47 protein-coding genes (2 of these 47 cut by a window edge) are annotated in these 57,671 nt (G+C 35.4%); 26 read left to right on the top strand and 21 right to left on the bottom strand.

Features of this window, described 5'->3' with window-relative positions; all coding sequences use genetic code 11:
- On the bottom strand, positions 1–393 hold the 5' portion of the coding sequence (gene ung / locus VK161_RS11830) for a uracil-DNA glycosylase (protein WP_324214990.1). The gene continues 273 nt to the left of window position 1, outside the view; only the first 393 of its 666 coding nucleotides appear in the window; the start codon lies at positions 391–393; its stop codon lies beyond the left edge, outside the window.
- A gap of 64 nt (positions 394–457) precedes the next feature.
- Between ung and VK161_RS11825 the strand changes: the two genes are divergently transcribed.
- The 3 genes from VK161_RS11825 (at position 458) to VK161_RS11815 (ending at position 3,248) form a co-directional block, all read left to right on the top strand.
- Positions 458–2,623: an endonuclease MutS2 gene (locus VK161_RS11825; RefSeq protein ID WP_324214989.1), complete on the top strand. Its 2,166-nt coding sequence runs from the start codon at positions 458–460 to the stop codon at positions 2,621–2,623.
- A 2-nt stretch (positions 2,624–2,625) separates the two neighbouring features.
- Positions 2,626–3,045 (top strand): thiol-disulfide oxidoreductase DCC family protein, encoded by a 420-nt coding sequence (locus VK161_RS11820; protein WP_414655426.1) that lies wholly within the window; start codon positions 2,626–2,628, stop codon positions 3,043–3,045.
- Positions 3,046–3,110: 65 nt separating this feature from the next.
- The gene (locus VK161_RS11815; protein WP_324214988.1) at positions 3,111–3,248 is read left to right on the top strand and encodes a hypothetical protein; all 138 of its coding nucleotides are present in this window, start codon (positions 3,111–3,113) and stop codon (positions 3,246–3,248) included.
- A gap of 40 nt (positions 3,249–3,288) precedes the next feature.
- On the opposite strand, the gene VK161_RS11810 is transcribed toward VK161_RS11815, so the two are convergent.
- From VK161_RS11810 to aroC, 3 genes are all read right to left on the bottom strand, one after another.
- Positions 3,289–4,317, bottom strand: coding sequence for a T9SS type A sorting domain-containing protein (locus VK161_RS11810; RefSeq protein WP_324214987.1), 1,029 nt, complete (start codon positions 4,315–4,317; stop codon positions 3,289–3,291).
- Positions 4,318–4,383: 66 nt separating this feature from the next.
- Positions 4,384–5,646 (bottom strand): dicarboxylate/amino acid:cation symporter, encoded by a 1,263-nt coding sequence (locus tag VK161_RS11805; RefSeq protein WP_324214986.1) that lies wholly within the window; start codon positions 5,644–5,646, stop codon positions 4,384–4,386.
- Positions 5,647–5,803: 157 nt separating this feature from the next.
- Positions 5,804–6,871 (bottom strand): chorismate synthase, encoded by a 1,068-nt coding sequence (aroC, locus tag VK161_RS11800; RefSeq protein ID WP_324214985.1) that lies wholly within the window; start codon positions 6,869–6,871, stop codon positions 5,804–5,806.
- A 179-nt stretch (positions 6,872–7,050) separates the two neighbouring features.
- Here aroC and VK161_RS11795 point away from each other — a divergent pair, with 179 nt between their 5' ends.
- Positions 7,051–7,539 carry a hypothetical protein gene (locus tag VK161_RS11795; protein WP_324214984.1) on the top strand — a complete coding sequence of 163 codons (489 nt, stop codon included), beginning with the start codon at positions 7,051–7,053 and terminating at the stop codon, positions 7,537–7,539.
- A 74-nt stretch (positions 7,540–7,613) separates the two neighbouring features.
- Here VK161_RS11795 and VK161_RS11790 read toward each other — a convergent pair whose 3' ends face one another.
- A complete protein-coding gene (locus VK161_RS11790; RefSeq protein ID WP_324214983.1) occupies positions 7,614–8,180 on the bottom strand; it encodes a fasciclin domain-containing protein in 567 nt (188 codons plus the stop codon).
- A gap of 194 nt (positions 8,181–8,374) precedes the next feature.
- Between VK161_RS11790 and VK161_RS11785 the strand changes: the two genes are divergently transcribed.
- Both VK161_RS11785 and VK161_RS11780 read left to right on the top strand, forming a co-directional pair.
- Complete coding sequence (locus VK161_RS11785) at positions 8,375–9,091, top strand: hypothetical protein (protein WP_324214982.1); 717 nt, start codon at positions 8,375–8,377, stop codon at positions 9,089–9,091.
- A 90-nt stretch (positions 9,092–9,181) separates the two neighbouring features.
- The gene (locus VK161_RS11780) at positions 9,182–9,715 is read left to right on the top strand and encodes an ExbD/TolR family protein (protein ID WP_324214981.1); all 534 of its coding nucleotides are present in this window, start codon (positions 9,182–9,184) and stop codon (positions 9,713–9,715) included.
- A gap of 53 nt (positions 9,716–9,768) precedes the next feature.
- On the opposite strand, the gene rpsA is transcribed toward VK161_RS11780, so the two are convergent.
- On the bottom strand, positions 9,769–11,538 hold the full coding sequence (rpsA, locus tag VK161_RS11775; protein ID WP_324214980.1) for a 30S ribosomal protein S1: 1,770 nt from the start codon (positions 11,536–11,538) through the stop codon (positions 9,769–9,771).
- A 276-nt stretch (positions 11,539–11,814) separates the two neighbouring features.
- On the opposite strand from rpsA, the gene VK161_RS11770 reads away from it, so the two are divergent.
- On the top strand, positions 11,815–15,072 hold the full coding sequence (locus VK161_RS11770; protein ID WP_324214979.1) for a T9SS type B sorting domain-containing protein: 3,258 nt from the start codon (positions 11,815–11,817) through the stop codon (positions 15,070–15,072).
- A 51-nt stretch (positions 15,073–15,123) separates the two neighbouring features.
- Here the strand turns inward: VK161_RS11770 and sucD are convergent, their stop codons facing one another.
- From sucD to VK161_RS11725, 9 genes are all read right to left on the bottom strand, one after another.
- Positions 15,124–15,996 (bottom strand): succinate--CoA ligase subunit alpha, encoded by an 873-nt coding sequence (sucD, locus tag VK161_RS11765; RefSeq protein WP_324214978.1) that lies wholly within the window; start codon positions 15,994–15,996, stop codon positions 15,124–15,126.
- A 105-nt stretch (positions 15,997–16,101) separates the two neighbouring features.
- Positions 16,102–16,464 carry a nuclear transport factor 2 family protein gene (locus tag VK161_RS11760; protein ID WP_324214977.1) on the bottom strand — a complete coding sequence of 121 codons (363 nt, stop codon included), beginning with the start codon at positions 16,462–16,464 and terminating at the stop codon, positions 16,102–16,104.
- Positions 16,461–17,396, bottom strand: coding sequence for a UDP-3-O-(3-hydroxymyristoyl)glucosamine N-acyltransferase (locus VK161_RS11755; protein WP_324214976.1), 936 nt, complete (start codon positions 17,394–17,396; stop codon positions 16,461–16,463). The genes VK161_RS11760 and VK161_RS11755 overlap by 4 nt, the downstream gene beginning before the upstream one ends.
- A 77-nt stretch (positions 17,397–17,473) precedes the next feature.
- Positions 17,474–18,034 (bottom strand): elongation factor P, encoded by a 561-nt coding sequence (gene efp, locus VK161_RS11750; RefSeq protein WP_324214975.1) that lies wholly within the window; start codon positions 18,032–18,034, stop codon positions 17,474–17,476.
- Positions 18,035–18,071: 37 nt separating this feature from the next.
- Entirely contained in the window at positions 18,072–18,857 is a 786-nt protein-coding gene (gene lpxA / locus VK161_RS11745; RefSeq protein ID WP_324214974.1) for an acyl-ACP--UDP-N-acetylglucosamine O-acyltransferase, read from the bottom strand.
- A gap of 75 nt (positions 18,858–18,932) precedes the next feature.
- The gene (locus VK161_RS11740; RefSeq protein ID WP_324215114.1) at positions 18,933–20,321 is read right to left on the bottom strand and encodes a bifunctional UDP-3-O-[3-hydroxymyristoyl] N-acetylglucosamine deacetylase/3-hydroxyacyl-ACP dehydratase; all 1,389 of its coding nucleotides are present in this window, start codon (positions 20,319–20,321) and stop codon (positions 18,933–18,935) included.
- Positions 20,322–20,342: 21 nt separating this feature from the next.
- The gene (lpxD, locus tag VK161_RS11735) at positions 20,343–21,362 is read right to left on the bottom strand and encodes a UDP-3-O-(3-hydroxymyristoyl)glucosamine N-acyltransferase (protein WP_324214973.1); all 1,020 of its coding nucleotides are present in this window, start codon (positions 21,360–21,362) and stop codon (positions 20,343–20,345) included.
- A gap of 121 nt (positions 21,363–21,483) precedes the next feature.
- A complete protein-coding gene (locus VK161_RS11730) occupies positions 21,484–22,719 on the bottom strand; it encodes an HD domain-containing protein (protein WP_324214972.1) in 1,236 nt (411 codons plus the stop codon).
- A 78-nt stretch (positions 22,720–22,797) separates the two neighbouring features.
- Positions 22,798–24,837, bottom strand: coding sequence for a M13 family metallopeptidase (locus tag VK161_RS11725; RefSeq protein ID WP_324214971.1), 2,040 nt, complete (start codon positions 24,835–24,837; stop codon positions 22,798–22,800).
- A gap of 308 nt (positions 24,838–25,145) precedes the next feature.
- On the opposite strand from VK161_RS11725, the gene VK161_RS11720 reads away from it, so the two are divergent.
- The 5 genes from VK161_RS11720 (at position 25,146) to VK161_RS11700 (ending at position 33,456) form a co-directional block, all read left to right on the top strand.
- A complete protein-coding gene (locus VK161_RS11720) occupies positions 25,146–29,597 on the top strand; it encodes an SdiA-regulated domain-containing protein (RefSeq protein ID WP_324214970.1) in 4,452 nt (1,483 codons plus the stop codon).
- Between the two features lie 149 nt (positions 29,598–29,746).
- Entirely contained in the window at positions 29,747–31,300 is a 1,554-nt protein-coding gene (locus VK161_RS11715) for a response regulator (RefSeq protein ID WP_324214969.1), read from the top strand.
- A gap of 20 nt (positions 31,301–31,320) precedes the next feature.
- Positions 31,321–31,728, top strand: coding sequence for a tRNA (adenosine(37)-N6)-threonylcarbamoyltransferase complex ATPase subunit type 1 TsaE (gene tsaE, locus VK161_RS11710; protein WP_324214968.1), 408 nt, complete (start codon positions 31,321–31,323; stop codon positions 31,726–31,728).
- 113 nt (positions 31,729–31,841) lie between these two features.
- Positions 31,842–33,035: an alanine dehydrogenase gene (locus tag VK161_RS11705; protein ID WP_324214967.1), complete on the top strand. Its 1,194-nt coding sequence runs from the start codon at positions 31,842–31,844 to the stop codon at positions 33,033–33,035.
- A 46-nt stretch (positions 33,036–33,081) separates the two neighbouring features.
- On the top strand, positions 33,082–33,456 hold the full coding sequence (locus tag VK161_RS11700; protein WP_324214966.1) for a DUF4258 domain-containing protein: 375 nt from the start codon (positions 33,082–33,084) through the stop codon (positions 33,454–33,456).
- 53 nt (positions 33,457–33,509) lie between these two features.
- Here the strand turns inward: VK161_RS11700 and VK161_RS11695 are convergent, their stop codons facing one another.
- A complete protein-coding gene (locus tag VK161_RS11695) occupies positions 33,510–34,826 on the bottom strand; it encodes a tetratricopeptide repeat protein (protein WP_324214965.1) in 1,317 nt (438 codons plus the stop codon).
- Between the two features lie 17 nt (positions 34,827–34,843).
- Entirely contained in the window at positions 34,844–37,420 is a 2,577-nt protein-coding gene (gyrA, locus tag VK161_RS11690) for a DNA gyrase subunit A (protein WP_324214964.1), read from the bottom strand.
- Between the two features lie 260 nt (positions 37,421–37,680).
- On the opposite strand from gyrA, the gene VK161_RS11685 reads away from it, so the two are divergent.
- The 5 genes from VK161_RS11685 (at position 37,681) to VK161_RS11665 (ending at position 43,157) form a co-directional block, all read left to right on the top strand.
- Entirely contained in the window at positions 37,681–40,224 is a 2,544-nt protein-coding gene (locus tag VK161_RS11685) for an ATP-dependent Clp protease ATP-binding subunit (RefSeq protein ID WP_324214963.1), read from the top strand.
- A gap of 83 nt (positions 40,225–40,307) precedes the next feature.
- Positions 40,308–41,702, top strand: coding sequence for a 30S ribosomal protein S6--L-glutamate ligase (gene rimK, locus VK161_RS11680; RefSeq protein WP_324214962.1), 1,395 nt, complete (start codon positions 40,308–40,310; stop codon positions 41,700–41,702).
- Positions 41,686–42,201 carry a DUF421 domain-containing protein gene (locus VK161_RS11675; RefSeq protein WP_324214961.1) on the top strand — a complete coding sequence of 172 codons (516 nt, stop codon included), beginning with the start codon at positions 41,686–41,688 and terminating at the stop codon, positions 42,199–42,201. Before rimK ends, VK161_RS11675 begins: the two co-directional genes overlap by 17 nt.
- 2 nt (positions 42,202–42,203) lie before the next feature.
- Positions 42,204–42,785: a TMEM175 family protein gene (locus VK161_RS11670; protein ID WP_324214960.1), complete on the top strand. Its 582-nt coding sequence runs from the start codon at positions 42,204–42,206 to the stop codon at positions 42,783–42,785.
- A 12-nt stretch (positions 42,786–42,797) separates the two neighbouring features.
- On the top strand, positions 42,798–43,157 hold the full coding sequence (locus tag VK161_RS11665) for a DUF1304 domain-containing protein (RefSeq protein ID WP_324214959.1): 360 nt from the start codon (positions 42,798–42,800) through the stop codon (positions 43,155–43,157).
- Here the strand turns inward: VK161_RS11665 and hutH are convergent, their stop codons facing one another.
- The gene (gene hutH / locus VK161_RS11660; protein ID WP_324214958.1) at positions 43,158–44,660 is read right to left on the bottom strand and encodes a histidine ammonia-lyase; all 1,503 of its coding nucleotides are present in this window, start codon (positions 44,658–44,660) and stop codon (positions 43,158–43,160) included.
- 420 nt (positions 44,661–45,080) lie between these two features.
- On the opposite strand from hutH, the gene thrA reads away from it, so the two are divergent.
- The 6 genes from thrA (at position 45,081) to VK161_RS11630 (ending at position 52,591) form a co-directional block, all read left to right on the top strand.
- Positions 45,081–47,528: a bifunctional aspartate kinase/homoserine dehydrogenase I gene (gene thrA, locus VK161_RS11655; protein ID WP_324214957.1), complete on the top strand. Its 2,448-nt coding sequence runs from the start codon at positions 45,081–45,083 to the stop codon at positions 47,526–47,528.
- A gap of 88 nt (positions 47,529–47,616) precedes the next feature.
- Complete coding sequence (locus VK161_RS11650) at positions 47,617–48,543, top strand: homoserine kinase (RefSeq protein WP_324214956.1); 927 nt, start codon at positions 47,617–47,619, stop codon at positions 48,541–48,543.
- A 57-nt stretch (positions 48,544–48,600) separates the two neighbouring features.
- The gene (gene thrC, locus VK161_RS11645; RefSeq protein WP_324214955.1) at positions 48,601–49,887 is read left to right on the top strand and encodes a threonine synthase; all 1,287 of its coding nucleotides are present in this window, start codon (positions 48,601–48,603) and stop codon (positions 49,885–49,887) included.
- A 37-nt stretch (positions 49,888–49,924) separates the two neighbouring features.
- The gene (locus VK161_RS11640; RefSeq protein WP_324214954.1) at positions 49,925–50,683 is read left to right on the top strand and encodes a DUF5995 family protein; all 759 of its coding nucleotides are present in this window, start codon (positions 49,925–49,927) and stop codon (positions 50,681–50,683) included.
- Positions 50,673–51,545, top strand: a complete 873-nt coding sequence (locus VK161_RS11635; RefSeq protein ID WP_324214953.1) for an aldose 1-epimerase family protein — start codon at positions 50,673–50,675, stop codon at positions 51,543–51,545. The genes VK161_RS11640 and VK161_RS11635 overlap by 11 nt, the downstream gene beginning before the upstream one ends.
- Positions 51,546–51,760: 215 nt before the next feature.
- Positions 51,761–52,591, top strand: a complete 831-nt coding sequence (locus VK161_RS11630; protein ID WP_324214952.1) for a L,D-transpeptidase — start codon at positions 51,761–51,763, stop codon at positions 52,589–52,591.
- 170 nt (positions 52,592–52,761) lie between these two features.
- Here the strand turns inward: VK161_RS11630 and VK161_RS11625 are convergent, their stop codons facing one another.
- Complete coding sequence (locus VK161_RS11625; protein WP_324214951.1) at positions 52,762–53,607, bottom strand: NAD(P)H-hydrate dehydratase; 846 nt, start codon at positions 53,605–53,607, stop codon at positions 52,762–52,764.
- A 57-nt stretch (positions 53,608–53,664) separates the two neighbouring features.
- Here VK161_RS11625 and VK161_RS11620 point away from each other — a divergent pair, with 57 nt between their 5' ends.
- The 3 genes from VK161_RS11620 to VK161_RS11610 are packed head-to-tail and all read left to right on the top strand — an operon-like array spanning position 53,665 to position 56,921.
- A complete protein-coding gene (locus VK161_RS11620) occupies positions 53,665–54,228 on the top strand; it encodes a GNAT family N-acetyltransferase (RefSeq protein ID WP_324214950.1) in 564 nt (187 codons plus the stop codon).
- A gap of 9 nt (positions 54,229–54,237) precedes the next feature.
- Positions 54,238–55,401 carry an ABC transporter ATP-binding protein gene (locus VK161_RS11615; protein ID WP_324214949.1) on the top strand — a complete coding sequence of 388 codons (1,164 nt, stop codon included), beginning with the start codon at positions 54,238–54,240 and terminating at the stop codon, positions 55,399–55,401.
- Positions 55,402–55,412: 11 nt separating this feature from the next.
- The gene (locus VK161_RS11610; protein ID WP_324214948.1) at positions 55,413–56,921 is read left to right on the top strand and encodes a hypothetical protein; all 1,509 of its coding nucleotides are present in this window, start codon (positions 55,413–55,415) and stop codon (positions 56,919–56,921) included.
- Positions 56,922–56,954: 33 nt separating this feature from the next.
- Here VK161_RS11610 and VK161_RS11605 read toward each other — a convergent pair whose 3' ends face one another.
- A complete protein-coding gene (locus VK161_RS11605) occupies positions 56,955–57,182 on the bottom strand; it encodes a VF530 family protein (RefSeq protein WP_324214947.1) in 228 nt (75 codons plus the stop codon).
- A gap of 89 nt (positions 57,183–57,271) precedes the next feature.
- A protein-coding gene (locus VK161_RS11600) for a S8/S53 family peptidase (RefSeq protein WP_324214946.1) crosses the window boundary here: on the bottom strand, positions 57,272–57,671 show its final stretch. The gene runs 1,115 nt beyond the window's last position; the window shows 400 of its 1,515 coding nt (coding positions 1,116–1,515); its start codon lies beyond the right edge, outside the window; it ends in the stop codon at positions 57,272–57,274.

Here is a 57,671-nt window from a genome sequence, read left to right as displayed (position 1 = left end):
ACTTTCCCTAACGGTCAAGGTTGCATTTAACAATAAAATTCCTTGTTTTGCCCAACGCTCTAAATTACCTGATTTAGGAAAAGGAATATTCAAATCCAACTCAATTTCCTTGAAAATATTGATTAATGATGGTGGAAACGAAACTCCATCATTCACCGAAAAGCACAAGCCGTTTGCTTGCCCATAACCATGATACGGATCTTGACCAATAATGACCACTTTTACGTCATCAAAAGGGCAGAAATCAAAAGCAGAAAAAATCTGGCTTCCTTTGGGAAAACAACGTGATTTTAAGTATTCCTCTTTCACAAAAGAAATTAAGTTTTGAAAATAAGGTTTGGCAAATTCATCCGACAAATGCGATTGCCAAGACGAGTGGATTTTTACTTGCATTTAACTATTTTTTACAAATATAATTACTTTTAATCTTTGTAACTTTGCGTTCAACGTTTAGAATATGATTTCAATTACACAAAAGACTTTACAAGATTTAGAATTCGGTACCATTTTGCAGACCATTTCGGGCAAATGTAACACCGATTTAGGTCAACAAAAAGCGTTAGAAATAAAACCCTACAGCAATAAAGATGAATTGATGAACGCATTACTGCAAACATCAGAATATCAATCGTCTTTTAGCAACAATAACGCCATTCCGAATCATGGTTTTGAGTCGATTACTTCTGAAATCAAATTGCTTTCAATAGAAGATAGTTTTCTGGAAGTAAGTAGCTTTCGGAAAATTGCTGCTATTTCTGAAACTGTCAATACGCTTTTAATTTTTCTAAAGAAATTTCAAGAGTATTATCCAACCCTATTTGCCAAATCATCTGCTGTTGAATTGACCAAAATCATCATTCAAAAAATCGATGAAATAGTAGATAAGTATGGCGAGGTTAAAGACAATGCATCACCCGATTTGGTTGAAATTCGACGCAACATCAATGCAGTTCGAGGAAAAGTCAATCAAAGTTTCGGAATGGCATTAAGTCAGTACAATTCGCTTGGCTATTTGGACGATATTAAAGAAAGTATTATTGAAAATCGTCGGGTTTTAGCGGTTTTAGCAATGTACCGAAGAAAAGTAAAAGGCTCAATTTTAGGAAATTCTAAAACAGGAAGCATTGCTTATATTGAACCCGAAACAACTTTGAAATATTCGAGAGAACTGAATAATTTGCAGTTTGAAGAACGTGAGGAAATCATTAAAATCATCAAAAAATTGACCAATGAGATTCGACCGTTTACCGAATTACTCAATCAATATCAAGAGTTTTTAAGTGATATTGATGTCATTGCTGCCAAAGCTAAGTATGCCAATGATATCAACGCCATTCTACCGAAAATAACCAATGAAAAACGATTGTATTTTAGAGAAGCCTTCCATCCTATTTTGTATTTAACCAATAAAGCCAAAAAGGAAATCACTTATCCACAAACTATCGAATTCAATTCGGATAATCGAATCATAGTAATTTCAGGTCCAAATGCAGGCGGAAAAACCATTTCGATGAAAACCGTTGGACTGTTACAATTGATGCTGCAAAGCGGTATCTTAATTCCGGTTCACGAACGCAGTGAAACCTTTTTATTTGATCGAATACTAACGGATATCGGCGACAATCAATCTATTGAAAATCATTTAAGTACCTACAGTTACCGATTAAAAAACATGAACTACTTTTTGAAGAAATGCAATTCTAAAACGCTGTTCTTAATCGATGAATTCGGAACGGGTTCTGATCCCGAATTAGGTGGTGCTTTGGCGGAAACTTTTTTGGAGGAATTTTATCATAGAGAAGCGTACGGTATTATCACAACGCATTATTCCAATTTAAAAATGTTGGCCAATGAATTGCCTTTTGCAACCAATGCCAATATGTTGTTCGACGAAAAATCGTTAGAACCTATGTACAAATTGATATTAGGTCAAGCCGGAAGTTCATTTACTTTTGAAGTAGCTCAGAAAAATGGTATTCCGTACGGATTAATTAATCGTGCTAAAAAGAAGATTGAAGGCGGAAAAATTCGATTTGATAAAACCATTGCAACTTTGCAAAAAGAACGCTCAAAACTGGAAAAAACGTCTTTGAATTTGAAAGAAGAAGAAATCAAAGCACGTGAAGAAAGCAAAAAAATGGAAACCATTAATGCTAAAATTCAGGAGAAATTGGAACGCTATCAAGAGCTATACGATGCTAATCAACGCCTGATTTATATTGGACAAAAAATAGACGATATTTCGGAAAAGTATTTTAACAATAAAGATAAAAAAGTGTTGATTGGCGAATTTTTAAAGATGATCGAAATCGAAAATTCCAAACGAAGAAAAGTTTCTGTTAAAGAAAAAAAAGAAAAAGAAGTCATTCAAAAACAAGTAGTTGAAGAAGTAAAAGTCAAAGTAGAAGAAATTCGAAAAGAAAAAAAAGAAAAGAAAATCAAAGCATCAATTCTACCTGAAAAACCAAAAGTGGTTTTGAAAGTAGGTGATCGTGTTCGAATGACTGATGGAAAAGCCATTGGAACTATTGATAAAATTGAGAAGAACAAAGCAGTTGTTAATTACGGTATTTTTACTTCTAAAGTCAGTTTGGAAGAAATTGAATACGTTCAAGACAAATAATTATGGAAATTTCAGAATTGCCAAACGACAAGAAAATCATTCTTTTTGATGGTGTGTGCAATTTGTGTAATTCATCGGTTCAGTACATCATCAAAAGGGACAAAAAAGACGAGTTTCGATTTGTTGCGTTGCAATCAGATTTAGGACAAAAAATACTAACACACATTGGTATTGCAGATAAGAATATTGATAGTATTGTTTTGTATCAACCTGGAATTGCATACTATTACAAATCATCTGCAGTCATTGAAATTTCAAAATCGCTTCAAGGTTTTTTCAATTACGGAATGTTTTTTCGATTGCTGCCAACTTCGCTTAGCGATATTGTTTATGATTATATTGCCAAAAACCGTTACAAATGGTATGGAAAACAAGAAAGCTGTATGATTCCAACGCCTGAATTAAAAGCAAAATTTTTATAAACTGATAATTGTCATGCTATTGCTATTTGGTTCGTTTTATCTTTGAATAACTAAATACCTAAATTATGACACAACTAGCTCACCCACTTTATTCTTGGGATAACGGTGCGTTCATTATGATTGGAGTTTTTGCCTTAGTGATTTTCGGACTTGTAGGCATTGTAATGATGATGATGAACAGTAAGAATAAAAAAAACGACTAAGTTTAGCTTAGTCGTTTTTTATTTGTTATTGAATAAGGGATTATTCTACAACTATTTTTTTAGTAGTAGTTCCTTTATCAGATGAAATTTTCATCATATAAATTCCAGAAGACAAATCAGATACGTTGATTTGATTGCTTTTAGATGTTTTAACCATTCTACCATTAACATCATACATTTCAACTGATTGTAATGTTTCATTGGTTGTAATAGTAACAATATCTCTAGCAGGGTTAGGAGAAACCGAAAGATTTGTAGCATTTGTGATAGTATCAACACCTAATAAACTTTCAGTAGCAGTTGCTCTAACAGTTAAGTTATCAAAAATTATTTCAGACTCAACTGAATTAGTTGTTGGAGTACCTGAAACAAAATCAACTTCATCAAGAGCGAATGGACCAGCCCAGTTAGCTGCTGGTAAACCTGTTGAACCTGTACCAGCATTCCATTTTGTTTCACCTGTTGCAGTATCATAAGAAAAACCAATTCTGTACCAAGTATTTTCATTTAATATTAATCCTGGAGCAGCAGCAAGATTTACTAAAAAAGTTCCGAAAGTTCCAGCATTATTTAAATACGCAACACCTTCGATTTCTCTTGTAGCCATATTGTATACAAAACCATTTAAAACTCTAGCAGTTGTTCCGTCTAATCCATACAATCTAACTCCAACTTGTGCAGTACTAGTTGTAGCTGCTCCTGTAAATAAATCATATTCAATTTCAATGACATCATTCCCAGCAGTTCTTGTGTCCCAAAGTGCTGCGAAATCAGCTTTCCACATAAAACGACTTCCTTTGTTTCCGTTTGAGTTAATAATTTTTAAACCATTGGTTGATTCGAAACCACTATCAGTAATTTGGAAATTGCTGTTTCCTGCGTTTGTTGCTGTTGTTGGTGCAGCACCATTAGTAGAAAAAGTAAACCAGTTGTCTTGACCAGCAGTAACACCTGTAAAGTCTGTTCCAACATCACCATTAAGAAGTGAATTAAAATCTTCTGATTGAAGAAGTTGTGCTTCTGCAACTGTTGCAGAAACTAAAGATAAAAGTAGTAGTAATTTTTTCATTTAAATAGTTTTTTTATTTTGTTCACAAAAATAAACAGTAATTTCCTTATTTTCAAATAAATTATGTTAATCTTCTTTCTCCCACTTTCCAACGACAGAAGTTGCAAGTGCATTTCCCAATACATTGGTCGCACTTCTGAACATATCACAAAAATGATCAATAGGTAATATTAGTGCAATTCCTTCAACTGGAATATCAAACATACCACAAGTCGCCGCCACAACAACCAAGCTGGCTCTTGGCACTCCAGCAATCCCTTTGCTGGTTAACATCAACACTAAAAGCATGGTCATTTGGGTTCCAATATCGAGTTGAATTCCAGATGCTTGCGCGATAAAAATACTGGCAAATGTCATGTACATCATGCTTCCATCTAAATTAAACGAATAACCTAAAGGCAACATGAATGAAACAATTTTATCTTTGATTCCGAATCGTTCTAATTCTTCAGTTAGTTTTGGAAAAACAGCTTCACTACTAGTCGTTCCGAAAGCAATGATTAGCGGACTTACAATTCTTTTTAACAAAGTAGTCATATGACCTTTGAGGAAAACATAACCTACAAAAAGTAAAACTACCCACAGCGAAGTGATTCCGACCAAAAACGAACCAAAAAACTTAGCATACGTAATCAGCAAATCACTCACATCACGTGTGGCAAAAACTCCCGCAATAGCACCAAATACTCCTAGTGGAGCAAATTTCATTACATAGTTTACCATTTTTAGGATGATGTGGGATGTTTTATCTAAGGCATTAATAACAGGTTTGGTAAAATCACCAATAGATGCGGCAGCCAATCCGAAGAAAATGGAGAAAATTACAATTTGCAATATCTCGTTGGTTGCCATTGCTTCTACTATACTTTTGGGAATGATGTGTTCAACGAAATTTTGTGCTGAGAAGTTTTGTGTTTTTTCAGTTACTTCTGAAGCAGTAGTTGGATCAATATCGATGAGTTGGATTCCGATGCCCGGTTGAAAGAAATTCACCCAAAACATTCCGATAAGTAATGAAATAAAAGATGCAGTGAAGAACCAACCCAAGGCCTTTCCTCCTATTCGACCGACTGATTTGATATCGCCTAATTTGGCAATTCCGACAACTAAAGTGGTAAATACCAATGGTGAAATAATCATTTGTACCAAACGGATGAAAATAGTAGCGAGCATTTTGATGTAACCGCTGAAATCTTTGGCAATTTCGGGTGTGTAATTGTTATGAATGAAAACGCCTAAAAACGCGCCTAACAACATAGCGATTAAAATTTGCACAGTTAAGTTGCCTAAGAACGATTTTTTGGCTTCTTGAGTTTCGATTACTTTCATAGAAATGGTTTGTTTTTTAGCCCAGATAGCAGTGGAAAGCTTGTGATGGAAAATACTTATTTTTCTTGCAGATCAGTGGCGACCAACGGAAGCCAATGAGAAGCTTAGAAAAATTGGATTTTACAAACAAACTTGCAACGGATAGCTGGAATTGCTTCTAATAATTAGTTTGTGTTTTGTTCATTAAATAAAAATCGGCTAGTACTAAAGCAGCCATAGCTTCTACAATTGGAACTGCTCTTGGGACAACGCATGGATCATGACGACCTTTTCCTTGTTGTTCAATTAATGTATTTTGATTGGTCAACACTTCTTGTTTTTGAATCAGTGTTGCGACCGGTTTGAAAGCCACTCGGAAATAAATATCCATTCCGTTGGAGATTCCACCTTGAATTCCGCCCGAAAGATTCGTTTTGGTGGTTCCGTCTTCGTTGTACAAATCGTTGTGTTCGCTTCCTTTCATTTTGGCACCACAAAAACCGCTTCCGAATTCGAATCCTTTTACTGCATTGATGGACAGCATTGCTTTTCCGAGCTCGGCATGCAATTTATCAAAAACAGGTTCGCCTAAACCAATGGGAACATTTTGAAGGACACACGTTATGGTTCCGCCCACAGTATCGCCTTCTTTGCGAATTTCTTTAATGTAACGCTCCATTTTTTCAGCTGTAGCCAAATCAGGACAACGCACAGCATTGGTTTCAGTGAGTGAAAAATCCAACTCTTGATACGGTTTATCAATAAAGATTTCACCTACTGAAGAAACAAATGCATTTATTTTTATGGAATTGATTACTTGTTTGGCAATGGCTCCGCCGACAACTCTGCAAGCGGTTTCACGCGCAGAACTGCGTCCACCACCGCGGTAATCTCTGATTCCATATTTTTTTTCATACACATAATCGGCATGACTTGGTCGGTATGAATCTTTGATATGCGAATAATCATCTGATTTCTGATTGGTGTTGGGAATGATGAACCCAATTGGAGTTCCGGTAGTTTTTCCTTCGAAAATTCCGGACAAAAACTGAACTTCATCTTCTTCTTTACGTTGAGTAACAATGGAAGATTGACCCGGTTTACGGCGTTGCATATCGTTGTGAATGGCATTTAAATTCAATTCAATTCCTGCTGGACAACCATCTATGATTCCGCCCAACGCTTCACCGTGTGATTCGCCAAAAGTGGTCAATTTAAAAAGTGTTCCGTAGCTATTTCCAGCCATTGTAGTATGTTTTGAACAAATGTAGTATATATTGTTTAAATCTAGAAATATGGAGTTAAAGTTTCAATTATTATTTATTTTTGCTTGGTGCTTGTAGAACAAATTCTAATAAAAACAAGCTGTTTTGGTATAATAGTTGAGAGAAACATTCGTTAATATAAAAACTTAAATCACATTTTATGAAAAAAGTAATTTTAACTTCATTCCTATTACTAGGATTAGCAATGACTACACAAGCACAGGACATTTCAAAAAACGCATTAGGGTTACGTCTTGGTGATAATGATGGATTTGGTGGTGAGATATCCTATCAAAGAGGTTTATCAGACAATAATCGTTTAGAGTTTGATTTGGGATGGAGAAACAGTAATGATGTAGATGCATTCAAATTAGCTGGCTTATATCAATGGGTTTGGAACATTGATGGCGGTTTCAATTGGTATGCCGGTGTTGGTGGTGGAGTTGGTTCATGGAGTTATGACAAAAACGGATTTAGCGACAGCGGAACTATTTTGTTTGCTGCTGGAGATTTAGGAATTGAGTACAATTTTGATGTGCCGATTCAATTGTCGTTAGATTTTAGACCTGAATTGTATTTTAATTCTGATGATTTTAGAGAAGATAGTTTTGGTCCAGATATCGCATTAGGAATTAGATACCGTTTCTAATACTATAAAAAAAGTCCTCTACAAACTAGAGGACTTTTTTATTAATTAGGGTTTATTCAGGGTTTATTTTTGAATTATGATTTTGGTAACACTACAGTATCTACTACGTGAATCACACCATTTGACTGGTTTACATCTGCAATTGTTACTTTAGAACTATTTCCATTCTCGTCGGTCAGGTAAACATCGTTTCCTTTCATCCAAGCTGTTAATGTTCCGCCTGAAACCGTTTTCAATGTAGCTTTTCCGTTTCCTGCTTTAATCGCTTTTACAATATCGGCTGCATTCATTTTACCAGCTACTACGTGGTACGTTAAAATGGTTTGTAATGTTTTTAAATTTTCAGGTTTTAATAGTGTCTCAACTGTTCCTTTAGGTAATTTATCAAACGCTGCATTTGTTGGGGCAAAAACGGTGAATGGTCCTTTTCCTTGTAAAGTTTCAACAAGTCCTGCTGCTTTTACTGCTGCTACCAACGTAGTATGATCTTTTGAATTTACAGCATTTTCAACAATGTTTTTTGATGGATACATTGGAGCTCCACCAACATTAACTGTTTTTTCTTTTTGTGCAAATGTTACTGATGTAACCATGAATGTAAATGCCAACATCAATCCGGAAATAATTCTTCTTGTTTTCATAATGAATATTTTTAAGTTATAGTGTCATTTACGCCTTAGGTTTGGTTTTGGTTTTAGACTCAGACAACTTTAACATTAAATTAATAATCGATGCAGTAAAAAAAAGAGGCAGATTTCTTTCGTAATTGACTGCAATTAAGTAATTTGGAATATCTGAAATTAGTAACTATCATTTTAAACTAAATCAAAGAAACATGTTGGTACGCAAAGAATCATTGGTAACTGTATTACTTAGGAGTCGAAATAAAACAATGTCGGAGTCAAGTATTTTGGAGGAAGTTTTTGCTGTTTTGAATGAAGACGAAGTACATCGCAATCAAATCAAAGAGGCTCTTTTTGCTAAAAGTTCAACAACTTCTAATTTTTTCAAGTTTGATTCATTAGAAACAGATAAAATTTTTCACCTTGAACAGATCAAAACCATTTGTATTGATTATCGATTGCGGTTTTTAGAAAGTAATCTGTTTCAAAATCCATTACCTGAAGAAGCAGTAACCAAGATAAATGAATTGCAAAAATTGCATAAGACTGAGCTGAGTGGATTTAAAATAGTAGCACCCAGTTCGGCATTTAATTTAAAAAATTACGATGATCCCTTGTTGTTTGCGCCGATTGGCAATGGTTATTATTATTTAGTTCACAAATGGGGAAATGATGTTTCCTTTTTGCGAAAATGGAAGTTTAAACCCATTAAAAGCATCGAAAACTTCTTACTTTTCAGTGTTTTACTTAGTTGTATTGTAGCTTTAATAACACCCGAAACCAATTTAAGCAAGCAAATTCCGATGGCATCTGTGATTGTTTTTTTGTTTGCTTTTAAATCGATTGTTGGAGTTGCTTTGTATTATTTCTTTATGATGGGAAAGAATTTTAATACTGAAATCTGGAACCGTGAGTTTAAAGAAAATTAATCTGTTAGTATTATCTACAAAATAATTCACGTTTTTTAAAGTTATATAAATGAGTAACAATACCTTAATTATTCATTTAAAACTTTAGTTATGAGTGATTACAATAATGAATTCAGGCTAATAAAAAGCAAAATTAGAAGCAAGAAACTTCCGCACAGAGTAGATGTTACTGCAATGGTTAGCGTATCCTTTCTTTTGATTGCGTTTTACATGGTTAGTGTAGAACTTTTGAAGCCGAAAGCAATGAATTTGGGATTACCTGAAGAATGTGGAGGATGTGGTAATGGTGGATGCTATAGAAACGATCGTTTAATAACATTGCTTCTAGACGACAAAAATCAAATCATAAGTTATAGAGGTATGATTGAAATTGACGATGAAACACCAAAAAAATTGAATTATGGAAAAAGCGGAATTCGAAAAGAATTATTAAACATTACAACAGGAATAAATCAATTGTATGGAAATGATAAAGGAGCCATTGTAATCATAAAACCAACCCAAAAAACAACCTTTAAAAACTTAGTTGATATTTTAGATGAAATGGCTATCACGAACATTCCAACTTATGCCATTGTAAATGAATTATCGCCCGAGGAAATGAATTTATTAGCATCAAATTAAAACAAAAAAAAAGCCTTCAAGAAATTGAAGGCTTTTTAGTTATAAAGTGAAAATTATTTTTTCTCTTTTTTCTCCATTTCAGCTTTTAAACCAGCTAAAATATCGTTGTTATCTCCTAAAGTAGAAGCTGGAGCGTTTGTAGAAGCTACAGTTTCTGCAGCAGCTTTAACGTTTTTGTCTTCTTCTTCTCTGAAGATAGCTGTGTGAGAAGCAACCACTCTTTTGAATTCTTTGTTGAACTCAATTACTTTGAATTCAGCTTCGTCACCTTTTTTCAATTTTTTGCCGTCTTCTTTTTCTAAGTGACGCGTTGGAATGAACGCAACTACATCGTCTCCGAAATCTACAGTAGCACCTTTGTCAACGATTTCAGCGATAGTTCCAGTGTGAACTGTTCCTACTGCGAAAGCATCTTCATGTTTATCCCATGGGTTAGCTGTAGTTTGTTTGTGACCTAATGACAATTTACGTGCATCAACGTCTAATTCTAAAACAACTACATCTAATTTATCACCTACGTTAACAAATTCTGATGGATGTTTGATTTTTTTAGTCCAAGATAAGTCAGAGATATATACTAAACCATCGATACCTTCTTCTAATTCTACGAAAATACCAAAGTTTGTAAAGTTTCTAACGATACCAGTGTGTTTAGAACCAACTGGGTATTTAGCAGTAATATCTGTCCAAGGATCTTGTGTCATTTGTTTGATACCTAACGACATTTTTCTTTCGTCTCTATCAAGTGTTAACACAACTGCTTCTACTTCATCACCTACTTTTACGAAATCTTGTGCACTTCTTAAGTGAGTTGACCAAGACATTTCAGAAACGTGGATTAAACCTTCAACACCTTCTGCAACTTCAATGAAAGCACCGTAATCAGCTAAAACTACTACTTTACCTTTCACTTTGTCACCTACTTTAAGTTCAGCTCCAAGAGCATCCCATGGGTGAGCGTTTAATTGTTTTAAACCTAATTGAATTCTTGTTTTCTCATCATCGAAATCAAGGATAACTACGTTTAATTTTTGATCCAATTCAAGAACTTCGCTTGGGTGATTGATTCTAGACCAAGAAAGGTCAGTAATGTGGATTAATCCATCAACACCACCTAAATCAATAAACACACCGTAAGAAGTAATGTTTTTAACAACACCTTCTAATACTTGTCCTTTTTCTAATTGACCAATGATTTCTTTTTTCTGAACTTCGATGTCAGCTTCAATTAATGCTTTGTGCGAAACAACAACGTTTTTGAATTCGTGGTTGATTTTTACCACTTTGAATTCCATCATTTTGTTTACGTATACATCGTAATCACGGATTGGTTTCACATCAATTTGTGAACCTGGTAAGAATGCTTCAATTCCGAAAACATCTACAATCATACCTCCTTTAGTTCTACATTTTACAAAACCTGTAACAATTTCACCTGTTTCGTTAGCAGAAATAACTCTATCCCATGATTTGATAGTTCTAGCTTTTCTGTGTGATAATACTAATTGACCTGTTTTGTCTTCACGAACGTCAATTAATACTTCAACTTTGTCACCCACTTTTAAGTTTGGGTTGTAACGGAATTCATTCAATGAAATAACACCTTCTGATTTCGCGTTAATGTCAACAATTGCGTCTCTGTCAGTGATTCTAACTACTACACCTTCAACTACTTCTTCTTGATCGGTAGAGATAAAAGTTTTAGTCACTAAATCTTCAAACTCTTGTAAGTTTTTTTCGTCTACTGCATCAATTCCTTCTGCGTAATTGTGCCAGTTAAATTCGTTTAAAAACGCTTGTTGTTCTTTGTTTAATTCAGACATGCTGATAAAAAATTTGTATGCTGTGTTTCTTGAGTTTCTTTAAGCGATAGAAAACTACAGCAGTTGTTTTACATAAATAGTTGATACCTAATGGAAACTCTACTCTGCCAAAAGGTGTGCAAAAGTAATTCTTTTTTATTAATCTGCAAAATTTATATTGATTTTGAATGATTAAAAAGAGGGATAAACATATTTTACTTATATTTGTTTTATCCTCATTATCATTCAACTATATTAATGATGATAAAAAATTGCTATATAAAAACAGACTTCATCTTGAATAAGCTGTCAATACGTTATTGGCTGTGTTTTTTTGTGCTTTTTTGCAATCTATCGTATTCGCAACTAACCGACTTTGTACTTTCGGTCACCAAAACGGATGAAACGTGCTTAGGAAATGGTACCTTAACTTTTACAGCGACTGAAACTACTAGTGGTGCTATTGTAACCTATTATGTTTACGAACTTCCCGATGAAACCACTCCAATTGCAGTGCAAACTAACAATTTCCTCGGCGGAAGAACCAGCGGAACTTACAAAATAGTAGCTATTCAAACGTTAGGAAGTGAACAGAACTCGCAAACTTCAACCATCACAATTAACAACAATATTGTTCCTTTGGATTATACTCTCTCGAGTACCAATTCGGTTTGTAATGACGGAACTATATTAGTAACTATTACAAGTGGTGTTGGTTCGTTGTATGAAATCATTTCTGGACCCATTTTAAAACCAGTTCAAACTTCTCCTCTATTTACACAACTTCCTGGTGGCGTTTATCAAGTACGTGTTTATAATGATTGTGGAGATGCAACTGTGGTAACTCATACAGTGTTAACTGAAACGTCTGAAATTACTATTGGCGCCGTTGGTTTTCCTGATGCTAATTTACCAACCTGTAATTCGATAGCCGTTTCGAATATGTTAACCGCTGGACAAAATCAAACCATACACTATCCTTTAACTCTCAATTATTTGGTTCATTTTCCTGATGGGCAAACCCAAACCATTACCAAAATTGTAACTAGTGGTGGGAATATGACTGAAGAAGTTGCAACCGTAATTCCGTTTTTTCATGCACAATCCTATACTTTTGATTTAACTGTAACTGATAACTGTGGAAATGTTTTTATTTTAAACGACAACATTGTCGACTTAGAACTTACTGCTACTTTAATTGGTGAAATTGCCCAGTGCGATACTTACTATCTATCCGTTGCAGCTTACATTTATCATGGTGATATTAACATCCAATTTATTAATGCACCAGCAGGTTTTGACCCAACCACTTTTAACTCTTTACATCCTGGACCTTTTCCGGGACAATTTAGTTATGGTAGTTTCACTAATCCGGTTCCTTTTGGACATTACGAAATTCAAATAACAGACAGTTGTGGTCGAACGGCTACGGCGCAAATTACTCTTACATACAATCCGGCGCAACCTACTCACGAGGCTTCACCCTGGCCAGGTTGTCAATCCAATTATAGTGATGTTACCATTGAAATTCCGGCACATACTATTACATCTGCCACTATTATTACTGCTCCAATTGCGTATGGAATTCCGTTACCTGATGATGTCAGTGAATTCATTAATGAAGATGACGAGTTAGTACTTGAAGGTCTAATTACTGGAAATTATACAGTTGTTTTAATTGATGATTGTGGCAACACCTACAATTATAGTTTCTTTGTTGATGATGTAGCAACAACCGTTTCTGCAACCTCTTGGCCCGGTTGTGCTTTAGGAAAAGGTTCTATTAGAGTAAGAGGAAACAACACAACACTAGTTTCAGCTGTAGTGACCAATGCACCAGTGGAATTTGGACAAAGTCTACCTTATAATACAACAAATTACATATCCGCTGACGGTGTTTTTTCTATGGGAAATCTTTCTCCGGGTAATTACACTATTGAAGTTGTTGATAATTGCGGAATTACAAATACGGCAACGGTTAATGTTATTGGTTACCAAATCACAACTAATAATTTTACTTTAACACCCAATTGTGGTTCGTTTAATCTGTTTGTTGATCACGATTCAAATGCAGTTAGTGAGCTATTTTGGTTGCAAAAATACGATCCTGTAACCAATACATGGGGCAATCCAGTTGATGGAACAGTTTATGTTGAAGGCAGTCAACCCAATCCTCTTAACTCGTATTTGATCCAAAACAACACACCCGTTTTGAATTTGGTTTTTTTAGGAACATTCCGAATTCTAAAGAGTTTTCAAACTTTTGATGATGGAAACATCAATTCTTATAAAACCTGTCTTGAAGTCATTAAGGAATTCACATTTACAGGAGAAATTGAGTTTACCGGAATTGAAAAAACCAATTGTAACGGTGAGTACATGGATGTGAAATTATTCGCCATTGGTGTGCCTCCTTTGATCTATAGTATAATCGAAAAAGATGGCCAACCTTTTTATGTCAACAACGGAACTAGTAATCAATTCAATGGTTTAGAACCTGGAATCTATACTTTTAAAGTAGAACAATCGTGTGGCGATTCGCGCAATTTTATTTCGGATGTTGCTGAGCTTCCTTCTTTGGCCAATGCCAATCAACCTGCAGACATGAGTGCTTGTGATGATAGTTCGAATGATGGAATTGAAACCTTTGTACTCACCAATCAAAACAGTTCCATTTTAGGAAGTCAAAATGCGGCATTATACACTATTACATATCACACTTCTTTTAATGAAGCTGTAGCTGATAGTAATCCGATTTCAAACAGTTACACTTCGGGAAACACTACTATTTATTGTCGATTGGAATACAACAATAGTGTAGATTGTTTTGATGTAACTGATTTCGATTTAATAGTAAACCCTTTTACTACAGGCGAACCAATAAACATAAATTTTTGTCAAGGTGAAAGTGTTATTTTATCAACCGATGACGTTTTTACTTCTTATCAATGGTCAACTGGAGCAACTACTCCAACCATTTCGGTCAATCAGAGTGGTCTGTATACCGTAGATGTGATTCAATCATTTCCTTCAGGAAATTGTAATGGCCAATTTGTTTATAATGTAACCACAACTATTCCACCAGCAATTGATTATCTTGAAATTAGCGATTGGACCGATAATGACAACACTATTGAAGTTGTGTTAGAAAATGACAATTCACAATCCTATTTGTATTCCATTGATGGATTGCATTTTCAGGAAAGTCCGATTTTTGGTGGATTACAACCTGGTCCTTATACTGTAATTGTCAAAGATTTGAGTGATTGCGGAATCGATACTGAAGAAACATTTTTGTTGAATTACCCTAAGTATTTTACTCCAAATGGTGATGGATTCAACGAGTATTGGTTTATTAAATTCTCGTATGTTGAACCCAATATGAAAACTTACATTTTTGATCGTTTTGGAAAACTCATTACGGGTTTTACACCTGAAAGTCGTGGTTGGGATGGAAAACTCAATGGCGAATTACTACCCGCAACCGATTATTGGTTTGTGGTTGTCAGAGAAAACGGTAAAGAATTACGTGGTCATTTTACGTTGAAACGGTAAAAAAAAAGCCTCACAAAAATGCAAGGCTTTTATTTATTCAATTAGTTGAGATTATCCCAATACTTCTTTTACTTTTTCACCAATTTTTGCAGGAGAATCAACTACATGAATCCCGTTTTCTCTCATGATGCGTTTTTTGGCTTCGGCTGTATCGTCGGCACCACCTACAATAGCACCTGCATGACCCATTGTTCTTCCTTTTGGAGCGGTTTCACCAGCGATAAAACCAACTACTGGTTTACGGTTTCCATCGGCTTTAATCCATTTAGCAGCATCGGCTTCTAGTTGACCGCCAATTTCACCAATCATTACAATACAATGAGTTTCTGGATCGTTCATCAATAACTCAACAGCCTCTTTTGTAGTGGTTCCGATGATTGGATCTCCACCAATTCCGATAGCCGTTGTGATTCCTAATCCTTGCTTAACTACTTGATCCGCAGCTTCATAGGTTAACGTTCCCGATTTTGAAACGATACCAACATTTCCTTTTCTGAATACAAAACCAGGCATGATACCTACTTTTGCTTCTTCTGGAGTAATTACACCTGGACAGTTAGGCCCGATTAAACGACAATCTCTATCTTTAATATAAGCGTATGCTTTAATCATATCAGCAACTGGAATACCTTCTGTAATACAAATGATTACTTTGATTCCAGCATCAGCAGCTTCCATTATAGCATCGGCAGCGAAAGCTGGTGGAACAAAAATAATTGTAGTGTCAGCTCCCGCTTTATCAACTGCCTCTTTCACTGTGTTGAATACTGGACGACCCAAATGAGTAGAACCACCTTTTCCTGGCGTAACTCCACCTACTACATTCGTTCCGTACTCAATCATTTGTTCAGCGTGAAAAGTTCCTTCACTTCCTGTAAAACCTTGTACAATTATTTTTGAATTTTTATTGACTAAAACGCTCATAAGTTAATTTTTATATAGTTTGTTTGTATTGTGTTGCAAAAGTATAAAATAGTGTTCAGTATTCCGTATTCAGTGTTCAGTTTTTTTGCTAATTTAATATCGTTTTTAAGAGAATTGACTCATTTGATAGCCACGATACAACTTATCGTCTTTCACTTCCCAAATTACCGAAAAGTGTGCCAAAAGCATTTCTTCTCTGGGGTTTTCGATGGTTTTTACAAAGTGAGAAAAACGCAAAGCTACTGTATCACCTTCGGTTACCACATGACTTATGCGCATTTTGGAACGAACATACGCCCTACTCAACTCTTCTGTAAGTGCGATTATGTCATCGTAATTCATTTGAATAAACCCTTTGCTGCTGTTCCAGTCGATGGTCACCTCGGGATGCATCAATCGAGCAACAGCTTCTTTGTCTAATAAAACATCCGACTTGTATAATTCAAGTACTCTATCTTTTGGACTCATTTGTTGTTAATATTGTTTAGTATTTCTGGAATGCGTTTCACATTGGCCAGTTGTTTTAATTTCTCTCTCGATTCTTCTACTGGAGTTCCGAAATAGCTTTTACCACCTTCTATCGACTTGGTTACTCCGGTTTGCCCCAAAACTACTGCTTTGGCACCAATTGTGATTCCACTTGTAGTTCCTACTTGTCCCCAAAGTGTTACTTCGTCTTCAATGATTACACAGCCTGCAATTCCGGTTTGCGATGCGATCAAACATTTTTTACCAATTACAGTATCGTGACCTACATGCACTTGGTTGTCAATTTTGGTTCCTTCTCCAATAGTAGTATCGCCTGTAACACCTTTATCGATGGTACATAAAGCTCCGATTCCGACATTATCCTCAATCACCACTCTTCCACCCGAAATCAGCTGATCAAAACCTTCGGGACGTTTTTTGTAGTAAAAAGCATCAGCACCCAAAATGGTTCCTGCATGAATAATTACATTATCTCCAATTACTGTATTATCATAAATGGAAACATTAGAATGAATCAGACAATTTTTACCAATAGTGACATTATGACCTACAAAACAATTGGGTTGAATAACTGTTCCTTCTCCTATTTTGGCCGATTCAGAAATGGATACTGAAGCACTTTGAAAAGGTCGAAAGTGATTAGTAAGTTTATTGAAATCGCGAAATGGATCATCAGAAATCAACAATGCTTTTCCTTCTGGACAATCTACTTCTTTATTAATTAAAACAATTGTTGCAGCCGATTGCAAAGCTTTGTCGTAGTATTTTGGATGATCTACAAAAACAATATCGCCGGGTTCAACTACGTGAATTTCATTCATACCCAAAACTGGGAAATCATCAGCGCCAACGAATGGACAGTTGATGATTTCGGCAATTTCTTTTAATGAATGTGATTTTGGAAACTTCATTTGTTGAATTTGAAAATTTGAAAATGTGACAATTTGAAAATTCTCAAATCTTCAAATCATTGAATCTTCAATTTAAATTATACTCTTTCGATGTATTTACCTGTTGCAGTATCGATTTTGATTTTATCGCCTTCATTGATGAATAAAGGAACGTTTACTGATGCTCCGGTTTCCACTTTTGCTGGTTTGGTAGCGTTGGTTGCTGTATTTCCTTTTACTCCTGGTTCAGCATAGGTAACTTCTAAAATTATAGAAGCAGGCATATCAACTGAAAGCGGTAAATCAGTTTCGGTATTGATTTGAACCATTACATTAGTTCCTTCTTTTAATAAATCAGGATTGTCTAAAACATCTTTATTCAAAGTAATTTGCTCATACGATTCGGTGTTCATAAAATGAAACTGATTTCCTTCTGCATATAAATATTGAAATGTATGCGTTTCTACACGAACAACATCAATTTTGTGACCTGCAGAAAATGTATTATCCAATACTTTACCGTTAGTCAATGATTTCAATTTGGTTCTTACGAAAGCCGGACCTTTTCCTGGTTTTACGTGTAAGAATTCGATAATTTTATAGATGTCGTGATTGTGTTTAATGCATAATCCGTTTCTAATATCTGCTGTACTTGCCATTCTGAATTGTATTTATATTGATTAATTTATTTTGTTATTAAACTGTTCCTGTGTAACCTTTCATAATTCCTCTTGATGAATTTCTGATGAAAAGAATGATCTCATCACGTTCTGGAGTTGCTTCCATTTCAGCTTCAATAATAGCTACAGCCTGTGATGTATTGTAATTTTTTTGGTACAAAATTCGGTAAATATCTTGAATCTCTCTTATTTTTTCGGTAGAAAAGCCTCTTCTTCTCAAACCTACGGAGTTAATCCCTACATACGACAAAGGCTCTTTTGCTGCTTTTGTAAAAGGAGGAACATCTTTACGAACCAATGAACCACCCGAAATCATCGCGTGATCACCAATGTGAATGAACTGATGAATGGCAGCTAAACCACCAATGATGGCATAATCACCCACAATTACGTGTCCGGCAAGAGCAACACCATTTACAATAATAGCATTATCACCAATATGACAATCGTGAGCAATGTGAGCAGTTGCCATGATTAAACAATTGTTTCCAATCTTAGTTTGGCCAGAAGCAATTGTTCCTCTATTAATCGTAACACACTCTCTTATAGTTACATTGTCACCAATTACTGCAAGTGATTCTTCACCTCCAAATTTTAAATCTTGTGGAACTGCTGCGATAACTGCACCTGGAAAAATATTACAATTTTTTCCAATACGTGCGCCTTCCATTATCGTGACATTGGAGCCAATCCAAGTTCCATCTCCAATAACAACGTTATTGTGTATAGTTGTAAAAGGTTCAATCACCACATTTTTGGCGATTTTCGCTCCAGGATGAACATAGGCTAAAGGTTGATTCATTCTTTTATTAGTTTATGGTTTATTGTTTATCGTTCATAGTTAAAACAACCACAAACTATAAACTATGAACTTATTTTATTGCTTTTTTGCTATTTGAGCCATTAATTCGGCTTCTGCCACTAACTTTCCATTCGCATAAGCGCTGGCTTGCATGTGACAAATTCCACGTCTAATTGGTGAAATTAAATCACATTTGAATACCAAAGTATCGCCCGGAAGTACTTTATGTTTGAATTTTACATTATCAATTTTCATAAAATACGTTAGGTAATTTTCTGGATCTGGAACCGAACTTAATATTAAGATTCCACCTGTTTGCGCCATTGCTTCAACAATCAAAACTCCCGGCATTACTGGTGCTCCAGGAAAATGTCCAACGAAGAAATCTTCGTTCATGGTTACATTTTTCAATCCCACTACGCAACTTTCTGACATTTCTAAAATCTTATCTACCAATAAAAAAGGCGGACGATGTGGCAGCATAGCCATGATTTTAGTGATGTCCATTAAAGGTTCTTTGTGTAAATCGAATACTGGAATTTGATTTCGTTGATCAATTTTAATGATTTTAGATAATTTTTTTGCAAACTGAGTGTTTACGAAATGTCCTGGTTTATTGGCGATTACTTTCCCTTTGATCCGAATGCCAACCAAAGCCAAATCACCCACTACATCCAATAGTTTATGACGTGCTGCTTCATTAGGATAATGCAATGTCAAATTATCTAAAATTCCGTTGGGCTTAACTGAGATTGAATCCTTACCAAAAGCCACTTTCAGATTTTCCATAGTAGATGGTGAAATTTCTTTATCTACATAAACAATTGCGTTGTTAAGATCTCCACCTTTTATCAAGCCATTATCCAAAAGTGTTTCTAATTCGTGCAGAAAACTAAATGTACGTGAATTAGCAATTTCCGTTTTAAATTCAGAAATATTTTTCATGGTAGCGTTTTGGGTTCCTAAAACTTTAGTTCCAAAATCGACCATCGCTGTTACTTGGTAATCATCGGCAGGCATCACAATAATTTCGCTTCCCGTTGTTTCATCGGCAAAAGAAATTACTTCTTTTACAACATAAAATTTGCGTTCAGCATCTTGTTCGACTACACCAGCCTTTTCAATTGCTTCGACAAAATATTTCGAAGAACCATCCATAATTGGAGGTTCAGATTCATTCAATTCAATAATAACATTATCCACATCACAACCTACAAAAGCGGCCAAAACGTGTTCTGATGTTTGTATTTTAACTCCTAATTTTTCAAGATTGGTTCCGCGTTGTGTATTCACCACATAATTGGCATCCGCTTCAATAATAGGGCTGCCTTCCAAATCTACTCGTACAAAAGTATAGCCATTGTTTACTGGTGCAGGTTTGAAAGTCATTTTCACCTCTTTTCCTGTGTGTAACCCAACTCCAGTTAGTGAAATTTCACTCGCGATGGTCTTTTGTTTAACAATAGTGTTCATTCAGTTTATTTTTTATTCAATTTTTTTCTTTAATTCATCAATATCGGCCACAATTTTAGGGAAGTTTCTAAAATGAACGAATGCCTTGCTAAAGTCGCCGTAATTGAATGCCGGTGAACCTTGAACAGTTTCTCCGTCTTTTAGATTTTTTCCTATACCAGATTGTGCCTGAACCCTTACTCCGTCACCTATTATTAAATGCCCGACGATTCCAACCTGACCACCGATTAAGCAGTTTTTACCGATTTTAGTCGAACCTGCAATTCCAGTTTGTGCCGCTATTACTGTATTTTCTCCAATTTCAACATTATGGGCAATTTGAATTTGATTGTCGAGTTTCACTCCTTTTCGAATGATGGTTGAACCTAATGTTGCTCGGTCAATAGTTGTACACGAACCAACATCAACATTATCCTCTAAAATCACATTACCAATTTGCGGAATTTTACTGTAACTTCCGTCTTCAGAAGGAGCAAATCCAAAACCATCAGAACCAATAATACTTCCGGAATGAATGGTACAATTGCTTCCGATTTCCGTTTCAGAATAGATACGAACACCAGCAAATAGAATACAATTATCACCAATCGTTACATTATCACCAATGAATGTATTAGGGTAGATTTTTACGTTAGTTCCGATCGTAACGTTTTTTCCGATGTAGCAAAAACTACCTAAGTATAAATGTTCGCCGTAGGTTACATTCTCAGAAATCACCGATGGTTGTTCGATTCCCGATTTCATCAACTTCACTTGATTATAGTATTCTAACAATTTTGAAAACGATTTATAAGCATCTTCTACTTTTATAAGTGTAGTTGAAATGGGTTGCTCCGGCTCAAAAGTTTGGTTGACAATTGTTATTGAAGCTTCGGTAGTATAAATGTAGTTTTGGTATTTCGGATTGGCTAAAAAGGTAAGTGAACCGGCAGTTCCTTCTTCAATTTTGGCTAATTTAAAGACTTCAGCGTTAGGATTTCCTACTACTTCGCCTTCTAAAATTCCTGCTATTTGTTCGGCTGTAAATTTCATCTTATCAGATTATAGTTCCCATCTGTATACGATGGAACTCGAATTTAATTCTCTCAGTTCATGCCTAAAAAAAACTTGGCTCAAAATCATCTTGGCAAAAATATAAAATTTAATTAAATACCTATGTATCTATGAGTACTTTTGGAAAACAAATAAAATATTTAGTCACTGGTTTTGACAATGCTTTCAAATGCAATTGATCGGATGCTTCCACAACATCTTCAATGGTTTTGTCTTTTTTGACAATACTAATGGGTCCGCTGTTCTTATTATAGGCTTGATTTTTTAATTTCCCTTTGAATACAAAATACTCAATGTCTTTGGCGTCAATCGGACTTATTTTCAAAAAGCGTTCTTTTAGTTGATTCAAATTTTCTTTATCAGGCTTGTCTTCTGACATTTGAATTTTGAGTAAATCGCGATTGATAATCATTTTGCATAACGCACTCAACACATAATCCTCATTGAATTGCCAGTTTTTGATGGCGCTCATCACATCAACATCATCCAATAAAGCAAATGTATCTAAAACAGCATCATTAAAATCGCCCAAACTGACTTTATTATGCATAAAATAAAGCAATGGTTTACAGCAATCAAGAAGAATTCCTTTTTCAGTTAATTCTTTGGCTCTTTTGAGGATTTTAGTAAGAATGATTTCAGCTACTACACTCGTTTTATGAAGGTAGGCTTGCCAATACATTAAACGACGTGCGACTAAAAATTTCTCTACCGAATAAATTCCTTTTTCTTCAATCACCAATTGTTCGTCTTGTACATTCATCATCTGAATGAGTCGATCACTGTTGATATTTCCTTCGGCTACACCACTATAGAAACTATCGCGTTTTAGGTAATCCATTCGATCCATATCCAATTGACTTGAAATCAATTGATAAAAGAATTTTCTTGGATATTCACCTTTGAATATCTGGATTGCGAGTGACAACTTACCCTCGAATTCTGTATTTAGATGATGCATGAATAACAATGATATTTCTTCGTGATGCACGTCTTCTACAATACTATTTTCCATGGCATGCGAGTACGGACCGTGACCAATATCGTGTAATAAAATAGCTATTAGAAGTCCGTTGGCTTCATCCTCAGAAATACTCACACCTTTAAAGCGGAGTGTTTCTATGGCTTTTTGCATAATGTGCATACAACCAATGGCGTGATGAAAACGTGTATGATGCGCTCCAGGATAGACTAAATACGACATTCCCATTTGAGAAATTCGTCGCAATCGCTGAAAATAAGGATGCTGAATTAAATCGTAAATTAATGTATTCGGAATGGTGATGAAACCATAGATAGGATCGTTGAATATTTTAAGCTTGTTGGTAGGATTCACTACTGATTATTTATTTTAACAAATATAGGGAAAATTGTGTGCAAAAAAAATCCCGATAGAATCGGGACTTTGTTGATATTACCAAATTACAACACGTTGATTTTCTGGAATAAACATTTTGCTTGTTGGTTTCACGTTGAACGTTTCATAAAATTCAGGAATATTGCTTAATGGTCCGTTAACTCTGAATTTTGCTGGTGAATGCACATCGGTCATCACCATTTGCGCTAAAGCTTCTTTCTTAGTATTGACCATCCAAGCATAACCATAAGCTAAGAAATAGCGTTGATTTGGAGTTAAACCGCTAATTTTTTGATTGCTTTTAAATTGTTTTGTTTTTTTGAATGCCTCATAACCCATTACTACTCCACCTAAATCGGCTATGTTTTCACCTTGTGTAGCATCGCCATTGACAAACTTATCATCAACAACATTGTATTTGTTGAATTGTTCAACAATGAGCTTTGTTTTGGTTTTGAATTTTTTCATGTCTTCTGCTGTCCACCAATTTCTGAGATTTCCTTTATCATCATACAGACTTCCTTGATCGTCAAAACCGTGGGTAATTTCGTGACCAAATGTTGATCCGCCAATGATTCCATACAATACTGCATCATCAGGCATTCTACCTTCAAAACCAGGAACAATAATATTACAACCCGGAACACAAATTTCGTTATTACTTGGATTGTAATAAGCGTTGTAAGTTTGCGGAAACATTCCCCATTCCGTTCGATCTACAGGTTTTCCAAATTTTGAAATCATCTCATTGTAGTTCCATTTATTTACTGCCATTACATTTTTGCAATACGTATTTCGCTCGATAGTAACGCTGCTCATGTCTTTCCATTTATCAGGATAACCTACTTTCATTACTACCTTACTTAATTTATGCAGCGCTTTTGCTTTGGTAGCTTCACTCATCCAGTCTAATTTTTTAATATGTTCGGCGTAGACATCTCTGATGTTATTTCCTATTTCGAGCAACTTTTCTTTTGACCCTTTTGGTAAATATTCTTTGACATAAATCTGTCCGATTAATTCCCCTAAAGAACCATTAGTTTGCTCCACTACTCTTTTCCATCGTGGTTTTTGTTGTGTTACACCACTCATAACGGAAGAATAAAATTTAAAATTTTGATTCTCGATATCAGCATTGAGATAAGAAGCATAAGTATTGATTAAATCCCATTTCAAATACATTTTCCAATCTTCTATTGAATACGATTTTATCATTTTGTTCAATGCGTTGAAAAATTCAGGTTGACCAACAATTACTGTGTCCGCTTTCTTGATTCCTAAATCGGTAATCATTTTGCTCCAAGGAATATTAGTTGTCAAATCAGTGAACTGACCAATACTCATTTTATTGTAGTTTTTCAAAGGATCGCGAAGCACTTCCATTTTACGTGAGTTCTTAGCTAACTCCGTTTCGAGTTTCATAATTATTGCTGCATTTTTTGAAGCATTTTGAATAGACTCACCCGATAATTCAAAGATTTTTTGTACGTGTTTTACGTATTCATTTCTAATCATCGTTGTTTGTTTATCAGTGTCAAAATAATAATCACGTTGACCTAAACCCAATCCGCCTTGGTAGAAAAACAAAGCATTTTTATCGCTGTTTTTATCGTCTTGACCAACATAAAAGCCAAAAGCTGGCCCAGCACCAATAGTGTGCAAATGAGCCATAGTTGATAATAAACTTGAAACATCTTTAATATTTGAAATGCGAGTAATTTCATTTTTTAATGGAGAGATTCCTGCTTTATTTATGGAAAGCGAATCCATTCCGGAAGCATAAAAATCGCCTGTTTTTTGTTCGTTACTGCCTTTTAAAACGTCTTCATTTTTGGCTGCATTTTCACAAATCGTTTTAATTTGAGCGTTTACAGTATCTTGAATCATTTGAAAAATACCGTTACTTCGTTCTGAATCGGGAATCGGGTTTTGTTTGAACCAACCGCCATTGGCATACATAAAGAAATCGTCTGCTGGATTGACTGTAGTGTCACGATGAGTTAATAAAGGATCGACAAAGGCTGTTTCTTTTTTGCTACAACTACTGATCACAATTGATAGTGTAAATATAAAGGCAAATGTTTTACTGAATTTCATAATACTGATTTTAATTGATGAGTAGCTTTTTGATTGAATTTGTTACTTAAAATAAAGATGATTTATGTAAAGCAATTATTACCATCACAAAATTCAATTTTTATAGAGAAATTATTGAATGAAAGAAGTAAATAATTTTTATTCCATCCATTTATTGTTTTGAAATTGTAAAATTAAGCATTACACTATCATTTTTAGAAACAATTTAGAGAAGTTAACTTAATTTTTTGTAGATGAATGTTGTCCTTGAAGTAATTCTGAAATAACATTAATACATCAATTTTGTAAAAATCAAAAAAACAAAAATTATGTCTAACAATTACTTTGTAAAAGGATTACTATTATTTCTTTTTACCATTGTCCAAAGCTCGTATGGGCAAACGTTGATGCACTATTGGAATTTTAACAATAATGCATCAGTAGCTACTATTACCACACCTACTCAGACCATTGGTGGAGCTACTTTAAGTGCTATTCCGGGTGGAATTAGTTCAATCGATTTTGCTGGAGGAACTGGTCAAAACTTCAGTGTTTTAAATTTAAATGCACAAAACGGAGATGCAGCAGGTACACACTTGCGTTTCAACGATCCCATTGGCGGTGCATTAGAATTTACATTACCCACAACAGGTCATGAAAACATAGTTGTAAAATTTGCTACACGTCGTTCGGCTCAAGGCGCAGGAACGCAATCGTGGTCGTATTCGTTAAATGGAACGACTTATACACCTTTTACTACGGTTACTCCAAACAATGGAGATCCAGCTTTGGCAACACTTGATTTTTCAGCTATTGCAGCAGTAGATAACAATCCTAATTTCAAATTAAAAGTAGAGTTTTCTCAAGCTCCAGGTGGAACGGCAGGAAACAATCGTTTTGATAATTTCACTGTTCAAGGAACTACAATTGGTAGTGGTGGTGATACAACAGCACCTGTAGCCAGTTTTCTTCCATTAAACGGAGCGACAAACGTAATTGTTGCAATAAACCCAACAATTGCTTTTGACGAAAGTGTTCGATTAGTTGACAATAGTGCAATTACAAATACAAATATAGATGCAGTAGTCGAATTGCGTTTAAATAATGCTTTAGGTGCTTTAGTGCCTTTTGATGCTACTTTTGCATCAAATACAATTACTATAAATCCGACTTCAAATTTAGCCAATAATCAACTGTATTATGTAGCTTTATTACCAAATACTATTGAAAATGGAAGTGACAATGCAATCACAACGACACAATCGGCTGGTTTTACAACTTCAAATTCATCTACTTCAAGTATCGATCTTTCTACGTATGTAAGAGTAGCGCGTTATAATTTACCAGAACCATTAACTACACCAGCTCCGACCAATAATTTATTGTGTCAAGAGGCTTCGGCTGTAGCGTATAATTGGGACACGGATACCTTATTTATCACTGCTGATGGTAGTACTTCTGTTACTCAAGTATCAAAAACAGGAGTATTGATTAATACTATGACAATGGCTCTAGGTAGTAGTCCACAAGGAACAGATTTCTATGACACTGAAGGACTCACCTATATTGGTGGAGGCGAGTTTGTAATGAGTGAGGAGCGTGACAGACAACTTGTTAAATTTACTTATGCTGCCGATACCACACTTACAAGAGCAAACACCCAAACGGTTAAGATTGGAACATTTGTTCCGAATACAGGAACAGAAGGACTTTGCTATGATCCAATTACGGGAGGTTTTATTTGCTTGAAAGAGATTGATCCGATTGGGATTTTTCAAACAAATGTTGATTTTGCGGCAGGAACTGCAACTAACGGTTCTCCAACTACAGTGAATTCTGTTAATCTTTTTGATCCAGCTTTGTTGGGTTTTACCGATGTTGCAGATGTATTTGTATTGGCCAACTTGCCTTCACAGTCAACATCAACCAATCTTTTAGTATTGAGTCAAGAAAATGGTCAAGTAGTTAATATTGACCGAAACGGAAATATTGCTAGTACTCTTACTATTACTGCCGATGCAGGAGATATTTTAAGTGTAAGTGCTCAGCAACATGAAGGAATTACAATGGATAATAATGGTATTATTTATATTGTAAATGAAAATGGTGGAGGCGATATTAATCACCCACAATTATGGGTATATGCTCCTTCAAACGGAATTAATGCGGCACCAACAGCTATCACATTAAACAATACAGTTCCTGCAATTATTGAAAACTCGATAACTACACCAGCGGTAAGAGTTGCTGATATTTTTGTAAATGATGACGGGTTAGGTACTAACACTTATTCGTTATCAGGAGCAGATGCCTATGATTTCCAAATTACTGCATCAAGCTTGTTCATCAAAGCGGGAACAGTACTTGATTTTGAGACCAAATCAACTTACAATGTAACTGTAAGCGTTGACGATACAACGGTAGGTTCAACCCCAGATGCATCGGTTAATTTTGTATTGTCAGTTACTGATTTAGTGAATGAAACACCTCAACTTCCTAGTGTAACTATCTCAGAAGTAGCTCCATGGGGAAGCGGAAACAGTCCAGCTGCGGCTGATTGGTTTGAAGTAACTAATAACGGAGCAACTGCACTTGATATTACAGGATGGAAAGTAGATGATAGTTCTAATTCATTTGCAGCTTCTCTTGCCTTAACAGGAATTACAAGTATTGCTCCAGGCGAATCAGTAATCTTTTTAGAAAGTTCTGCTTCTAACCCTGCGGCAACGGTTATTGCCAATTTTAAATCGCTTTGGTTTGGAGCCAATCCTCCAGCTAGTTTACAAGTAGGAACGTATCAAGGTTCAGGAATCGGTTTGAGTACAGGTGGTGATGCCGTGAATTTATATAATGCAGCTGGAGTACTACAAGCTAATGTTGTTTTTGGCGCTTCTCCAACAACAGTATTTAAAACATTCAATAATGCTATCGGTCTTAATAACACTACTATTTCTCAATTGAGTGAAATTGGTGTTAATGATGCATTTGCTGCTGTAAATGATGCGAACGAAATTGGTTCTCCTGGTTCGGTTGGTCGTTTGTTTGTTTCAGAAGTAGCTCCTTGGTCAAGCGGAAACAGTCCTGTGGCAGCTGATTGGTTTGAAGTAACCAATACCAAAGCTGTAGCGGTTAATATTACAGGTTGGAAAGTTGATGACAGCTCACAATCGCCAGTTGCTGCTGTAGCTTTAAACGGAATTACTAGCATCAATCCAGGAGAATCGGTAATCTTTATAGAAACGAATGATTTACCAGGTAAAACTACTGCTTTCTTAAACAATTGGTTTGGAACGAATCCTACATCAGGGTTACGAATCGGAAATTATACGGGTAGTGGAATTGGTCTAAGTACTGGTGGAGATCAAGTAAATCTTTACAACAGTAGTAACGTATTACAAACAAGTGTAGTTTTTGGTGCATCACCAGCAACTGCTCCATATACTAGTTTTGACAATAAGATAGGAGTTAATAGTTTGGTTACTCCAATTACACAATTCAGTGCAGTGGGAATTAATGGTGCATTTATTGCTGCTAATAGTACTTCTGAAATTGGTTCACCTGGCTCAATTACAACAGCACCATGTCCTACAATTACAGTTACGGCTAATTTAGGATTACCCATCGTTTGTTCTGGAGGAACGACTACAATAATTATATCTGCGACTGGAGGAAGAGTTCCGTATACAGGTACAGGAGTATTTACAGTTAGTGCAGGAGATTATTCGTTTACAGTAACTGATGCTAATGGTTGTTCGAGTACGGTTTCAGGAACAATTTCTGAACCTGAACAGTTAACCACAACTACTACCATTACACAAGTTTCACCTTACACTTGGCCATTAAATGGTGTTACGTATTCTACAACTGGAGTTTACACATTCAATACTATTAATGAAAATGGATGCTCAGTGATTAACACATTAAATTTAACTATTGGAACGAATGTTACTCCTACTCTATGTGGTTCAACATTAACATCTATTAATCAACAAATTTATGCTAATCTTGTTCCTGGAGCACAAAGCTACCGATTCAGAGTTACTGACTTAACAACCAATCAAGTTCAAACTATCGATCGATATTTACGCGTGTTCTCCCTAAATCAATTACCTACATTTAACTTTGCTCGAACTTATTCTGTAGAAGTAGCTGCTTTAGTTGGTGGAATTTGGCAATCATTTGGTCCGGCATGTAATGTTACCACTCCAAGCCCTTTAACTCAAGTTCAAAGTTCACAGTGTGGCAGTACTTTATCATCAATTGGAACTACAATTTATGCTAACAATGTTCCTTATTCTTTAGGTTATAAATTTAGAATAACTAATCAAGTAACATCAGCATCAATAGAGGTAACAAGAGTTTTGAGAGAGATAAAGTTAAACAGTATTGCTGGATTTACTCCTGAATTGGCTACTACCTACTCAATTGAGGTTGCTGTTCAAAATAGAGATGGTCAATTTTTATCGTATGGTCCAATTTGCTCTATTACAACACCAGGAGGAATAAATACTTCAAAAATAGATTCGACTACAAAAGAGTTTGAAGTTATTGCTTACCCTAATCCATTTAATGAGAACTTTACTTTGGATGTTTCTAGTTCATCAAATCACTCTGTTCAAGTTAGAGTCTATGATATGTTAGGCAAATTAATTGAAGATAGAATGGTTGATTACTCTTCGATGACACAATTAGAAATTGGTTCTACTTATTCGTCTGGAGTATACAATGTAATTCTGTCTCAGGGTGATAGCATCAAGACAATAAGAGTAGTTAAACGATAATTCTGTTACTATTTAACTTTATTATAAAAAAATAATGATGCCTCCTAAATAGGGAGGCATTTTTATTTTAGCACAACAATCAATTTTACAATAATTTTAATACTACCATCGTTCTATTAATAGTAAATTGCACCAAATTAAAACACATTATGAGTAACATCAAAATACTTTGGGTTGACGACGAAATTGATTTGTTAAAGCCACACATTTTATTTTTAGAGAAAAAAAACTACGACGTAACGACTTGCAATAATGGTCGTGATGCCATTGATATATTTGCAGAAAATAATTTCGACATTGTTTTTTTGGATGAAAACATGCCTGGAATGAGCGGTTTGGAAACGCTTCAGGAAATCAAAGAAAAAAAGTCGTCTACACCTGTAATTATGATTACTAAGAGTGAAGAAGAATACATAATGGAAGAGGCCATCGGTTCGAAAATTGCCGATTATTTAATCAAACCTGTAAATCCGAATCAGATTTTATTGAGCTTAAAAAAGAACCTCGATCATTCGCGTTTGGTAACGGAAAAAACGACTTTGGATTACCAAAAAGAGTTTCGAAAAATTGCCATGGATTTGGCTATGGTCAACTCTTATGAAGATTGGATTGAGTTGTATAAAAAATTACTTTTCTGGGAATTAGAATTGGAAAATATTAGTGATAATGGTTTGATTGATATATTAGAATCACAAAAAGCGGAAGCGAATTCACAATTTGGAAAATTCATTGAACGCAACTATGAAGACTGGTTCGAGCCCAAAGCCGACAAACCAATTCAGTCGCATAATTTATTCAGAGAATTAGTGGTTCCCGAATTAGTAAAGAAAGAAAAGCCAATACTTTTTGTAGTAATTGATAATATGCGTTACGACCAATGGAAAGTAATGGAAAGTGTAGTGAGTAATCACTATAAATTAGAAAAAGAAGTTCCGTATTACGCCATTTTACCCACGGCAACTCAATATGCAAGAAATGCTATTTTCTCTGGATTATTGCCATTGGAAATGGAAAAACAATTTCCGCAATATTGGAAAAACGATGTTGATGACGGTGGAAAAAACCTATACGAAGGCGAATTTTTAGAAGCGCATTTAAAACGATTAGGTTTGAATATTAAACAAGATTATTTTAAAATTACCAATTTAACTAGTGGTAAAAAACTAGCTGATAATTTCAAAGGTTTGAAAGATAATAATTTAGTTACGGTTGTCTATAATTTTGTGGACATGTTATCGCATGCTAAAACTGAAATGGATGTAGTAAAAGAATTGGCTTCAGATGATAAAGCGTATCGCTCATTAACATTGAGTTGGTTTAAAAATTCGCCATTATTAGAAATCATTCAACAAGCGCAGAAACTCGGATTCAAATTGATTATTACAACAGATCACGGAACTATCAATGTTAAAAATCCTTCAAAAGTAATCGGTGACAAACAAACTAGTCTGAATTTACGTTACAAAACCGGTAGAAGTTTAACGTATGAAGACAAAGACGTATACGCAGTTAAAGACCCAAAAAAAATTGGTTTGCCCGCTATCAACATGAGTAGTTCGTATATATTTGCTAAAAATGATTATTTTTTAGCCTATGTAAATAACTACAATCATTATGTAAGCTATTATCGAAACACGTATCAGCACGGTGGAATTTCATTAGAAGAAATGATTGTTCCGTTTTTAGTTTTTAATCCGAAGTAGAAGAATACAAATAGTGAAATATGAAGATTATTTTTTCTTTAGAAGGAATCAACCAAGTCGCTCAAAAAATTATTTCAGAACAACCTAAAAAAGTCATTCTTTTTAATGGCGAAATGGGTGTTGGCAAGACCACTTTAATTAAAGAATTGTCAAAATTTTTAGGTGTAACGGACGCAACCAGTAGTCCAACTTTTTCTTTAGTTAATGAATACCAAGCTAATGATAATCAATTAGTTTATCATTTTGATGTGTATCGATTAAAATCGGAAAGTGAAGCCTTAGATATGGGAATTGACGAATATTTATATTCAGGTAATTGGTGCTTTATAGAATGGGCCGAAAAGATTCCGAATTTGATTCCAGACGAACATTCTACAATTGAAATCAAAACACTTATGGACGGTAGAAGAGAATTGACTTTAGAATAATAAAAATTAGGTTTTATAGGATTTTTTTCAATCTAAAATTTATTTCCTATTTGTTAATTTGATTTTAGTTATTTGATTTTTTTGTATCTTGGTGGCATTATTACTGTACAATTATGTCGCTAACGCCTTTCACCAAACAACAACTACTACCACAAGAAGAGAAACTGGAAATTGCTCGTCACAAAAGCGAGTTATTCATCGGAATTCCGAAAGAAACCAGTTATCAAGAACGACGAATTTGCTTAACTCCTGATGCTGTAAATTCGCTCACTTCTCACGGGCATCGTGTATTGTTAGAGTCGGGCGCTGGATTAAGTTCGAGTTATACTGACAAAGAATACAGCGATGCTGGTGCTGAAATCACTAACGACACCAAGAAAGTCTTCGGTTGTCCGATGATTTTAAAAGTTGAACCACCTACTTTGGCAGAAATAGATATGTTTCAACAGAATGCCATCTTAATTTCAGCCATTCAACTAAAAACTCAAAAGAAAGAATATTTCGAAGCTTTAATCAAAAAGAAGATTACTGCTTTAGCATTTGAATACATTAAAGACGAAGACGGTTCTTATCCTGCAGTGAAATCTCTAAGCGAAATCGCCGGAACAGCATCGATATTAATTGCAGCCGAATTGATGATTAATAATTTATTTGGCAAAGGACTTTTATTTGGAAATATTACTGGTGTTCCACCAACTGATGTTGTAATTATTGGAGCTGGAACGGTTGGCGAATTTGCTGCTAAAACTGCTGTTGGATTGGGAGCCAACGTAAAAGTGTTTGACAATTCAATAACAAAATTACGTCGTTTGCAAAATAATTTGAATCAGCGAGTCTTTACTTCAACTATTCAGCCTAAATCGTTATTAAAAGCGTTACGAAGATGTGATGTTGCCATTGGAGCAATGCGTGGAAAAGATCGTTGCCCAGTGGTAGTTACAGAAACCATGGTTGAACACATGAAAAAAGGCGCAGTGATTGTAGATGTAAGTATTGATACTGGCGGATGTTTTGAAACCTCTGAAATTACCACTCACGAAAAACCAACCTTTATTAAGAATGACGTCATTCATTATTGTGTGCCAAATATTCCTTCTCGCTATTCTAAAACCGCATCTTTATCCATCAGTAACATCATTACACCTTCTTTGATTCATATTGCTGAAGATGGTGGGATTGAGAGTGCACTTCGAATTAATAAAGGGTTAAAAAATGGAGTATACATTTACCACGGAATACTCACCAACAAAGCAATTGGCGATTGGTTCAATTTGCCTGATAGCGACATTAATTTGATAGTGTTTTAATTTTATTTATTGTTTGAATTACCTTAATTTTGCAAAAAAATAAAAAATGAAATTTTATCAGCGTTTGGCGTATTACTTAGTTGGATTTGTGATGGGATTGTTTGTTGTTGCTTTGGTTTGGTCTGGAAAAGACACTCGTTGCAATTATTTTCCAAATGCCAGAGTGCTAAATGATCTAAGGAACAAGCCTTTTCACTATAGCCTAGAAGCTTCAGAGCGATTAAAAGAAGATTGGATTGATACACTAGACATCAAAAACACTCTGACCTATGGAGATGTTGATTTTGATAAAAGCAATGTAAAAAAAGAAGGTGGAAAGCTTTATATTATAGAAGGCAAGACTTCAACAGGCGAACCCATTGAACTTAGAGTCATCAACTACGAAAAGAAAGCTGTTTTAGAAAATATCATTAAGAAATAATTTATCATAAAAAAAGCCTCAACTAAGAGGCTTTTTTTATAATTATTCTAGAATTATAATTTGGCTTTTAAAGCTTTGTATTTATCTGTCATTTCTAAAGCTTGATAAACTCCTAACAAGGTTCTTTTTACAGCATCATTGTCTGGTCTGAGTTCAACACCTTTTTCAAGATAAGGTAATGTATCTTTATAGTTGGCAATTTGTTTAGCTCTTAGTACATCAAATTTTTTGTTATCGGCATCCGATGTACCTAACTTTTTCATTTGATCTACAAAGTCTTTATCTGCTCTAAGCTTCAACTCTGATAAATTTAAATAGGCATCAAAATATTTTGGATCAATTTCCATTGCTCTTTTATAATATTTCTCAGCTTCATCATATTTTCCTGAATCTGCACTAATTACACCTAAATTAAAGACTAACTGTACATTATTCGGATCTTTAGCTAATGCCTCGTTAACAATTCTCGTGTAACTAGCAAAATCTTTTTCTTTTAAATAAAAATCAGCCTCAGTGATTAACAATGATGTATCATCTGGATTGGCTTTTCTAGCATCTAAAATTGCTTGTTTAGCTTCGCCAATTTTACCTTGTTCAACTAGAATTAAGGCAATATTTTTATAAATTTCACCTTTGCGAGAAATTACTTTTTCATCACGTGGCTTTTCATGCGTACTTAAGACTTTAACATAGTTGTCTCGAGTATTCTTATCTTCACCAAAATAATCCTCTGTACCATTTGCTTTATTAACAGCATAATACAACGTTTTTTCGCCAGAATAATTAAGGTTTTTTAGTTCGTAATAATACTCCAAAGCCTTAGTATAATTTTTACCATTTACAGCATAACTTGCAGCAAAATATAAATTCTCTTGATCCGTTTTGTCCATTAAATAGGCTGAATACAGAATGGCTGAAGATTCGTTAAACTTATCTTGTTTTCCATAATCTACTGCTGCATTAACTAATCTAGGTTTAATTAGAGCAACTTTAGTCTTTATATCATCAGTAAAAACTTTTTTTCCAGATTTCTTCTCATATTCTAAAGTTGAGTTGAATCCATTTGCTAAGTCTGAAATCGCTTTAATCGAAAATATCTTTTGCAATTGGACAGCTGTTGGTTCAGCTCCAATTGAGGCTACTTCTAATAAAGGATAAACTGATTTATAATAATTTAGTGAAACTTTATCTGCTTCTTCAACAGCAACCGACTCTAATTTTGATAAATTAGCTTTATAGTCTGCTAATTCACTTGCTGTTGGTACTGATTTATTATAAATCTTTTTTAACGCTTTTAACTCATCTTTTTGAGCAAAAGTTAATACTGAAACCAATAAAGCTCCAGCAATAAAAACATTTTTAATTTTCATTATATTTAAAATTAATATTATTCTTCACTTTCTGCAGCGTCGGTGGAAGAATCAGCGTCATTGTTTTCAACACTTCCTTCGTTTCCTACTTCGTTTTCTGAATCTTCACCATCAACTATTTCTTCTTCATCTTCCTTCATTACCTTAGTTACAGCTGCAATCGAATCGTTTTCCTTGATGTTAATCAAACGAACTCCTTGTGTTGCTCTTCCCATTACACGCAAAGCTGATACTTCCATTCTGATTGTAAGACCCGATTTGTTGATGATCATCAAATCATCTTCATCGGTTACGTTATTAATCGAAATCAAAGCACCCGTTTTTTCAGTAATGTTAAGAGTTTTCACTCCTTTTCCACCTCTGTTGGTAATACGATACACATCTTCTCCATCTTCATCTACCAATTTTGTACGTTTTCCGTAACCTTTTTCAGTAACCACTAACAATTGAGTATCGTTGATATCGTCCTTATTTACAGAAACCATGCCAATCACTTCGTCGTTATCATCAGCCAATGTAATACCACGAACACCCGAAGCTGTTCTTCCCATCGGTCGGGTTTTTTCTTCTTCGAAACGAACTAATTTCCCTGATTTTACAGCAACTAACACCTGGCTTTCACCATTGGTCAATTTTGCTTCTAATAGTTCATCATCTTCTCTAATCGTAATGGCATTAATTCCGTTTTGACGTGGGCGAGAATATTGTTCTAAAGGTGTTTTCTTTACTTGACCTTTCTTTGTCGCCATGATTACATAATGACTATTGATGTATTCCTCGTCCTTCAAATCTTGTGTACAAATAAAAGCTTTTACTTTATCATCACTTTCAATGTTTATCAAGTTTTGGATGGCTCTACCTTTACTGGTTTTAGTTCCTTCTGGAATTTCATACACACGCATCCAATAGCATTTTCCTTTTTGAGTAAAGAATAATAAATATTGATGGTTGGTTGCCACAAACAAATGTTCTAAGAAATCCTGATCACGTGTAGCCGATCCTTTTTGACCCACTCCACCTCTATTCTGAGTTTTGTATTCCGATAATGAAGTACGTTTTACATAACCCGCATGCGAAATGGTGATAACTACATTTTCATCAGCAATCAAGTCTTCAATACTTACATCTCCACCTGAATATTCAATAGTAGAACGACGCTCGTCTCCATATTTATCTCTGATTTCGATCAACTCGTCTTTAATCAATTGCATTCTCAATTCTTTACTTGCTAATAAATCTTTCAAGTGTTGAATTAATTTCATGATCTCTTCGTATTCTGCACGCAATTTGTCTTGCTCTAGACCTGTCAATTGACGTAAACGCATTTCAACAATGGCACGAGCTTGAATTTCAGATAAAGTGAATCGTTCAATCAATTTAGTTCGAGCTTCATCACCATCTTTAGAAGATCGAATCAGTGCTATTACTTCGTCAATATTATCCGATGCAATAATTAAACCTTCTAAAATATGAGCTCTTTCTTCTGCTTTTCTCAATTCAAATTGAGCTCTTCTCACTACAACATCATGTCGGTGTTCAACAAAATAGTGAATCAATTCTTTTAGATTCAGCATTTGTGGTCGACCGTTTACTAATGCAATATTGTTTACACTAAATGATGATTGTAATTGAGTAAACTTGTATAATGTGTTCAACACCACATTCGGAACCGCATCACGCTTTAAAATATAAACGATACGCATCCCATTTCGATCCGATTCATCACGGATGTTAGCAATTCCTTCTATGCGTTTTTCATTGATTAAATCGGCTGTTTTTTTAATCATTTCAGCCTTGTTAACTTGATACGGAATTTCGGTAACAATGATTGATTCTCTTCCGTCTACTTCTTCAAAATTAACTTTAGCTCGAATTACAATTCGTCCTCTACCCGTTTTGAATGCCTCACGAACACCTTCATAACCATAAATAACTCCACCTGTTGGGAAATCAGGAGCTTTTACATGATGCATTAATTCATCAATTTCAATATCATTATTATCGATGTACGCTAACGTTCCATCAACAACTTCAGTTAAATTGTGAGGAGGCATATTAGTTGCCATACCTACTGCGATACCTGATGCTCCGTTAATCAATAAATTTGGAACTTTTGTTGGCATTACAGTGGGTTCATACAACGTATCGTCAAAGTTCAGTTTGAAATCAACTGTTTCTTTATCGATATCTGCCATAATGTCTTCCGACATCTTTTTCATTCTTGCTTCCGTATAACGCATTGCTGCTGGACTGTCACCATCAACGGATCCAAAGTTACCTTGACCGTCGATTAACAAATAACGTAAACTCCACTCTTGCGCCATACGAACCATGGCATCATATACTGAAGTATCTCCGTGTGGATGGTACTTTCCTAATACTTCACCGACAATTCTTGCGGATTTTTTGTGTGCTCTGTTTGAAAAAACTCCTAAATCATACATTCCATAAAGTACTCTTCTGTGAACTGGCTTTAAACCGTCTCGTACATCTGGTAATGCTCTTGATACAATAACTGACATCGAATAATCGATGTAAGCTGATTTCATTTCGTCTTCTATGTTAATAGGAATTAACTTTTCTCCGTCAGACATATACTTAATTTATTAAAAATATTAGATTAAAATTCAAACGTGCAATATACATCATTTTGCCGTTTTTAAAAGCTTTTACAAGGTGAAATTTAGACGATTTATTAACAATTTTTGCACCAAATTTGGTTAATAAATTAACTTTTGGCTACTTTTATATCTAACTAAAATTTTGTCTATTTACTGACACTACAATTAGTCAGGAATGATTTTTGTAATTCCATTCGTAATTGATTAACTTTACACTACTAACAAAGCATTATATGGACGATAATTTTTCTCCAAGAGTCAAAGATGTAATCACCTACAGCAAAGAAGAAGCGCTGAGGTTAGGCCATGATTTTATTGGTACTGAACATCTTATGCTTGGAATTTTAAGAGACGGCAATGGTAAGGCAATTACAATACTTAACAATCTTTCTGTTGATCTAGAACATTTGAGAAAAAAAGTAGAGATATTAAGTCCGCCAAACCCCAACGCCGACATTAGTAACGAAAAGAAAAACTTGCATTTAACTCGACAAGCTGAACGCGCATTGAAGACTACTTTTCTAGAAGCAAAAGTATTCCAAAGTTCGTCTATAAGTACAGCCCACTTGCTTTTATGCATTTTAAGAAACGAAAATGATCCAACAACAAAACTACTGAACAAGCTAAAAATAGATTATGAAGTAGCTAAAGAACAATATTTAAATATGACACCACAAGAAGACGATTTCATGGATAACTTACCAAAAAACGAATCTTTTAATGATGATTCAGGACAAGATGACAGTTTGAAAGAAGGTAATTTCAATAATCCTGCAAATAAATCCAATAAAAAATCGAAAACTCCAGTTTTGGATAATTTTGGTCGCGATTTGACTGAAATGGCCGAAGAAGGAAAATTAGATCCTGTTGTTGGTCGCGAAAAAGAAATTGAACGCGTATCGCAAATTTTAAGCCGTAGAAAGAAAAACAATCCTTTACTCATAGGTGAACCTGGAGTTGGTAAATCGGCCATAGCTGAAGGTTTGGCTTTGCGTATTATACAAAAGAAAGTATCTCGTATTCTTTTCAACAAAAGAGTGGTTACTTTGGATTTGGCGTCATTAGTAGCCGGGACCAAATACCGCGGACAATTTGAAGAGCGCATGAAAGCCGTAATGAATGAGTTGGAAAAAAATGACGACATCATTCTTTTCATTGACGAAATTCATACTATTGTTGGTGCTGGAGGAGCAACAGGTTCGCTTGACGCTTCCAACATGTTCAAACCTGCTTTAGCGAGAGGAGAAATACAATGTATTGGTGCTACCACTTTGGATGAATACAGACAGTACATTGAAAAAGATGGTGCATTAGAGCGTCGTTTTCAAAAAGTAATCGTCGAACCAACTTCGGTTGCAGAAACAATTACCATTCTAAATAACATCAAAAACAAATACGAAGATCACCACAATGTCACTTACACTGATGAGGCGATTGAAGCATGTGTTAAATTAACCGATCGCTACATGTCAGAGCGTTTTTTACCGGACAAAGCTATTGATGCTTTAGACGAAGCCGGTTCACGTGTTCACATTACCAATATTGATGTTCCAAAACAAATTTTGGATTTAGAACGTCAGTTAGAAGAAGTACGCGAACTTAAAAACACAGTAGTTAAAAGACAGAAATACGAAGAAGCAGCCAAACTTCGCGATGATGAAAAACGATTGGAAAAAGACCTTGCTATTGCTCAAGAACAATGGGAAGAAGATTCCAAAAGCAATCGTATTCAAGTTACTGAAGACAATGTGGCCGACGTAGTTTCGATGATGACTGGAATTCCGGTAAATCGTATCGCTCAAACGGAAAGCAATAAATTGGCTAATCTACCCGAATTATTACAAGGTAAAGTAATCGGTCAAAACGACGCTGTACTTAAGATTGCTCGTTCGATTCAACGTAATCGCGCTGGTTTAAAAGATCCGAACAGACCAATTGGTTCGTTCATTTTCTTAGGTCAAACCGGAGTTGGTAAAACGCAATTGGCCAAAGTATTAGCCAAAGAATTATTCGATTCTGAAGATGCGTTAATTCGTATTGACATGAGCGAATACATGGAAAAATTTGCTATTTCTCGCTTAATTGGTGCGCCTCCAGGATATGTTGGTTATGAAGAAGGTGGACAATTGACTGAAAAAGTGCGCAGAAAACCCTATTGTGTGGTACTTTTGGATGAAATTGAAAAAGCACATCCTGATGTATTCAACATGATGCTACAAGTGTTAGATGATGGCTATTTAACGGATAGTTTAGGCCGAAAAATCGATTTTAAAAATACGATCATCATCATGACTTCTAATGTTGGTGCACGTCAGTTGAAAGATTTCGGTCAAGGTGTTGGTTTCGGTACTGCTGCCAAAGCGGCTCAAGCGGATGATAATTCGAAGAGCATCATTGAAAATGCTTTGAAAAAAACATTTGCTCCTGAATTCTTAAATCGAATTGATGACGTAATTGTATTCAACGCTTTAGAAAAACACGACATTGATAAAATCATCGAAATTGAGTTGAAAAAATTATACGCTCGTATTGCTGATTTAGGCTATAACTTAACCTTATCAGACAAAGCAAAAGCGTTCATTGCCGACAAAGGTTTTGACAAACAATTTGGTGCTCGTCCGTTAAAAAGAGCCATTCAAAAATACGTTGAAGATGCTTTAGCAGAAGAGATAATTACATCAAAAATTGCGTCAGGAGACGAGATTTTTATGGACATTGAAGAAGGTGCTGAAGAACTAACTGTTAAAGTTCAAAAGGCAGAAAAACCGACTAAATAATCGTTTAATTTTTATATTAAGCCACGAATTCCCGAATACTTTTATGGAAATAAATTCGAGAATTCGTGGTTTTTATTTACACTATGTTTCAAAGTAAAATCATCTTAGGTTCAGAAGAATGGTGCTCGTTTCCCGAACTCGGAATTCCAGCCATCAAAGCGCGCGTTGATTCGGGTGCAAAAACTTCTGCATTGCACGCCATCAATATTGTTCCGTTCCTCAAAGACAATGAAAAATGGGTGAAATTCGATATTAATCCTATTCAAAACAATCTCAAAACGGTCATTCATTGTGAAGCCTTGATGATTGACAAACGCATAGTGAAAAGCTCCAGCGGATTCAGAGAACAGCGTTACGTAATTCAGACTAAAATCATGCTTGGAACTGAATCTTGGACCATCCAAATGACGCTGACCAACCGAGATTCAATGGGTTTCCGAATGCTTTTGGGAAGAGAAGCCATGAGCGGTCGTATCTTAGTTGATCCTGAAGAAAAATACTTACTGGGTCAAACCACAACCGAAAATCTTAAGGATTTGTACGTTGATGCCATTGCCAAAAAATCGGGCTTGCGAATTGGTTTATTAGCGAGTAATCCCGAATTGTACAGCAACAAACGCATCATGGAAGCAGGCGAAATGCGCGGTCACGAAATGCATTTCCTTAACATCAAAGAATGTTACATGAAATTGGATGCAGATCAACCCGAAATTCATTACCGTGGTGGTAAAGTATTGGACAATTTCGATGCGGTAATTCCGAGAATTCGTCCAAGTATTACTTTTTATGGTTGTGCATTGACACGTCAGTTCGAAGCGATGAAAGTCTTCTGCCTCAATTCGGCTGCAGCCATCACCCAATCACGTGATAAGTTATTTTCACTACAGCTTTTACTTCGCAACGGAATCGACATTCCTACAACCGGATTTGCCAATTCACCTTTAGATACCGACGATTTAATCAAAATGGTTGGTGGTTCTCCGTTAATTGTAAAATTATTAGAAGGAACGCAAGGAAAAGGAGTTGTTTTGGCCGAAACTAAAAAAGCAGCCGAATCAGTAATCAACGCGTTTAAAAGTTTGAATGCAAACATTTTAGTACAAGAATTCATCAAAGAAGCCAACGGAAAAGACTTGAGATTATTTGTTGTCGATGGAAAAGTAGTAGCCGCGATTCAACGCGAAGCTGCGGCAGGCGAATTCAGAGCCAATATCCACATGGGTGGAACAGCATCAATAATTAAACCCACTGTAGAAGAAAAGAAAATTGCTATAAAAGCCGCTAAAGCAATGGATTTGCGTGTTGCAGGTGTCGATATCATACGTTCGTCAAAAGGTCCATTACTACTGGAAGTAAATTCATCGCCTGGTTTAGAAGGAATTGAAGGTGCAACCAACAAAGACATTGCTGGTGAAATGATCAAAGCCATTGAAAAGAACTTCAAAATGAAACCAACTAATCATGAATCCGTATCTTGATATTGTCATCCGTAGTGTATGTGTTTACCTTTTTATGGTAATTGCGCTGCGCATTTTTGGAAAGAAAGAACTATCGCAACTAAATACTGCCGATGTTATTCTGATTTTATTAATCAGCAATTCGGTTCAAAATGCAATGGTTGGATCCAACTCTTCGCTTTTAGGCGGAATTGTGGCTGCATTAGTTTTGTTTATTGTAAATTTTCTGCTGAAACGAATCATGTATCGTTCCAAATTCATTAAAGAATTAGTTCAAGACAAACCCGAAATTTTAGTGCACAATGGTAAAATCGAATTCAAAACCTTAGCCAAACTTGGAATCACATCAGACGAGTTACAAGAAGCCATGCGTGAACATGGTATTGAATTTTACAAAGACGTTCGGCTGGCAATGATGGAAATTGATGGAAACATTAGTATTATTTCGGGTAACGAAACCATCAAACAAACGCATCACAAACGAAAAACTCATAAAACATTAGGAAACATAATCAATTAAAAATGACTAAAAACAGACTAGAAGCCTTTAGTGACGGAGTTTTAGCTATCATTATCACCATAATGGTTTTAGAATTTAAAGTTCCAAACGATACTACTTTTGAATCGGTTCTCAAATTATCACATAAATTTTTGAGTTATATTTTGAGTTTTATTTACGTCGGAATTTATTGGAACAATCATCATCACATGATGCATACCGTAAAACGAGTTAACGGAAAAATTCTTTGGGCCAATTTGCATTTATTGTTTTGGTTATCCTTGATTCCGTTTACTACCGCATGGATTGGTGAACACCACTTCGCTCCTTTTCCAATGATGTTGTACGGAATTGTACTTTTCATGAATGGTCTTGCTTATTTCATTTTACAAAACGTCATCTTAAGTCATCATGGTAAAGATTCTGTTTTATCAAAAGCGATTGGTAAAGATTATAAAGGAAAAGCATCTGTAATTTTATATTTAATTGGAATCGCATTATCACAATACAGTACTTTAACAGCAGGAATTATATACATAATCGTTGCTTTAATGTGGCTAATTCCGGATAAACGAATAGAAAAAATTCTAGAAGAAGAAAAATAAAAAATAAAAACCATGAATCTACTATCTCAGATTATCGTAGCATTTATCGCAATTGTACACGTTTATATTTTATGGTTGGAAATGTTCGCGTGGTTGACGCGTGGTCCGCAAGTTTTTCGCTCTATTCCAGCCGATTTATTTGAAAAAACTAAAGTCATGGCCGCCAATCAAGGATTATACAACGGATTTTTAGCGGCAGGGTTGTTTTGGTCACTTTTCATTTCCGATGCCAATTGGAGTAAAAATGTAGCCTTATTTTTTCTTATTTGTGTATTTGTAGCCGGAATTTATGGTGCATTCACTGCTTCAAGGCGTATTTTATACGTTCAAGCTGTTCCTGCTGCTTTGGGTATTTTGAGTTTGGTTTTCTAACTACTCTTCCAAATCAATCATAAAACTGTTCAAAAAGGCAACCGAATTTTCAATATCATAATGCAAAATACGATCTTCTTTCACTAACGGAACTTCTTCACGGTACGATTTTAAAAATGATTCTAAAAACTCACTCGTTTGTAATGGCCGTCTGTATTCAATAGCTTGCGAAGCATTCATCAACTCTATCGCTAAAATACGCTCCAAATTCTCCATGATTTTCAAACATTTAGTAGCAGCATTTGCTCCCATCGAAACGTGATCTTCTTGTCCGTTACTGGAAACAATACTATCAACACTCGCTGGAGTAGCCAATTGCTTGTTTTGACTCGCAATGCTGGCTGCAGTGTATTGCGGAATCATAAAACCTGAATTCAATCCCGGATTATCCACTAGAAACGCAGGCAAACCTCGCAAACCTGAAATCAATTGATAGGTTCTTCTCTCCGAAATGCTTCCTAATTCTGCCAGAGCAATTCCCAAGAAATCCAAAGCCAATGCCAATGGTTGTCCGTGAAAATTTCCTCCTGAAATAATCACATCACTATCAATAAAAATGTTTGGATTATCGGTAACCGAATTAATTTCCGTTTTAAATACTTTTTTTACATAATCAATCGTGTCTTTGGAAGCACCATGCACTTGTGGAATGCATCGAAACGAATACGGATCTTGAACATGCACTTTCGATTGAGCAATAATCTGACTGTCTTCCAAGAATTCTTTCATGCGTTGAGCCGTCACAATTTGTCCTTTGTGTGGGCGAACAAAATGAATCAATTCGTTAAAAGGTTCTATTCGCCCGTCAAAACCTTCTAAAGAAATTGCTGCTATTACATCCGCTAAATACGAATACTTCATGGCTTTCAAAAGAACATAACTTCCGTAAGCGCTCATGAACTGAGTTCCATTCAACAACGCCAATCCTTCTTTCGATTGTAGTACTATAGGTTGCCAACCCATTTTTTCCAATACTTTTCGCGCAGGTTGACGAAATCCATCGTAATACACTTCTCCTTCTCCTAATAATGGCAATGACAAATGTGCCAACGGAGCCAAATCGCCACTTGCACCTAGCGAGCCTTGAGTATATATTACGGGTAAAATATCATTATTATAAAAATCAACTAAACGTTCAACCGTTTGCAATTGCACACCCGAATGACCATAACTCAACGACTGAATTTTAAGTAACAACATGATTTTTACAATCTCATGAGGCACCTCCTCTCCAGTTCCGCAAGCATGCGATTTTACCAGGTTTTCCTGAAGTTGTGATAAGTTTTCTTTGGAAATTTTCACATTACACAACGAACCAAATCCAGTGTTGATTCCGTAAATTGGCTCGTCACTTTTGTCCATTTTCTTATCCAAATATTCCCTACATTTTTGAATATTCAGTTTGGCTTCTTCCGATAATGCTAGTGATTTATGTTCAGAAATTATCTCTTGTAACGTCTCCAATTGCAGCAATTCTGAACTAATATAATGAGTGTTTTCCATTGTTTTGTTGAAATTTGACTTCAAAATTCCGCAAACAATTGTTAAAATCCAACTATTTTAACTTCTATTTTATTGAGAATTCAACAAAAATAATGGTTTGGAAATGGTTTAATAAAATGAATCAAAATCGATAACGATGTAAAATTGTGATATTCACAAAAATACAACGACCATTTTTTTCATAATCAAAAAGTGCTACTTTTGAAAAAGTATGATGAACAACAAAACATATTCTACACTTTTCTCAACCACTTCTTTGGTTGCGACATTTGTTGGCACCACATCTACAACAACTACAACCCCATTCGGGGTATAATTTTCACATATAATCCTATTATTGTGCTTTCTGTTGAAGGAAGTAAAAATGCGTTTAACAAATAATAAATTCTGACTCTACAATTGGAATTTCAATTTAAAATTATGAAAACATTAAAATTCGGCGGAACTTCTGTTGCCAATGCACAAAATATTCAATTAGTTATTGAAATCGTCAATCAAAAAGCGAAAACCGAAAAACTAGCTGTTGTGGTCTCGGCTTTAAGCGGAATTACAGATACTTTAATTCAAGCAGCTCAAAAAGCAGCTTCAAAAGACGAATCGTATAAAAACAGCATCGAAGAAATCAAACAAAAACACTTTGATGCAATAGGTCAATTAGTCAATCAAGCCAATCAGAATCAACTTTTGATAAAAATCAATAACCAAATCAATCAGTTGCAAACGTTATTGGACGGTTGTTTTTTATTAGGTGAATTATCGCCTCGAACTGCCGACGCGGTGGCTGGTTTTGGAGAATTACTGTCATCGCAAATCATCGCAACTGCATTGCAACAGACACTTCCAAATAGTAATTTCAAAGACAGTCGCGAACTCATAAAAACCAATTCCAATTTCGGAAAAGCAGCTGTTAATTTTGAATTAACCAATCAACTAATAGCTGATTATTTTAACTTAAATGCTTCGCAAGTAGTTGTTTTACCCGGATTCATTGCGAATGATACCGACGGAAACACCACAACATTAGGTCGCGGAGGTTCAGATTATACTGCCGCAATTATTGCCAACGGAACTAAATCGGAATCATTAGAGATTTGGACCGACGTGAACGGAATGTTTACGGCCAATCCGAAAATTGTAAAACAAGCCCAACCCATCGAATCCATTTCGTATCAAGAAGCAATGGAATTATCGCATTTTGGAGCAAAAGTATTGTATCCGCCAACAATACAACCTGTTTTAAAGTCCAATATCCCGATTTGGATTAAAAATACGTTTGATTCGGATGCCTACGGAACTTTAATTTCAAACCAAAATGAAGTCGGCACCAATCCTATCAAAGGGATTTCTCATATTGACAACATTGCACTTTTAACATTAGAAGGTTCCGGAATGATTGGTGTTGCGGGTTCGTCAAAGCGATTATTCGAAGTGCTGTCGCAACATTCTATTAATGTTATTTTCATCACACAAGCATCATCTGAACATTCGATATGCATTGGTATTCTGAATGCCGATGCTGACAAAGCAAAACAAGCCATTGACAACGCTTTTGAAATCGAAATTGCTCAGAACAAAATTGATCCGTGCAGTGTTGAAAAAGACTTATGCATTGTAGCTTTGGTGGGTGAAAGTATGAAAAATCACCAAGGAATTAGTGGAAAAATGTTCAGTACTTTAGGCAAAAATAATGTGAATATTCGTGCGATTGCTCAAGGTGCTTCTGAGCGGAACATTTCGGTTGTGATTAATGAAAAAGACGTGAAAAAAGCACTGAATACGCTACACGAACGTTTCTTTGAAGACAACACCAAACAGTTGAATTTATTTGTAATGGGCGTTGGAAATGTGGGCGAAAAATTCATTGATCAAATTCATCAACAAAAGAAATTCTTAAAAGAGAATCTCAAAATAAATGTACGTGTAATTGCCTTATCCAATTCTAGGAAAATGGTTTTTGATGAAGAAGGAGTAGTTCTCAAAGACTGGAAATTAGCTATAGAAAATGGAGCAACCGCTGATGCAAACGAGTTCATAAATAGAGTAAAAGAACTGAATTTACGCAATAGTATTTTTGTAGACATTACCGCAAACAGTGACATTGCCTCTATTTACGACCAATTTTTATCGCAAAATATAGCAGTTGTTACGTGCAACAAAATTGCTTGTTCGTCGCAGTACGATAATTACAAAAACCTCAAATATCTTTCCCGAAAATACAATGCGCCTTTCTTATTCGAAACTAATGTTGGTGCTGGTTTACCGATAATTGACACCTTAAAACATTTGATTGCATCGGGTGATAAAGTCAACCGAATCAACGCCGTTTTATCGGGAAGTTTGAACTTTATTTTTAATAATTTTAGCACTGATTACAACTTTCATGATGTAGTAAAAGAAGCTGGTGTACAAGGCTTTACCGAGCCTGATCCAAAAATTGATTTAAGTGGTGTTGATGTTGCTCGAAAAATTCTAATTCTCATTCGCGAAAGTGGTTATGCCATGGAAATGGAAGACATTGAAAACAATTGTTTCTTGCCAGATGAGTGCATGAAAACGACAAACAACGACGACTTCTTTGCTTCTCTTATCAAACATTCGGGTCATTTTGAACAACTTTTAGCCGATGCAAAAGCAAAGGAAAGTCGATTGAAATTCGTAGCTTCGTTTGATAATGGAAAAGCCAGTGTTGGATTGCAATTCATTCCAAAGGAAAGTCCGTTTTACAATTTAGAAGGAAAAGACAACATTGTCGAATTCTACACCGATCGTTATGTTGACCAACCGCTCATCATCAAAGGTGCTGGCGCTGGTGCAGCGGTAACCGCATCGGGAATTTTTGCAGATGTAATCCGAATTGGAAATGTGTAATCAGTCTTAAAGTCGAATGCCAAAAGTCGAAAGGTATAATTACTAAATGACTTTAGACTTTAGACTTTAGACTTTAGACTTTAAACTTATGATCAGTATTAAAATATTCTGCCCAGCTACCATCGCCAATCTCAATTGCGGATTTGACGTCATGGGTTTGTGTCTGGAAACTATAGGTGACGAAATGATCATTCGCAAAACACCAAAAAAAGGCATTCATATCACCAAAATCGAAGGCGCCGATTTGCCTTTTGAAACCGAGAAAAACGTGGCTGGTGTTGCAGCATTAGCAGTATTGAATGCTGTAAATTGTGACTTTGGTTTCGAAATCGAAATCTACAAAAAAATAAAAACGGGAAGCGGAATCGGAAGTTCGTCTGCGAGTGCTGCTGGAGCTGTTTTTGGAGTCAACGAATTATTAGGAAGACCATTTACATCGCATCAATTGGTAGATTTTGCGATGAAAGGTGAAGCGATTGCCAGCGGCTGTGAACATGCCGACAACGTTGCTCCTTGCCTACTCGGCGGCTTTACTTTGGTTCGTGGTTATAATCCGTTGGATGTAATACGAATTGACAGTCCAAGTGAATTGTATGCCGTAGTTTTACACCCGCACATCGAACTCAAAACTTCTGATTCGAGAGCCGTTTTAGAACCCACAGTTTCACTAAAAAATGCCATAACACAAACGGGCAATTTAGGCGGATTAATTGCTGGATTGTTTACTGGCAATTACAGTTTAATTGGACGTTCGTTACAAGACGTGATTATTGAGCCTTTACGCAAAAAGTTGATTCCGAATTTTGACGCTACTAAAAATGCCGCATTGCAAAATGACGCGTTGGGTGCTGGAATTTCAGGAGCTGGACCATCCATTTTTGCATTGTGCAGAGGAAAAGAATCAGCCGAAAAAGTCGCTCAAGCCATGAAAGAAAGCTACGCAAACACAGGAATTGTTTTTGATTTGCACATATCTAAAATCAATCCGAATGGAGTAACCGAAATTAAAAATTAAAAATTAGCGGAAATCAGTGTTTGCAAAACATCCGTTTCTTCCGCGTTCCATATGAAAATGAACTATTATAGCCTAAACAACAAGCAGCACAAAGTTTCTTTCCAAGAAGCTGTAATTCAAGGATTAGCGCCTGATAAAGGTTTGTATTTCCCTGAAAACATTCCGACTTTATCACAATCTTTTTTTGATCAAATCGAATCGTTGTCAAATGAAGAAATTGCGTTTCAAGTGATTCAACCGTTTATTAGTGATGAAATTCCGGAAACCGAACTACAAAGTATCATCGCTGAAACTTTGTGCTTTGATTTCCCGTGTGTTGAAGTCGAATCGAACGTATATTCATTAGAATTGTATCATGGTCCAACGATGGCTTTTAAAGACGTTGGTGCTCGATTCATGTCGCGTTGTTTGGGTTATTTCAACCGCAATGACGATAAAAAAGTAACTGTTTTAGTCGCTACTTCGGGTGATACTGGTGGCGCAGTTGCTAGTGGCTTTTTGGGTGTAAAAGGCGTGGATGTGGTGATTTTATATCCATCGGGAAAAGTGAGTGATATTCAAGAACGACAACTTACCGCTTTAGGTCAAAATATTAAAGCGTTAGAAGTAAATGGTGTTTTTGACGATTGTCAAGACATGGTCAAACGAGCTTTTTTGGATGAAACCTTAGCTCATAAGAACCTTACATCGGCCAATTCCATCAATATTGCGCGTTGGTTGCCTCAGATGTTTTATTTTTTCTTTGCGTACAAACAATTGAAAAATCACGACAAATCACTGGTGGTTTCGTGTCCGAGTGGGAATTTCGGAAACATTTGCGCCGGAATTTTAGCTAAAAAATTAGGTTTACCAATCGCTCATTTTGTGGCTTCTACCAATGCCAATGACACAGTTCCACAGTTTTTAGTGAATGGAATTTACACAGCAAAATCTTCTGTTCCAACCATCTCAAATGCCATGGACGTTGGAAATCCGAGTAATTTTGTGCGTATTCAGGAAATGTACAATAACGATTTGGATGAGTTCAAAAAAGATTTTTCATCGTTTACCTATACTGATGATGAAACCCGATTTGCAATGAAAAACATTCATGTGAATTCAGGTTATGTAGCCGAACCACACGGTGCTGTTGGTTATTTAGGTTTGAAGCACGAAATGCAAAACCACCACAACTCGATTGGAGTATTTTTAGAAACAGCACATCCAATCAAATTTTTGAATGTTGTTGAACCCGTTTTGAATATTCAATTACCGATTCCGACTCAAATTGAAAGCGTATTGAATAAAGAAAAAGTGAGTTTAAAAATTAGCACTTATGAAGATTTGAAGACCTTTTTAAGTTAAAATTACTATATTTAGTCCTCGATTAAAATTTGAAACCATGATTCAAGCCGCAACAATAGACGAAGTAATTCATATACTAAACCAAATTATAGCAGACACCAAAAAAGAAGCGTCTCCATTGGGTTATTTTGCCGTTTTGTATTGTAAAGTAACTGAAAAAGTCAAAGAAGGCATACACAATGGTGCTTTTGAAAACGGTCAGCGAATGGAACAATTGGACGTAGTTTTTGCCAATCGATACATCAAAGCGTATTACGAATACAAAGAAAACCACAAACCTTCTGCTTGTTGGGAAGTGGCTTTTAAAGAAGGTAATAATTTTTGGCTGATTGTACTTCAGCATTTACTTTTAGGAATGAATGCACACATCAATTTGGATTTGGGAATTGCAGCAGCAGAAGTTTGTTCGGGTAATGAAATTCACGGTTTAAAGAACGATTTTAACAAAATCAATCAAATACTGGCAAGTTTGGTCAGCAACGTTGAAAAAGCCTTATCGGATGTATGGCCAACACTCAAATGGATTTTGAGTAAAACCAAAGACGTAGATACTTTTTTAATTGACTTTAGTATGCAAACGGCACGTGATGGCGCCTGGGAATTCGCATTGGAATTGGCTCCGATGAATGCTATTGACTTTGACAAAGCAGTACAAGCCCGAGATCAACGGATTGCCGAAATCACCAAGCTCGTTACTGATCCTGGATTTGTGCCGAGTACCATTTTTAAAATCATTCGTTTGTTTGAAAGAGGAAGTGTAGATAAAAAGATTGCTGTTTTACAAAATGTCATTTAACGTTATGAATACTACTATTTCAAACGAAAAATACTCCGCAACCATCAATTCTAAAGGTGCTGAACTGAATTCACTCATTGACAAATCTACTCATCAAGAATACATTTGGGAAGGAAATCCTGAATTTTGGGGCAAACACTCGCCCGTTTTGTTTCCGATTGTTGGTGCTTTGAAAAACGATTCGTATCAATACGATGGTAAAAAATATTCAATGAGTCGGCACGGATTTGCACGCGATTTTGAATTTGAAATCATAAATAGCGATAGTTCATCGATAACTTTTGAGCTGAAAACCAATGAGGAAACGCTCAAAAAATTTCCCTTTCATTTTTCTTTAAAAATAAATTACGAATTAATTGAAAATAAATTAGTTATAAATTACTACATCAACAATAATTCTAACAAAGAAATGCCGTTTTCTATTGGTGCGCATCCAGCGTTTGCATTGCCCAATGAATTTACCAATTATAGTTTGGATTTTGAAAAAGAAGAACAATTATTTACCCACGAATTGGATTCAAATTTATTTTCTGGAGTGACGCGAAACATTGAATTAACCGAAACCAAATTGCCATTAAAGTATTCTCTTTTTGAAAAAGATGCTTTGGTATTTAAAACTCTTCAATCTAAGAAAGTAACAATTCTAGAAAATCACAAACCACTACTCTCAGTTTTGTACGATGATTTTCAAAGTCTGGGAATTTGGACGGTTCAAAATGCGCCTTTCATTTGTATTGAACCTTGGATTGGTTTTGCCGATAATTGGAACAGTACAGGTGATTTATTCCAAAAAGAAGGTATGTGTGTTCTAAAACCTGAATCTGAATTTAAAGCGCAATTTTCGATTGAACTTTTTAACTAAATTACTAATTACCCTATAAAGTTTTGCCGCAGATTCACAGATTTTAAATCATTTAAATCTGTGAATCTGCGGCAAACTATTTTAGAAGCTGAATCAAAACATATAGTTTTAATTCAATTTGAAGTGAATAAACCCTTCGCCATTTTATAACATTTCTCTACAATTATGTAACAGCTTTTTGTCATTTATAATGGAATTTTACCAAAAATATAAGTATGAAAAATTCTGTTCTATATATCGTTGTGCTTTTTTGTCTTACTTTGTTTTCATGCAAAACAGATGAGAAGACAAATCCAGTTAAGAAAGTGGTACGAAAGTCACCCAAAACCATAGTTTATACCTTGCAAAACACCAAAGATTGGATGAAAGTCAATAAATTGGATAGTTTGCAGCAAGACATTGTTTTGGCAATCAACCGAACCGACGAATTACATCTCAATTTAATGGACTCGATTGTAGTTCCGACTGATTTATCGGGTGATTTAGTTTTTTATTTGCCTTTTCCACACGAAGCACCATTTTTGAATGATGTAGATAAAGTGATTTATTTTTCGTATCCGACACAGACTTTTGCGGCTTATGAAAAAGGCATTTTAGTTCGAACCGGGCCAACCAACATGGGAAGAAAAAAAGACCTAACTCCTACTGGATTGTTTTTTACCAATTGGAAAGCCGAAACCACCAACAGTACCTTCAACGACGAATGGGAGTTGAAATGGAACTTCAACATTGAAAACAAATTAGGCGTTGGTTTTCATCAATACGATTTGCCTGGTTATCCTGCGTCGCACTCGTGTTTGCGTTTGCGCGAAAAAGACGCTCAATATCTTTACAATTGGGCCGACGAATGGATTTTGGAAAACGATCAGAAAGTGATGTATAAAGGAACTCCAGTAGTAGTTTTTGGAGCATATAATTTTGATGCACCAAAACCTTGGTTGCAATTGGTTGGCAATCCGAAAGCTTTGGCAATTTCGGTTGAGGAATTGGAGCAACAAACACAACCTTTCTTGAAAAAAATTCGCGCTGAGCAGCAAAAGAAGTAGACAAAATTACTTTGAATTACTTTGCGCCTAGCCCAGATAGTAATGGAAAGCCCGGAATGAAAACTGTTCGTTTTTACTGACTTAAAAAAGCGACCGAAGGAAGCTCTTTTTAAAGCATGAAAAAACAGCAGTTTGAATGAGGACTTGAAATGAAAAGCTGGAAATAGCTTCTATAGTAAACTCAGAAATGCTTTGGGCAAATAGTCAATGCAATCGGAAGCGATAAACGAGTGAAAGCCTTTTTCTGGCAAGGCAATATCAGCCGTCAAGCCGTGAAGGTAAACACCTAGAATTGCCGCTTCGATAGGTTGGTAATTTTGTGCCACTAAACCAGTGATGATTCCGGTCAACACATCGCCCGAACCAGCAGTTGCCAAAGCTTGATTTCCCGTTGTGTTTTTATAACTATTTTCTCCATCTACTATCACTGTTGGCGCGCCTTTGATAATAATTATTATACTATTTTCTGTAGATAATTCAATTACTTTTTGAAGTTTTTCTTCTTCATTTTGCCAAGTGCCAATGAGTCGCTCGAGTTCTTTTTTGTGCGGTGTAAGTATCGCTTTTGAAGGCAATAATGACAACCAAGAGGTATCTTTTGAGAGAATATTCAAGGCATCAGCATCAACAATCAATTGAACTGTATTGTTTTTTAGAAAATTATAGAAAGCGTGTTGAGTAATTTCATCTTGACCGATTCCTACTCCGATTCCGATAGCGTTGGGCATGAAATTGTAATGTACATTGGTGATAATTTCATGGTTTTCATCGGTAATTGCCATGACTTCTGGAATGTAGGTTTGAATGATTTCATATCCACATTTGGGCAAAAAAGCTGTAACTAAGCCGCAACCCGACTTTAGTGCTGCTTTAGACGAAAGACAAACCGAGCCTATTTTTCCGAAGCTTCCACCGATGAGCAAAGCATGACCTTGTTGCCCTTTGTGTGAATCAGCGGGCATGGGTTTGAGTATTTTTTGAATTGCCGTTTTTGAAATTGTTTGGTGTGAAATCATTTTCTTTTAAAGTTACAAAAAATTATCGTTATTTTAGTCGGTTTTAAACACTTTTTTATGGAATCGACCTTTTCTTTCTTGCCTTTTAAAAATTTAGAATCCGAGCGCTTACTATTGCGCCAAGTTACTAACGACGATGTTCAAGAAGTATTTGAATTACGAAGTAATCCGGAAACGATGAAGTACATTCCGCGTCCATTAGTTAGCAACCACGATGAAGCATTGGCTCACATCAAGATGATTAATGATAAAATTGAGACCAACGAAGGCATCAATTGGGCAGTGACTTTGAAGGGAAATAATAAATTATTAGGAATTGTTGGTCATTATAGAATACAATGGCATAATTTTCGTTCTGAAATAGGATATATGTTTTTGCCTGAGTGTCACGGACAAGGAATAGCTACCGAAGTAATTGGCTTATTGATTGATTACGGTTTTAACGAAATGAAAATGCATTCGTTAGAAGCTGTGATCGACCCGAGAAACCTTGCTTCTGGAAGAGTTTTAGAAAAAAACGGCTTTATTAAAGAAGCCCATATTCTTGAAAATGAATTTTACAATGGCGAATTTTTAGATACCGTAATTTATTCCCTTTTGAAGAAAAACCATAACCAATAAACCCAATTTATGAATGAATTTGAAAAGCAGTTTAGCGAATTAGAGAACTTTTTGAAGTTTGACGATTATTTGATACTTACCAAGAGAATCATTGATTTGACCTTAGATACTGAGAATATTGAATTTTACAAGAAGACAAATTCATTTTTAGATTGGTTGGACAAGAATGAAAATACTACCGAAGGTAAAAAGGAAAAATACCAAGCCATTTTAAACGAGTTAAAAACCGAATTACAACACAAAGAGATTCCGGAAAAGAAAATCTTGGTGAGTACATCGCGTTTGGAGAAAAGCTATGGATCGTCGAGTTTTGGTCTCGGACCGATTGACATGGAATTGCGCCAAGGTGATATTCTAGGTTTGGTGGGTGAAAATGGAAATGGAAAAACAACCTTGTTACGCAGTTTGTGCGGCGAATTGTACCCAACGAACGGAGCAATAAAGTACCATTTTGACTATGAAGATGCGTATGATTTGCGCACGAAATTGGTGTACATTCCACAACGCACCGACACTTGGTACGGATCAATGTATCAAAATTTACAATTTACAGCCTCGAGTTACGGCTACAAACCCGAAGAAAATGAGCTGCTGGTAGAATTGATTATTGCTCGATTGGGCTTGCGTAAATTTAGAAATCACAGTTGGAAAAGCTTGTCGTCTGGGTATAAAATGCGTTTTGAATTGGCGCGAATGTTATTACGAAAACCCAAAATTCTTTTAATTGACGAACCATTGGCCAACTTAGATATTTTGGCACAACAAACCGTTCTAGAAGATTTTAGATCGATAGCCAAATCGCCTTTCAGACCATTGGGAATTGTATTGAGTTCACAGCAATTGTACGAAGTGGAAAAAACCTCCGATCAAGTTATTTTCTTGAAACACGGAAAACAGAAAAATTTACACGAAAACAAAACGAGTGAAAATACAACTGAACCAACTAAAAACTTAATTATTGAGTTTGAAAGTGAATGGACACAGAGCCAGCTGGGAGAAACTTTTGGTCAATTAAATATGATTTCGCTTCAGTTTAATGGCGGAACTTATATTGTGAATTTTCCACAAGAAGTTACTTTATATGAAGTGTTACAACTAATAGTTAATCAGAAGATTCCGATTCAGTATTTTAGAAATATTTCCAATTCAACTCGTCGCTTTTTTGTCTCTTAAATTTGTAAATTATGTTTAAAAATATTCAAAAATACTTGCTCATCAATCACCCAATTTTGTGGAATACAAAAGTAGTTCCAGCAACCGTGATTTTACTTGTTCTGAATTTGATTTTCTTTCTTTTGGGGTTGTCCGAAGGGAAATTGGATTTCAACGAAACAGAAAATGATTACAACTTCGGAATTGAAGGCACAGTAATCTTTTTTGGTGTTTTGATTTCGATTGTTTTTATTGTAGTTTGGTTGGTATACTATCTGAAGAACAATTCGTTTAAATCATTCTATCCTAAAAGCAATTTTTCATTATTTAAAGAATGGATGATTCTTTTCTTGGTTTGTTTTTTGACCACATTATTTTCACTTTCTTTTTACTTGGGAAAAGATGTGAGAATCAGAAGTTATTATTCTGAAGCTGAAGCTAAAAAACGATGTGAAATTTTAAGTATGGGATCTTACTTTGTTGATGGCTCCTACTCTAACAATGAATATCGAAATTATGAAGAAGCCAAAGCAATTGAAGCACCTGTAGACACAGTAGATGATTCGCGTATTACTTTTAACAATAGAGAATACAGTTATTTCTCCTTGATAAATAAAAATCTGAATAGCTATCCATTTTTTGATTTCAATACTGACTCAATAAGAGAACGCAAAATAAGGCTTTGGTTGGTCAACCAACAGAAAGATTCAATAAAAAAAGTTTTCAAAGACTACTTATCAATTGCTAAAGAGCATAATTTAAAATCCAATATTGACGAAAACAAATGGTTTGAATTAATCAATGATTATCCCGATTTTGAAAACCACAAATTAATTGGAGGCGATAATGATGGTGCTATTTATTACATTGGAAATTACCAAAATACTGCTTTCGATTCTGTAAACAAATACCTAAAGGTTATTAATAAAGATGAGACCAAAGAATTTTACAGATATTATGTGCCCGAAAAAAGACTGAATTACAATTACGATAAAATTTCAGATTCGTGGGTAAATCCGACTTTTCGTATGGAAACACTTCTGATTTCGTTGTATCTTGGATTGGGATTATCACTTTTGATTTTTGCTTTTAGAGTTACTTCGGGACGAAATTGGTTGATTACAGTAATTGGTTTGGGCGTAATAAACATTGTAATCGGAATCATAGCGGCAATTTGCAGAGAAGATTTGGTTTACCCGACACTATTACTTTTAATTGGTTTATCTTCTATGATTTATTTCTTTGTCACGCTTTCGCGAAAGAAAAGTAAAAACATCTCAGCCATTTTCCTGAATTCAATGTTATGGATTTTACCTGCGATGTTACCTATTCTTTATTTCATGATACAAGAAATTCTTAATGATATGGCTCGTAATGATATTAGTACAACCGAATACATCAAAAATCCTTATCACTTAATGGCAAAACAAATGGATGACTTTGCGCCTTATTTCTTTTATCTAAATTTAGGATTTATGGTACTGATGATGTTACTGCTTTCATTCAAAATCAAGAAATGGCGTGGTTTAGCCGAAGGTTAATAAAAAAATCCCTTTTGTAATGAAAGGGATTTTTTATTGAAGTTTGGGTAAGGTTCGAATGTACAATTGTTCTACTTTCTTTCTCGCCCAATCGGTTTTTCGCAGAAAAGTCAAACTCGATTTAATACTGGGATTATCATTAAAACATTTGATTTTTATCAGTTCACCTAAAGTATCAAATCCGTAGAAATCAACTAATTGTTCTAGCATTTTTTGCAATGTGATTCCGTGTAACGGATTATTTGAATGATTGTTTTCCATAGTACAAAAGTATTCAATCGAAAATAAGAAGCAGAAAAAAACCACCAAAAGTTTCCTAATGGTGGTTTTTTGTTGTGTTTGAATAAAAATTATTGAACCGCAAGCAACGCATTCACATTTCCGTAGCCATAACTTGAATTAGGTGTTGGATAATACGTAGCCGATTGTCTCATTTTGTTAATTACTTGATCGCGTGTCCAAGTTGGGTTTTTAGCCCAAACCAATGCTGCAATTCCAGCCGTAGTCGCTGTAGCTACAGACGAACCACCAACATAATCGGTTTGTGCATTATAATAACTTACAACCGGAACTGTATTTCCTGAACTTGATCTTTGCATTTGTACTGTAAAATCGATTTCAGAACCCGAATGACACACATCACATTTCTGATTAGAAGTTCCTTCAATAACTCCAGTCACCGCTTGAGTTTCTGGCATCCAAGCTGGAAAAATAACACCCACAAAATTGGTAAAACTGGTAGAAGTTCCA

This window comes from Flavobacterium sp. (assembly GCF_035299245.1).
GTDB lineage: Bacteria > Bacteroidota > Bacteroidia > Flavobacteriales > Flavobacteriaceae > Flavobacterium.
Note: the sequence above shows the minus strand (reverse complement) of the source record. Positions and strands in the feature narration are given on the sequence as shown.

Bases quoted from the DNA above. Each gene is read 5' to 3' on its own strand.
- VK161_RS11825 (WP_324214989.1), top strand. From the start codon at position 458: ATGATTTCAATTACACAAAAGACTTTACAAGATTTAGAATTCGGTACC.
- VK161_RS11820 (WP_414655426.1), top strand. From the start codon at position 2,626: ATGGAAATTTCAGAATTGCCAAACGACAAGAAAATCATTCTTTTTGAT.
- VK161_RS11815 (WP_324214988.1), top strand. From the start codon at position 3,111: ATGACACAACTAGCTCACCCACTTTATTCTTGGGATAACGGTGCGTTC.
- VK161_RS11810 (WP_324214987.1), bottom strand. From the start codon at position 4,317: ATGAAAAAATTACTACTACTTTTATCTTTAGTTTCTGCAACAGTTGCA.
- VK161_RS11805 (WP_324214986.1), bottom strand. From the start codon at position 5,646: ATGAAAGTAATCGAAACTCAAGAAGCCAAAAAATCGTTCTTAGGCAAC.
- aroC (WP_324214985.1), bottom strand. From the start codon at position 6,871: ATGGCTGGAAATAGCTACGGAACACTTTTTAAATTGACCACTTTTGGC.
- VK161_RS11795 (WP_324214984.1), top strand. From the start codon at position 7,051: ATGAAAAAAGTAATTTTAACTTCATTCCTATTACTAGGATTAGCAATG.
- VK161_RS11790 (WP_324214983.1), bottom strand. From the start codon at position 8,180: ATGAAAACAAGAAGAATTATTTCCGGATTGATGTTGGCATTTACATTC.
- VK161_RS11785 (WP_324214982.1), top strand. From the start codon at position 8,375: ATGTTGGTACGCAAAGAATCATTGGTAACTGTATTACTTAGGAGTCGA.
- VK161_RS11780 (WP_324214981.1), top strand. From the start codon at position 9,182: ATGAGTGATTACAATAATGAATTCAGGCTAATAAAAAGCAAAATTAGA.
- rpsA (WP_324214980.1), bottom strand. From the start codon at position 11,538: ATGTCTGAATTAAACAAAGAACAACAAGCGTTTTTAAACGAATTTAAC.
- sucD (WP_324214978.1), bottom strand. From the start codon at position 15,996: ATGAGCGTTTTAGTCAATAAAAATTCAAAAATAATTGTACAAGGTTTT.
- VK161_RS11760 (WP_324214977.1), bottom strand. From the start codon at position 16,464: ATGAGTCCAAAAGATAGAGTACTTGAATTATACAAGTCGGATGTTTTA.
- VK161_RS11755 (WP_324214976.1), bottom strand. From the start codon at position 17,396: ATGAAGTTTCCAAAATCACATTCATTAAAAGAAATTGCCGAAATCATC.
- efp (WP_324214975.1), bottom strand. From the start codon at position 18,034: ATGGCAAGTACAGCAGATATTAGAAACGGATTATGCATTAAACACAAT.
- lpxA (WP_324214974.1), bottom strand. From the start codon at position 18,857: ATGAATCAACCTTTAGCCTATGTTCATCCTGGAGCGAAAATCGCCAAA.
- lpxD (WP_324214973.1), bottom strand. From the start codon at position 21,362: ATGAAATTTACAGCCGAACAAATAGCAGGAATTTTAGAAGGCGAAGTA.
- VK161_RS11725 (WP_324214971.1), bottom strand. From the start codon at position 24,837: ATGAAATTCAGTAAAACATTTGCCTTTATATTTACACTATCAATTGTG.
- VK161_RS11720 (WP_324214970.1), top strand. From the start codon at position 25,146: ATGTCTAACAATTACTTTGTAAAAGGATTACTATTATTTCTTTTTACC.
- VK161_RS11715 (WP_324214969.1), top strand. From the start codon at position 29,747: ATGAGTAACATCAAAATACTTTGGGTTGACGACGAAATTGATTTGTTA.
- tsaE (WP_324214968.1), top strand. From the start codon at position 31,321: ATGAAGATTATTTTTTCTTTAGAAGGAATCAACCAAGTCGCTCAAAAA.
- VK161_RS11705 (WP_324214967.1), top strand. From the start codon at position 31,842: ATGTCGCTAACGCCTTTCACCAAACAACAACTACTACCACAAGAAGAG.
- VK161_RS11700 (WP_324214966.1), top strand. From the start codon at position 33,082: ATGAAATTTTATCAGCGTTTGGCGTATTACTTAGTTGGATTTGTGATG.
- VK161_RS11695 (WP_324214965.1), bottom strand. From the start codon at position 34,826: ATGAAAATTAAAAATGTTTTTATTGCTGGAGCTTTATTGGTTTCAGTA.
- gyrA (WP_324214964.1), bottom strand. From the start codon at position 37,420: ATGTCTGACGGAGAAAAGTTAATTCCTATTAACATAGAAGACGAAATG.
- VK161_RS11685 (WP_324214963.1), top strand. From the start codon at position 37,681: ATGGACGATAATTTTTCTCCAAGAGTCAAAGATGTAATCACCTACAGC.
- rimK (WP_324214962.1), top strand. From the start codon at position 40,308: ATGTTTCAAAGTAAAATCATCTTAGGTTCAGAAGAATGGTGCTCGTTT.
- VK161_RS11675 (WP_324214961.1), top strand. From the start codon at position 41,686: ATGAATCCGTATCTTGATATTGTCATCCGTAGTGTATGTGTTTACCTT.
- VK161_RS11670 (WP_324214960.1), top strand. From the start codon at position 42,204: ATGACTAAAAACAGACTAGAAGCCTTTAGTGACGGAGTTTTAGCTATC.
- VK161_RS11665 (WP_324214959.1), top strand. From the start codon at position 42,798: ATGAATCTACTATCTCAGATTATCGTAGCATTTATCGCAATTGTACAC.
- hutH (WP_324214958.1), bottom strand. From the start codon at position 44,660: ATGGAAAACACTCATTATATTAGTTCAGAATTGCTGCAATTGGAGACG.
- thrA (WP_324214957.1), top strand. From the start codon at position 45,081: ATGAAAACATTAAAATTCGGCGGAACTTCTGTTGCCAATGCACAAAAT.
- VK161_RS11650 (WP_324214956.1), top strand. From the start codon at position 47,617: ATGATCAGTATTAAAATATTCTGCCCAGCTACCATCGCCAATCTCAAT.
- thrC (WP_324214955.1), top strand. From the start codon at position 48,601: ATGAACTATTATAGCCTAAACAACAAGCAGCACAAAGTTTCTTTCCAA.
- VK161_RS11640 (WP_324214954.1), top strand. From the start codon at position 49,925: ATGATTCAAGCCGCAACAATAGACGAAGTAATTCATATACTAAACCAA.
- VK161_RS11635 (WP_324214953.1), top strand. From the start codon at position 50,673: ATGTCATTTAACGTTATGAATACTACTATTTCAAACGAAAAATACTCC.
- VK161_RS11630 (WP_324214952.1), top strand. From the start codon at position 51,761: ATGAAAAATTCTGTTCTATATATCGTTGTGCTTTTTTGTCTTACTTTG.
- VK161_RS11625 (WP_324214951.1), bottom strand. From the start codon at position 53,607: ATGATTTCACACCAAACAATTTCAAAAACGGCAATTCAAAAAATACTC.
- VK161_RS11620 (WP_324214950.1), top strand. From the start codon at position 53,665: ATGGAATCGACCTTTTCTTTCTTGCCTTTTAAAAATTTAGAATCCGAG.
- VK161_RS11615 (WP_324214949.1), top strand. From the start codon at position 54,238: ATGAATGAATTTGAAAAGCAGTTTAGCGAATTAGAGAACTTTTTGAAG.
- VK161_RS11610 (WP_324214948.1), top strand. From the start codon at position 55,413: ATGTTTAAAAATATTCAAAAATACTTGCTCATCAATCACCCAATTTTG.
- VK161_RS11605 (WP_324214947.1), bottom strand. From the start codon at position 57,182: ATGGAAAACAATCATTCAAATAATCCGTTACACGGAATCACATTGCAA.